At 64.3% G+C, this 56,937-nt stretch carries 50 protein-coding genes and 3 pseudogenes (2 of these 53 only partly in view); 37 read left to right on the forward strand and 16 right to left on the reverse strand.

Annotation, left to right across the window (positions count from 1 at the left end; genetic code table 11):
• The 3 genes in view from JFY56_RS03000 to ftsK are tightly spaced (at most 22 nt apart) and all read right to left on the reverse strand, a layout consistent with a single transcriptional unit that may run on beyond the window.
• Positions 1 to 197 carry the 5' portion of a replication-associated recombination protein A gene (locus JFY56_RS03000; RefSeq protein ID WP_208311980.1) on the reverse strand. 1,129 nt of this gene lie to the left of the window's left edge, so only the first 197 of its 1,326 coding nucleotides appear in the window; its start codon is at positions 195 to 197; its stop codon lies off the left edge, out of view.
• A gap of 22 nt (positions 198 to 219) precedes the next feature.
• On the reverse strand, positions 220 to 846 hold the full coding sequence (gene lolA / locus JFY56_RS03005; protein WP_208311981.1) for an outer membrane lipoprotein chaperone LolA: 627 nt from the start codon (positions 844 to 846) through the stop codon (positions 220 to 222).
• A 17-nt stretch (positions 847 to 863) separates the two neighbouring features.
• A complete protein-coding gene (ftsK, locus tag JFY56_RS03010) occupies positions 864 to 3,326 on the reverse strand; it encodes a DNA translocase FtsK (protein ID WP_408004371.1) in 2,463 nt (820 codons plus the stop codon).
• Between the two features lie 170 nt (positions 3,327 to 3,496).
• Between ftsK and trxB the strand changes: the two genes are divergently transcribed.
• The 4 genes from trxB (at position 3,497) to infA (ending at position 6,252) form a co-directional block, all read left to right on the forward strand.
• Complete coding sequence (gene trxB, locus JFY56_RS03015; RefSeq protein ID WP_208311983.1) at positions 3,497 to 4,444, forward strand: thioredoxin-disulfide reductase; 948 nt, start codon at positions 3,497 to 3,499, stop codon at positions 4,442 to 4,444.
• Positions 4,445 to 4,483: 39 nt separating this feature from the next.
• Positions 4,484 to 5,188, forward strand: a complete 705-nt coding sequence (gene aat, locus JFY56_RS03020; protein WP_208311984.1) for a leucyl/phenylalanyl-tRNA--protein transferase — start codon at positions 4,484 to 4,486, stop codon at positions 5,186 to 5,188.
• A gap of 32 nt (positions 5,189 to 5,220) precedes the next feature.
• Positions 5,221 to 5,928, forward strand: coding sequence for an arginyltransferase (locus JFY56_RS03025; RefSeq protein ID WP_208311985.1), 708 nt, complete (start codon positions 5,221 to 5,223; stop codon positions 5,926 to 5,928).
• A gap of 105 nt (positions 5,929 to 6,033) precedes the next feature.
• Entirely contained in the window at positions 6,034 to 6,252 is a 219-nt protein-coding gene (infA, locus tag JFY56_RS03030) for a translation initiation factor IF-1 (protein WP_016492441.1), read from the forward strand.
• A 91-nt stretch (positions 6,253 to 6,343) separates the two neighbouring features.
• Here the strand turns inward: infA and clpA are convergent, their stop codons facing one another.
• Together clpA and clpS are read right to left on the reverse strand one after the other, a co-directional pair.
• The gene (clpA, locus tag JFY56_RS03035) at positions 6,344 to 8,614 is read right to left on the reverse strand and encodes an ATP-dependent Clp protease ATP-binding subunit ClpA (protein ID WP_208311986.1); all 2,271 of its coding nucleotides are present in this window, start codon (positions 8,612 to 8,614) and stop codon (positions 6,344 to 6,346) included.
• Positions 8,615 to 8,642: 28 nt separating this feature from the next.
• Positions 8,643 to 9,005: an ATP-dependent Clp protease adapter ClpS gene (gene clpS, locus JFY56_RS03040; protein WP_208311987.1), complete on the reverse strand. Its 363-nt coding sequence runs from the start codon at positions 9,003 to 9,005 to the stop codon at positions 8,643 to 8,645.
• 232 nt (positions 9,006 to 9,237) lie between these two features.
• On the opposite strand from clpS, the gene cspD reads away from it, so the two are divergent.
• Complete coding sequence (gene cspD / locus JFY56_RS03045) at positions 9,238 to 9,513, forward strand: cold shock domain-containing protein CspD (RefSeq protein WP_208311988.1); 276 nt, start codon at positions 9,238 to 9,240, stop codon at positions 9,511 to 9,513.
• 70 nt (positions 9,514 to 9,583) lie between these two features.
• Here the strand turns inward: cspD and icd are convergent, their stop codons facing one another.
• A complete protein-coding gene (icd, locus tag JFY56_RS03050; RefSeq protein WP_208311989.1) occupies positions 9,584 to 10,840 on the reverse strand; it encodes an NADP-dependent isocitrate dehydrogenase in 1,257 nt (418 codons plus the stop codon).
• 360 nt (positions 10,841 to 11,200) lie between these two features.
• Between icd and JFY56_RS03055 the strand changes: the two genes are divergently transcribed.
• From JFY56_RS03055 to JFY56_RS24690, 25 genes and pseudogenes are all read left to right on the forward strand, one after another.
• Positions 11,201 to 13,426, forward strand: a complete 2,226-nt coding sequence (locus JFY56_RS03055) for an NADP-dependent isocitrate dehydrogenase (RefSeq protein WP_208311990.1) — start codon at positions 11,201 to 11,203, stop codon at positions 13,424 to 13,426.
• A gap of 135 nt (positions 13,427 to 13,561) precedes the next feature.
• A complete protein-coding gene (locus JFY56_RS03060) occupies positions 13,562 to 14,029 on the forward strand; it encodes an NUDIX hydrolase (RefSeq protein WP_208311991.1) in 468 nt (155 codons plus the stop codon).
• 40 nt (positions 14,030 to 14,069) lie between these two features.
• Positions 14,070 to 15,209, forward strand: a complete 1,140-nt coding sequence (gene mnmA, locus JFY56_RS03065) for a tRNA 2-thiouridine(34) synthase MnmA (RefSeq protein ID WP_208311992.1) — start codon at positions 14,070 to 14,072, stop codon at positions 15,207 to 15,209.
• Positions 15,206 to 15,826 (forward strand): high frequency lysogenization protein HflD, encoded by a 621-nt coding sequence (hflD, locus tag JFY56_RS03070; RefSeq protein WP_208311993.1) that lies wholly within the window; start codon positions 15,206 to 15,208, stop codon positions 15,824 to 15,826. The genes mnmA and hflD overlap by 4 nt, the downstream gene beginning before the upstream one ends.
• Before the next feature lie 147 nt (positions 15,827 to 15,973).
• Complete coding sequence (gene purB / locus JFY56_RS03075; protein WP_208311994.1) at positions 15,974 to 17,344, forward strand: adenylosuccinate lyase; 1,371 nt, start codon at positions 15,974 to 15,976, stop codon at positions 17,342 to 17,344.
• A gap of 58 nt (positions 17,345 to 17,402) precedes the next feature.
• Positions 17,403 to 18,575: a ribosomal protein uL16 3-hydroxylase gene (locus JFY56_RS03080; RefSeq protein ID WP_208311995.1), complete on the forward strand. Its 1,173-nt coding sequence runs from the start codon at positions 17,403 to 17,405 to the stop codon at positions 18,573 to 18,575.
• Positions 18,568 to 18,996 carry a GNAT family N-acetyltransferase gene (locus JFY56_RS03085; protein WP_208311996.1) on the forward strand — a complete coding sequence of 143 codons (429 nt, stop codon included), beginning with the start codon at positions 18,568 to 18,570 and terminating at the stop codon, positions 18,994 to 18,996. Before JFY56_RS03080 ends, JFY56_RS03085 begins: the two co-directional genes overlap by 8 nt.
• Positions 18,997 to 19,005: 9 nt before the next feature.
• Positions 19,006 to 19,632 carry a DUF7931 domain-containing protein gene (locus JFY56_RS03090; RefSeq protein WP_208311997.1) on the forward strand — a complete coding sequence of 209 codons (627 nt, stop codon included), beginning with the start codon at positions 19,006 to 19,008 and terminating at the stop codon, positions 19,630 to 19,632.
• On the forward strand, positions 19,629 to 20,444 hold the full coding sequence (locus JFY56_RS03095; protein WP_236032406.1) for a secretin N-terminal domain-containing protein: 816 nt from the start codon (positions 19,629 to 19,631) through the stop codon (positions 20,442 to 20,444). The genes JFY56_RS03090 and JFY56_RS03095 overlap by 4 nt, the downstream gene beginning before the upstream one ends.
• 498 nt (positions 20,445 to 20,942) lie before the next feature.
• A complete protein-coding gene (locus JFY56_RS03100) occupies positions 20,943 to 22,538 on the forward strand; it encodes an isocitrate lyase (RefSeq protein ID WP_208311998.1) in 1,596 nt (531 codons plus the stop codon).
• 543 nt (positions 22,539 to 23,081) lie between these two features.
• A complete protein-coding gene (locus tag JFY56_RS03105; protein ID WP_208311999.1) occupies positions 23,082 to 23,495 on the forward strand; it encodes an NADH-quinone oxidoreductase subunit A in 414 nt (137 codons plus the stop codon).
• Between the two features lie 10 nt (positions 23,496 to 23,505).
• Positions 23,506 to 24,183, forward strand: coding sequence for a NuoB/complex I 20 kDa subunit family protein (locus JFY56_RS03110; protein WP_208312000.1), 678 nt, complete (start codon positions 23,506 to 23,508; stop codon positions 24,181 to 24,183).
• Between the two features lie 56 nt (positions 24,184 to 24,239).
• Entirely contained in the window at positions 24,240 to 26,021 is a 1,782-nt protein-coding gene (gene nuoC, locus JFY56_RS03115; RefSeq protein ID WP_208312001.1) for an NADH-quinone oxidoreductase subunit C/D, read from the forward strand.
• A 2-nt stretch (positions 26,022 to 26,023) separates the two neighbouring features.
• The gene (nuoE, locus tag JFY56_RS03120) at positions 26,024 to 26,518 is read left to right on the forward strand and encodes an NADH-quinone oxidoreductase subunit NuoE (protein ID WP_408004372.1); all 495 of its coding nucleotides are present in this window, start codon (positions 26,024 to 26,026) and stop codon (positions 26,516 to 26,518) included.
• A complete protein-coding gene (gene nuoF, locus JFY56_RS03125; RefSeq protein WP_208312002.1) occupies positions 26,515 to 27,861 on the forward strand; it encodes an NADH-quinone oxidoreductase subunit NuoF in 1,347 nt (448 codons plus the stop codon). Before nuoE ends, nuoF begins: the two co-directional genes overlap by 4 nt.
• A gap of 119 nt (positions 27,862 to 27,980) precedes the next feature.
• Positions 27,981 to 30,695: an NADH-quinone oxidoreductase subunit NuoG gene (nuoG, locus tag JFY56_RS03130; protein ID WP_208312003.1), complete on the forward strand. Its 2,715-nt coding sequence runs from the start codon at positions 27,981 to 27,983 to the stop codon at positions 30,693 to 30,695.
• Positions 30,692 to 31,684, forward strand: a complete 993-nt coding sequence (nuoH, locus tag JFY56_RS03135; RefSeq protein ID WP_208312004.1) for an NADH-quinone oxidoreductase subunit NuoH — start codon at positions 30,692 to 30,694, stop codon at positions 31,682 to 31,684. The genes nuoG and nuoH overlap by 4 nt, the downstream gene beginning before the upstream one ends.
• A gap of 11 nt (positions 31,685 to 31,695) precedes the next feature.
• Positions 31,696 to 32,244 (forward strand): NADH-quinone oxidoreductase subunit NuoI, encoded by a 549-nt coding sequence (gene nuoI, locus JFY56_RS03140; protein ID WP_208312005.1) that lies wholly within the window; start codon positions 31,696 to 31,698, stop codon positions 32,242 to 32,244.
• A gap of 13 nt (positions 32,245 to 32,257) precedes the next feature.
• Positions 32,258 to 32,758, forward strand: a complete 501-nt coding sequence (nuoJ, locus tag JFY56_RS03145; RefSeq protein WP_208312006.1) for an NADH-quinone oxidoreductase subunit J — start codon at positions 32,258 to 32,260, stop codon at positions 32,756 to 32,758.
• 4 nt (positions 32,759 to 32,762) lie between these two features.
• Positions 32,763 to 33,071: an NADH-quinone oxidoreductase subunit NuoK gene (nuoK, locus tag JFY56_RS03150; RefSeq protein WP_208312007.1), complete on the forward strand. Its 309-nt coding sequence runs from the start codon at positions 32,763 to 32,765 to the stop codon at positions 33,069 to 33,071.
• Entirely contained in the window at positions 33,068 to 34,915 is a 1,848-nt protein-coding gene (nuoL, locus tag JFY56_RS03155; RefSeq protein ID WP_208312008.1) for an NADH-quinone oxidoreductase subunit L, read from the forward strand. Before nuoK ends, nuoL begins: the two co-directional genes overlap by 4 nt.
• Before the next feature lie 27 nt (positions 34,916 to 34,942).
• Positions 34,943 to 36,472, forward strand: a complete 1,530-nt coding sequence (gene nuoM / locus JFY56_RS03160) for an NADH-quinone oxidoreductase subunit M (RefSeq protein ID WP_208312009.1) — start codon at positions 34,943 to 34,945, stop codon at positions 36,470 to 36,472.
• Between the two features lie 7 nt (positions 36,473 to 36,479).
• Positions 36,480 to 37,946, forward strand: coding sequence for an NADH-quinone oxidoreductase subunit NuoN (gene nuoN, locus JFY56_RS03165; protein WP_208312010.1), 1,467 nt, complete (start codon positions 36,480 to 36,482; stop codon positions 37,944 to 37,946).
• Between the two features lie 431 nt (positions 37,947 to 38,377).
• Positions 38,378 to 39,445, forward strand: a pseudogene (locus JFY56_RS24685) (PDC sensor domain-containing protein); the annotation flags it as partial.
• 345 nt (positions 39,446 to 39,790) lie between these two features.
• Positions 39,791 to 40,303 (forward strand): annotated as a pseudogene (locus JFY56_RS24690) (methyl-accepting chemotaxis protein); the annotation flags it as partial.
• Between the two features lie 191 nt (positions 40,304 to 40,494).
• On the opposite strand, the gene JFY56_RS03175 reads toward JFY56_RS24690, so the two are convergent.
• From JFY56_RS03175 to JFY56_RS03190, 4 genes are read right to left on the reverse strand one after another with little or no spacing between them, the layout of a single operon-like run.
• Positions 40,495 to 41,820: a sensor histidine kinase gene (locus JFY56_RS03175; RefSeq protein WP_208312012.1), complete on the reverse strand. Its 1,326-nt coding sequence runs from the start codon at positions 41,818 to 41,820 to the stop codon at positions 40,495 to 40,497.
• Positions 41,817 to 42,491 (reverse strand): response regulator transcription factor, encoded by a 675-nt coding sequence (locus JFY56_RS03180; protein WP_208312013.1) that lies wholly within the window; start codon positions 42,489 to 42,491, stop codon positions 41,817 to 41,819. Before JFY56_RS03180 ends, JFY56_RS03175 begins: the two co-directional genes overlap by 4 nt.
• A complete protein-coding gene (locus JFY56_RS03185; protein WP_208312014.1) occupies positions 42,491 to 42,805 on the reverse strand; it encodes a PepSY domain-containing protein in 315 nt (104 codons plus the stop codon). The genes JFY56_RS03180 and JFY56_RS03185 overlap by 1 nt, the downstream gene beginning before the upstream one ends.
• Complete coding sequence (locus tag JFY56_RS03190) at positions 42,805 to 43,113, reverse strand: PepSY domain-containing protein (RefSeq protein WP_208312015.1); 309 nt, start codon at positions 43,111 to 43,113, stop codon at positions 42,805 to 42,807. The genes JFY56_RS03185 and JFY56_RS03190 overlap by 1 nt, the downstream gene beginning before the upstream one ends.
• Positions 43,114 to 43,307: 194 nt before the next feature.
• On the opposite strand from JFY56_RS03190, the gene JFY56_RS03195 reads away from it, so the two are divergent.
• A complete protein-coding gene (locus JFY56_RS03195; protein WP_208312016.1) occupies positions 43,308 to 44,387 on the forward strand; it encodes a patatin-like phospholipase domain-containing protein in 1,080 nt (359 codons plus the stop codon).
• A gap of 371 nt (positions 44,388 to 44,758) precedes the next feature.
• On the opposite strand, the gene JFY56_RS03200 is transcribed toward JFY56_RS03195, so the two are convergent.
• From JFY56_RS03200 to hmpA, 3 genes are read right to left on the reverse strand one after another with little or no spacing between them, the layout of a single operon-like run.
• Complete coding sequence (locus tag JFY56_RS03200; protein ID WP_208312017.1) at positions 44,759 to 45,949, reverse strand: NnrS family protein; 1,191 nt, start codon at positions 45,947 to 45,949, stop codon at positions 44,759 to 44,761.
• Entirely contained in the window at positions 45,936 to 46,193 is a 258-nt protein-coding gene (locus JFY56_RS03205) for a transmembrane sensor/regulator PpyR (RefSeq protein ID WP_208312018.1), read from the reverse strand. The genes JFY56_RS03200 and JFY56_RS03205 overlap by 14 nt, the downstream gene beginning before the upstream one ends.
• Positions 46,194 to 46,251: 58 nt before the next feature.
• A complete protein-coding gene (gene hmpA, locus JFY56_RS03210; protein WP_208312019.1) occupies positions 46,252 to 47,433 on the reverse strand; it encodes an NO-inducible flavohemoprotein in 1,182 nt (393 codons plus the stop codon).
• A 158-nt stretch (positions 47,434 to 47,591) separates the two neighbouring features.
• Between hmpA and norR the strand changes: the two genes are divergently transcribed.
• From norR to JFY56_RS03235, 6 genes and pseudogenes are all read left to right on the forward strand, one after another.
• A complete protein-coding gene (gene norR / locus JFY56_RS03215; protein WP_208312020.1) occupies positions 47,592 to 49,142 on the forward strand; it encodes a nitric oxide reductase transcriptional regulator NorR in 1,551 nt (516 codons plus the stop codon).
• Between the two features lie 363 nt (positions 49,143 to 49,505).
• Positions 49,506 to 49,862, forward strand: coding sequence for a 6-carboxytetrahydropterin synthase QueD (queD, locus tag JFY56_RS03220; RefSeq protein ID WP_208312021.1), 357 nt, complete (start codon positions 49,506 to 49,508; stop codon positions 49,860 to 49,862).
• Between the two features lie 720 nt (positions 49,863 to 50,582).
• Positions 50,583 to 50,733: pseudogene (locus JFY56_RS24695) on the forward strand (methyl-accepting chemotaxis protein); the annotation flags it as partial.
• An 80-nt stretch (positions 50,734 to 50,813) separates the two neighbouring features.
• Positions 50,814 to 51,494 carry a PDC sensor domain-containing protein gene (locus JFY56_RS24365; RefSeq protein ID WP_236032407.1) on the forward strand — a complete coding sequence of 227 codons (681 nt, stop codon included), beginning with the start codon at positions 50,814 to 50,816 and terminating at the stop codon, positions 51,492 to 51,494.
• Between the two features lie 80 nt (positions 51,495 to 51,574).
• Positions 51,575 to 52,441, forward strand: a complete 867-nt coding sequence (locus JFY56_RS03230) for a pirin family protein (protein ID WP_208312022.1) — start codon at positions 51,575 to 51,577, stop codon at positions 52,439 to 52,441.
• A gap of 36 nt (positions 52,442 to 52,477) precedes the next feature.
• Positions 52,478 to 53,737, forward strand: a complete 1,260-nt coding sequence (locus tag JFY56_RS03235) for a sugar MFS transporter (RefSeq protein WP_208312023.1) — start codon at positions 52,478 to 52,480, stop codon at positions 53,735 to 53,737.
• A 299-nt stretch (positions 53,738 to 54,036) separates the two neighbouring features.
• Here the strand turns inward: JFY56_RS03235 and JFY56_RS03240 are convergent, their stop codons facing one another.
• The 3 genes from JFY56_RS03240 to JFY56_RS03250 form a co-directional block, all read right to left on the reverse strand.
• Positions 54,037 to 54,768, reverse strand: a complete 732-nt coding sequence (locus tag JFY56_RS03240) for a dienelactone hydrolase family protein (RefSeq protein WP_208312024.1) — start codon at positions 54,766 to 54,768, stop codon at positions 54,037 to 54,039.
• 77 nt (positions 54,769 to 54,845) lie between these two features.
• The gene (gene htpG, locus JFY56_RS03245) at positions 54,846 to 56,750 is read right to left on the reverse strand and encodes a molecular chaperone HtpG (protein ID WP_208312025.1); all 1,905 of its coding nucleotides are present in this window, start codon (positions 56,748 to 56,750) and stop codon (positions 54,846 to 54,848) included.
• Positions 56,751 to 56,850: 100 nt separating this feature from the next.
• A protein-coding gene (locus JFY56_RS03250; RefSeq protein WP_208312026.1) for an MFS transporter crosses the window boundary here: on the reverse strand, positions 56,851 to 56,937 show its 3' portion. 1,164 nt of this gene lie beyond the right edge of the window; the window shows 87 of its 1,251 coding nt (coding positions 1,165-1,251); its start codon lies beyond the right edge, outside the window — the gene reads right to left on this strand; the stop codon is at positions 56,851 to 56,853.

Raw genomic sequence — 56,937 nt, forward strand, 5'->3', positions numbered from 1 at the left:
AGGCGCGCCAGGGTGGTCTTGCCGACGCCCGGCGGTCCCCAGAAGATCATCGAGTGCAGCGCGCCCTGCTCCAGCGCCTCGCGCAGCGGCTTGCCGCGGGCCAGCAGGTGCTCCTGGCCGACGTACTCGTCCAGGTTGGCCGGGCGCAGGCGCGCGGCCAGGGGCTGGGCTACGGGTTCGGAGCTGAACAGGTCCACATCAGTACCTACAGACAGCCCGTCATTCCTGGATGACGTCGACGCCCTTCGGCACTTCGAAGACGAACTGGTTGGCGTCGATCGCCTGGTTCATCTTCACGTCGAAGAACAGGATATTGGTGCGCTGGCCGACGCTGTCGATCAGCTGCATGTCGTTGATCACGCCGTTGCGGAAGGAAATCCGCAGGTTGTCGAACAGGGTGTCCTTGTCCTTCGGCTTGAGGATGAAGTCCACCACGTTGCCGCCTTCCTTGCGGGTGATATCGAAGCTTTCGTGGATTTTCGAGGTATCGCCGGAAAGCAGCAGCGCCGGAGTCTGGGTCAGGCGCTGGTCGAGTTTCTGGATGGTCACCTGCTCCAGGTCCGGGTCGAACAGCCAGACCTTCTCGCCATTGGAGATCAGCAGTTGCTCCTGCGGTGCATCGGTGTGCCAGCGGAACAGGCCGGGGCGCTTCAGGCTGAGCTGGCCGGCGGTTTCCTGCAGGCGGGTGCCGCTGCCGTCCAGGGTCAGCTGGGAGAAGCGTGCGGTCATGGTCTGGGCCTTGCTCAGCAGTTCGCTCAGGCGCTGCGCGGCAACGGCATCGTCGGCGTGGGCCTGTACGCCAGCAAAGGTGAGGGCGGCAATCAGCAGCATGCGGATCAGTCGCATGGATTTCCTCGAATGATTCAGTCGCGGATAGGAGCAGGCGCGATGACCTCGCGCGAGCCATTGGTGTTCATCGCCGTGACCACGCCGGCCATTTCCATGGCCTCGATCATCCGAGCGGCACGGTTGTAGCCGATCTTCAGTTTGCGCTGGACTGCGGAGATGGATGCACGCCGGCTTTCGGTGACGAAGCGCACGGCTTCATCGTAAAGCGGATCGTCCTCGCTGCCCTCGCCGCCTTCGCCACCACCCTCGAAGCTGCCACCACCGCCACCGCCTTCATCGGCGCCAGCCAGGATATCTTCGATGTAGTTCGGCGCGCCGCGCAGTTTCCATGCCTCGACCACGCGATGCACCTCGTCGTCGGAGACGAAGGCGCCATGCACGCGAATCGGCAGACCGGTGCCCGGCGGCAGGTAGAGCATGTCGCCGTGGCCCAGAAGCTGCTCGGCGCCACCCTGGTCGAGGATGGTGCGCGAGTCGATCTTGCTGGAGACCTGGAAGGCGATACGGGTCGGGATGTTGGCCTTGATCAGACCGGTGATCACGTCGACCGAGGGACGCTGGGTCGCGAGGATCAGGTGGATGCCTGCCGCCCGCGCCTTCTGCGCGATACGGGCGATCAGTTCTTCGACCTTCTTGCCGACGATCATCATCATGTCGGCGAATTCGTCGACCACTACTACGATGGTCGGCAGGGTCTTCAGCAGCGGAGCCTCGTCTTCCATGCTCTCGCGGCGGTACAGCGGGTCGGTCAGCGGCGTGCCGGCCTCTTCGGCATCCTTTACCTTGCGGTTGAAGCCGGCGAGGTTGCGCACGCCCATGGCGGCCATCAGCTTGTAGCGCCGCTCCATCTCGGCGACGCTCCAGCGCAGCGCGTTGGCCGCTTCCTTCATGTCGGTGACCACCGGGCAAAGCAGGTGCGGGATGCCCTCGTAGATCGACAGTTCGAGCATTTTCGGGTCGATCATGATCAGACGCGCCTCTTCCGGCGTCGACTTGAACAGGATCGACAGGAGCATGGCGTTCACCCCCACCGACTTACCGGAACCGGTGGTACCAGCCACCAACAGGTGCGGCATCTTCGCCAGGTCGGTGATGATCGGCCGACCGCCGATATCATGGCCAAGCGCCAGCGGCACGGTGGATTTGTGCTCGTCGTACTCCGGAGTCATCAGCACTTCGGAGAAGCGCACCATCTGCCGGTCTTCGTTGGGAATCTCGATGCCAACGGTGGTCTTGCCAGGGATCACCTCGACCACCCGCACGCTGATCACCGCCAGCGAACGTGCCAGGTCCTTGGCCAGGTTGGAGATGCGACTGACCTTCACGCCGGCCGCCGGCTGGATCTCGAAGCGGGTGATCACCGGGCCCGGATGCACGGACTCGACCACCACCTCGACGCCGAATTCCTTGAGCTTGATTTCCAGCAGGCGCGACATCGCCTCCAGAGACTCGGGCGAATAACTCTTCTGCTTCTGCTCGGCCGGGTCGAGGATCGAAAGCGGCGGCAGGGTGCCCTCCACGGCGCTGTCGACGAACAGCGGCGTCTGCTTTTCCTTCTGCACGCGCTTGCTCGCTTCCACCGGCTTGGGCGGTGCGGGCGGGTCGATCTTCGGCGCCGGGCGGCTCTCACGCTCCTGCACGCTCTTGACCAGCGACTCCTCGCGCTCGATCAGACGTTCCTTGACCTTGGCCTGCTCGCGACGGTCGGCGACTACCGGCGCCACGACCTCGGCGACCCGCTCGTCCACTTCGCGGAGTTGCGCCATCAGTTGCTTGCGCTCGCTGCGCGCGCTCCACCAGCGGTTGAAGACGTTCTGGATCAGTTCGAACAGATCGAGGGTGATCTTGCCGGTCATGTCCATGACCTTGAACCAGGACAGATCGGCGAATACGGTCAGACCGAAGAGGAACAGGGAGAGGAGCAACAGGGTGCTGCCCTGTACGTTCAGCGCGTTGACCGCCAGTTGGCCGAGGCTCTCGCCCAGGGCGCCGCCCGCCGAGGCCGGTATGTGCCCGCCGGTGGTGTGGAAATGAATGAAGGCCAGCGCAGAGCCGCCAAGAATCAGGAACACCAGGCCGATCAGCCGCCAGGAGAACAGCCAGCCGCTCCACTCCCAGGGTAGGTGACGCTTGCGAAACACCTGCCAGGTCTTGACCGCCAGCAGCAACGGGAAGATGTAGGCGAAGTAGCCAAGCACCATGAACAGGATGTCAGCGAACATCGCCCCCAGGCGACCAGCGGCGTTCTGCACCTGCACCACATGGCTGGAGTGGCTCCAGCCCGGATCCGCCGGGTCATAGGTGAGCAGCGCCATCCACAGATAGAGGCATAGCGCGCCCAGCGCGATCAAAGCCCCTTCCTTCAGGCGATAATGCAATTGCTGACGCCATGCGGCGGCGTGGCTTGCTGTGGTCGTGTCCTTCAAAACGCGTCTTTTCCTGCGCCCTGGGCGCTTCCGAGAATCTTTGAGCGTCAAAACGGGCCTATTGTACGGCTTTGGTCGGCCGATGCCAGCGAAGCCGGGACAGCCCGGCGGCGCTTTTGCCGGCGTTTCCCGGTTCGGTGTAGCATAGCCCGATACAGCTCTCCGGCGATTTCATTGGAGCATGCATTCTTTTACGTGACAAAGGCTTATGGAGTCTTTTTATGAATGAAGTCAAGCATTCGCGCCTGATCATCCTGGGCTCCGGCCCGGCGGGCTACACCGCCGCCGTGTACGCCGCGCGCGCGAATCTCAAGCCTGTCGTCATCACCGGCATCCAGCCAGGCGGCCAGCTCACCACCACTACCGAAGTGGACAACTGGCCGGGCGACGTGGAAGGCCTGACCGGTCCTGCACTGATGGAACGGATGCAGCAGCACGCGCAACGCTTCGATACCGAGATCGTTTACGACCACATTCATACCGCGGAGTTGCAGCAGAAGCCGTTCGTCCTCAAGGGCGACAGCGGCACCTATACCTGCGACGCGCTGATCATCTCCACCGGCGCCTCCGCCCAGTACCTGGGCATGTCGTCCGAGGAATCCTTCATGGGCAAGGGCGTCTCCGCCTGCGCCACCTGCGACGGCTTCTTCTATCGCAACCAGGTGGTCTGCGTGGTCGGCGGCGGCAATACCGCGGTCGAGGAAGCGCTCTACCTGGCCAACATCGCCAAGGAAGTCCACCTGATCCACCGCCGCGACAAGCTGCGCTCGGAGAAGATCCTGCAGGACAAACTGTTCGAGAAGGCCGCCAACGGCAATATCCGCCTGCACTGGAACGCCACCCTCGACGAAGTGCTGGGCGACGAGATGGGCGTCACCGGCGTGCGCCTGAAGGACACCCAGAACGGCGAAACCCGCCACATGGACCTCTCCGGCGTATTCATCGCCATTGGCCACAAGCCGAACACCGACCTGTTCAAGGGCCAGCTGGAAATGCGCGACGGCTACCTGGTGGTCAAGGGCGGCGGCGAAGGCAACGCCACCCAGACCAGCATCGAGGGCGTATTCGCCGCCGGTGACGTGGCCGACCACGTCTATCGCCAGGCGATCACTTCGGCCGGCGCCGGCTGCATGGCTGCGCTGGACGCCGAAAAGTATCTCGACGTCTGACCGGCCAGATCAGGGGAGGCCTCCCCTCCCCTGCTCACCATGCTGACCTGGCTGTCGCGCAGCAACTTCGACTTCCCTCCTCTGGAAACGGCCCTGCACGAGCCCAACGGCCTCCTCGCGGCCGGCGGCGACCTCAACCCGCAGCGCCTGATCCGGGCCTATCGCCATGGCTGCTTCCCCTGGTATCAGGAGGGACAGCCGCTGCTCTGGTGGTCTCCCGATCCGCGCACGGTGCTATTCCCGGCGGAACTGCATGTTTCCCGCAGCCTTGCAAAATGCCTGCGCCAGCAGCGCTTCCGCGTCACCATCGACCAGGCCTTCGAAGAGGTCATCCGCGCATGCGCCGCCCCGCGCGACTACGCCGATGGCACCTGGATCACCAGCGCCATGCAGAAGGCTTATATAGAGCTCCACCGCAAGGGCATCGCCCATTCGGTCGAAGCCTGGGCGGACGGCCAACTGGTCGGCGGCCTCTACGGGCTCGCCATGGGCCGGCTATTCTTCGGCGAATCGATGTTCAGCCGGGCGGACAACGCCTCGAAAGTCGCGTTCGTCACCCTGGCGCAGAAACTTGGCCACGCGGGTTTCGCCCTGATCGATTGCCAGATGCCGACGCAACACCTGCACAGCCTGGGCGCGCGCGCCATTCCCCGCAGCGAATTCGCCAATTATCTGCGCCTCTATCTCGATCAACAGCCAGCGCTCGACTGGCGTTCGCAAGCGGACTTGCCCGGCCTGGCATAAACTTGCCAAAGGGTTTCCGCGGGGGTTGAAACATGACCGAACTGGCCCGCCTCAAGTTCTACGCCACGCAACCGCATCCATGCAGCTACTTGCCCGAGGAACAGGCCACCACGCTGTTCCTCGATCCGAGCCAGCCCATGGACGCCCAGCTTTACGCCTCGCTTTCCGAGGTCGGCTTCCGGCGTAGCGGCGAACACCTCTACCGCCCCCATTGCCAGCACTGTACCGCCTGCATTCCCGCGCGCATTCCGGTTGCGCCGTTCCAGGCCAATCGCCAGCAGAAGCGCATCATCAAGCGCAACTGCGATCTCGAAGTGTTCAAACGGCGCCCCTCCTTCACCGAGGAGTACTACGCGCTGTACATGCGCTACATCGAACAGCGCCACGCCGATGGCGACATGTACCCACCAAGCCGCGACCAGTTCACCACCTTCCTGGTCCGTGACCTGCCGTTCAGCCGCTTCTACGAATTCCGCCTGCATGGCCGGCTGCTCGCGGTGGCGGTGACCGATGTGCTGCCGAACGGTCTGTCGGCTGTATATACCTTCTACGATCCGGACGAGGAGCGCCGCAGCCTGGGCCGCTACGCCATCCTCTGGCAGATCGGCGAAACCGCACGCCTGGGCCTGCATGCGGTCTACCTGGGGTACTGGATCAAGAATTGCCGAAAGATGAACTACAAGACCCAGTACCGGCCGATCGAACTGTTCGTGAACCAGCGCTGGGTCGTACTTAGCTGACAAACTTCCGGGCCCCGTGGCGCTACGCGCGTTTTTCAGGCACAATGCTCGCCTTTTTTAAGGGCCCACGTCAGGGCCACCCATAGATACCGAGGGCTCTACTGCATGTCGAAAGAAGACAGCTTCGAAATGGAAGGCACTGTCATCGACACCCTGCCCAACACCATGTTTCGCGTGGAGTTGGAGAACGGGCACGTCGTTACCGCGCACATCTCCGGTAAGATGCGCAAGAACTACATCCGCATTCTGACCGGCGACAAGGTTCGCGTTGAACTGACGCCCTACGACCTGAGCAAGGGTCGCATCACCTATCGCGCTCGCTGACATCCGTCGGCAAGCCTGGACGCCGCGAAGCGATCCAGACGGATAGAAAAACGCCCGGCATTGCCGGGCGTTTTTGTTTCTGCAGCGAATATCAGGCCGGCTCGGCAACCGTCTCGAACTCGAACGCCAGCTCGCCATCCTTCAGATCGACATGGGCAATCCCGCCATGCTCGGCCAGCTCGCCGAACAGGATCTCCTCGGCCAGCGGCCGCTTGATCTTGTCCTGAATCAGCCGCGCCATCGGCCGCGCACCCATCTGCGGATCGTAGCCCTTCTCCGCCAACCAGCCGCGCGCGTCATCGCTGACTTCCAGCTGGACATGCTTATCCTCCAGCTGCGCCTGCAGTTCGACGAGGAACTTGTCGACCACCGACTTGATCGTCTCGTGGCTCAGGCGGCCGAACTGGATGATGGTATCCAGGCGGTTGCGGAACTCCGGAGTGAAGCTCTTCTTGATCACTTCCATGGCATCGCTGGTGTGGTCCTGCAGCGTGAAGCCGATGGAGGCTCGCGCCGCGGTTTCCGCACCGGCGTTGGTGGTCATGATCAGGATGATGTTGCGGAAGTCCGCCTTGCGTCCGTTGTTGTCGGTCAGAGTGCCGTGGTCCATCACCTGCAGCAGCAGGTTGAAGACTTCCGGGTGCGCCTTCTCGATCTCGTCGAGCAGCAGCACGCAATGCGGGGTCTTGGTGATGGCTTCGGTGAGCAGCCCGCCCTGGTCGAAGCCGACGTAGCCCGGAGGCGCACCGATCAGCCGCGATACGGTATGCCGCTCCATGTACTCGGACATGTCGAAGCGCACCAGTTCGACGCCCAGCGCCTTGGCCAGTTGCCGCGCCACCTCCGTCTTGCCGACACCGGTGGGACCGGCGAAGAGGAAGGAGCCGACCGGCTTGTCCGGCGACTTCAACCCGGCACGGGACAGCTTGATCGCCGTCGATAGCGACTCGATGGCATCGCCCTGGCCGAACACGGTCAGCTTGAGGTCGCGTTCGAGATTGCGCAGCAGTTCTTTATCCGAGGTACTCACGTGTTTCGGCGGAATGCGCGCGATCTTCGCGACGATGTCCTCGACCTGCGCCACTTCGATGCGCTTCACGCGCTTCTCTTCCGGCTGCAGGCGCTGGTAGGCACCTGCCTCGTCGATCACATCGATGGCCTTGTCCGGCATATGCCGGTCATTGATGTAGCGCGCCGCCAGTTCGGCCGCTGCGCGCAGGGCCTCATCGCTGTACTCGATATGGTGGTGCTGCTCGAAGCGCGCCTTCAGGCCCCTGAGGATACCGACGGTGTCCTCTACCGACGGCTCGGTGACATCGACCTTCTGGAAGCGCCGCGCCAGAGCACGGTCCTTCTCGAAGATGCCGCGGAATTCCTGGAAGGTGGTCGAGCCGATGCAGCGGATCTCGCCGGACGACAGCAGCGGCTTGAGCAGGTTGGACGCATCCATCACCCCGCCGGACGCCGCGCCGGCACCGATGATGGTGTGGATCTCGTCGATGAACAGCACCGCATGCGGGCGCTTGCGCAGCTCGTTGAGCAGCGCCTTGAAGCGCTTCTCGAAGTCGCCGCGATACTTGGTGCCCGCCAGCAGGGCGCCGAGGTCCAGGGAATAGACCACGCTGTCGGCCAGCAGGTCGGGAACCTGACCGTCGACGATGCGCTTGGCCAGCCCCTCGGCAATCGCCGTCTTGCCGACACCTGCCTCGCCGACCAGCAAGGGGTTGTTCTTGCGCCGACGCGCGAGAATCTGCGCCACCCGCTCGACTTCCGGCTCGCGTCCGACCAGCGGATCGATCCGCCCCTGGCGCGACAGCTCGTTGAGGTTGCTGGCATAGGCATCCAGCGGATGGCTGGAGGTGGAGGACTCACCGCCCTCCTCATCCTGCATGTCCTGCTCGCTATCCTGATGCTCGGCATGGCCCGGCACCTTGGAGATGCCGTGGGCGATGTAATTGACCACATCTATACGGGCGACGCTCTGCTGCTTGAGCAGGAACACCGCCTGGCTTTCCTGTTCGCTGAAAATCGCCACCAGCACGTTCGCGCCAGTCACCTCGCGCTTGCCGGAGCTCTGCACATGGAATACCGCGCGCTGGAGAACGCGCTGGAAGCCCAGGGTCGGCTGGGTCTCGCGATCCTCGTCATGCTGCGGAATCAATGGCGTGGTGGAGTCGATGAACTCCTGCAGGTCACGCCGCAGCTTGTCCAGGTTCGCCCCGCATGCACGCAGCACGGTCGCCGCAGCCTCATTATCCAGCAGTGCCAGCAGCAGGTGCTCGACGGTCATGAATTCATGCCGCTTGGCCCGCGCCTCCTTGAAGGCGAGGTTGAGGGTGACTTCGAGCTCTCGGTTCAACATGACTTCACCTCTCTCCCAAACATCCGCATCAACCTTCTTTCTCTATTTCGCACAACAATGGATGCTGGCTCTCCCTCGCATACTGATTAACCTGCATGGCCTTGGTTTCGGCTATATCGCGGGTAAATACCCCGCAAACTGCCTTCCCTTGAGTATGCACTGTCAACATGATCTTGGTGGCCTGCTCGCGGTTCATGTTGAAGTACAGCTCAAGCACCTCCACCACGAAATCCATCGGCGTGTAGTCATCGTTGAACATGATGACCCTGTACATTGGTGGCGGTTTCAGAGCCGGCTTGGCTTCCTCGACCGCAAGCCCCGTCCCCTCTTCCTCTGAAGGATCGGGGCGGTCTTGATTGAATGTTAGTCGAATCTGGCTACTTGCATGCATGCTGGAATGAAAGCTTTGCGACTTGAGGGATATAAAGGCATAACAGGAGTTTGTATCGAAACCTGAAGCCCTGACGGCGCCGCCTTGACTAACGGCAAAAGGGTGTTACAAACAAAGAATACCCACTTGGGAGTGGTATCAGGAGTTCCGAAACCCAGTCTTTTCCAAGGCTGCAGCGGAATCGTAGTGGATGATACTCCAGCGATGGAGTCCTTTGCAGAGGGAGATCAGCATGCTCAGCGGTAAGGTCAAGTGGTTCAACAACGCCAAGGGCTATGGATTCATCCTGGCTGACGGCCGAGATGAGGACCTATTCGCCCATTATTCGGCAATCCAGATGGATGGTTACAAGACCCTCAAGGCAGGCCAACCCGTCAGCTTCGAGATCCTGCAAGGGCCGAAGGGGTTACATGCCGTCAACATTCAGCCCGTCACCGCCAACGCCTCCAGCGCTCCCTCCCAGGCGAGCCTCAGCGAAGCAACGCAGACAGCCACCACGGAAGCCTGAGCCCCCAACCATAGACAGTAAAGAGAAAGGCCGGTAATCGATACCGGCCTTTCTCATTCCACACGCCGCGTTACATCTTGGCGATCATCGCGTCGCCGAACTCCGAGCAGGACAGCAGCCTGGCGCCGTCCATCAGACGTTCGAAATCATAGGTCACGGTCTTGGCGGCAATCGCCCCGTCGGTGCCCTTGATGATCAGATCGGCAGCTTCGGACCAGCCCATGTGGCGCAGCATCATCTCGGCGGAGAGGATCAGCGAGCCCGGGTTCACCTTGTCCTGGCCGGCGTATTTCGGCGCGGTGCCGTGGGTCGCTTCGAACATCGCAACGGTATCGGAAAGGTTCGCCCCCGGAGCGATACCGATACCCCCCACTTCCGCCGCCAGGGCGTCGGAGAGGTAGTCGCCGTTCAGGTTGAGGGTGGCGATCACGTCATATTCGGCCGGACGCAGCAGGATCTGCTGCAGCATGGCGTCGGCGATGACATCCTTGACCACGATGTTCTTGCCGGTCTTCGGATTCTTGAACTGCATCCACGGACCACCGTCCAGCAGCTCGGCCCCGAACTCGTCGCGCGCGATCTCGTAGCCCCATTCCTTGAAGGCACCCTCGGTGAATTTCATGATGTTGCCCTTGTGCACCAGGGTCACCGAGCTGCGATCGTTGTCCACGGCATACTGCAGCGCCTTGCGCACCAGGCGCTTGGTGCCTTCCAGGGAAACCGGCTTGATGCCGATACCGCAGTCCTGGGTGAAGCGGATCTTCTTGACGCCCATTTCCTCGGTGAGGAACTTGATGATCTTCTCTGCTTCCGGAGAGCCGGCTTTCCACTCGACGCCGGCGTAGATGTCTTCGGAGTTCTCGCGGAAGATCACCATGTCCACGTCGCCCGGCTTCTTCACCGGGCTCGGCACGCCCTCGAACCAGCGCACCGGGCGCTGGCAGACGTACAGGTCGAGTTGCTGGCGCAGTGCAACGTTCAGGGAGCGGATGCCGCCACCCACCGGAGTAGTCAGCGGCCCCTTGATGGACACGACATAGTCACGCACCGCATCGAGGGTTTCGTCGGGCAGCCAGGTGTCCTGATCGTAGACCTGGGTGGCCTTCTCGCCGGCATAGACTTCCATCCACGCGATCTTGCGAGCGCCCTTGTAGGCTTTCTCGACTGCGGCATCGACGACCTTGATCATCACCGGCGTGATATCCACGCCGATGCCATCACCCTCGATGTACGGGATGATCGGATTATTCGGCACATTCAAGGACATGTCGGCATTGACGCTGATCTTTTCGCCGACCGACGGCACCTGGATCTTCTGGTATCCCATGCTGAACTCCGCTTTCTGTGGTTGAAACCTGTTGCAGCTGTTCAGGGTAGCCCACTATCGCCGGCCCGGACCAATCGCCCTTAGTCTAAATTCAGCTCGCGCGCCCCAGGCCCCTAGAGAATGATATAATGCGCGCCGTGACCTGATGGTCATCGAGGTCCGGGCAGCCTGCCCCCAGACTCCCTCCCCTCGTTACGGCTGAACCACCACCATGGCTCAGCCGCACAACGCTCTACTGGTGCCCCAACATCCCCGCGGCAAACTCTCGAAATCGACTCAATGTCGACATTGAGCGAAAGCGCCTACCCAGCGCGTCTCGAGATTCTGTGCACGCCCAGCTAAGAAGAGAGTTAACAGTTAATGTCCATCCGCTCGAAGATCACCTACACCTTCACCGATGAAGCGCCCGCCCTCGCCACCTACTCGCTTCTTCCCATCGTAAAAGCCTTCGCAGCCTCCGCCGGTATAGACGTCGAAACCCGAGACATTTCTCTTGCCGGGCGTATCCTCGCCACCTTCGCCGACCAGCTTGGTGCCGACAAAAAGGTCGAAGACGACCTCGCCCAGTTGGCTGTTCTGGCCACCTCGCCAGAAGCGAACATCATCAAGCTGCCGAACATCAGCGCCTCCGTACCGCAGCTCAAGGGCGCCATCGCCGAACTGCAGGCCCTGGGCTACAACGTCCCGGACTTCCCGGAAGATCCGCAGACCGAGCAGGAAAAAGAAATCCGCGCGCGCTACGGCAAGGTACTCGGCAGCGCCGTGAACCCGGTACTGCGTGAAGGCAACTCCGACCGCCGCGCCCCCGCCGCCGTCAAGGCCTATGCCCGCAAGCACCCGCACTCGATGGGCAAGTGGAGCATGGCTTCGCGCTCCCACGCCGACTACATGCGTGGCGGCGACTTCTTCTCCAGCGAACAGTCCATCACCATGGCCAAGGCCGGTGACGTACGCCTCGAATTCGTCGGCAAGGATGGCAAGGTCGAGCTGAAGAAACAGCTGGCCCTGCAGGAAGGCGAAGTCCTCGACAGCATGTTCATGAGCTGCAACAAGCTGCGCGCCTTCTTCGAGAAGACCCTGCAGGACTGCAAGGAAACCGGCGTCATGTGGTCCCTGCACGTCAAGGCGACCATGATGAAGATCTCCCACCCGATCGTCTTCGGCCACGCCGTCAGCGTCTACTACAAGGACGTCTTCGAGAAGTACGGCCAGCTGTTCGACGAACTGGGCGTCAACCCGAACAACGGCATCTCCAGCGTCTACGACAAGATCAAGTCGCTGCCGGCTTCGCAGCAGGAAGAGATCCTCCACAACATCCACGAGGTCTACAGCCACCGTCCGGAAATGGCGATGGTCGACTCGGTCAAGGGCATCACCAACCTGCACATCCCGAGCGACGTGATCGTCGACGCCTCGATGCCGGCGATGATCCGCAACTCCGGCCAGATGTGGGGCAAGGACGGCAAGCAGAAAGACACCAAGGCCGTGATGCCGGAAAGCACCTACGCCCGCATCTACCAGGAAATGATCAACTTCTGCAAAACCAACGGCGCGTTCGACCCGACCACCATGGGTTCGGTCCCGAACGTCGGCCTGATGGCGCAGAAGGCCGAGGAATACGGCTCCCACGACAAGACCTTCGAAATGCAGGCCGACGGCACCATGCGCGTGGTCCTGGCCGACGGCACCGTGCTGATGCAGCACGAAGTCGAAGCCGGCGACATCTGGCGCGCCTGCCAGACCAAGGACGCCCCGATCCGCGACTGGGTCAAGCTGGCCGTTACCCGCGCCCGTCAGTCCAACACCCCGGCCATCTTCTGGCTGGACCCGGAACGCGCCCACGACCGCGAGCTGCGCAAGAAAGTCGAAGCCTACCTGAAGGACCATGACACCAGCGGTCTGGACATCAGCATCATGGGCTACAACGAGGCCATCCGTACCAGCATGGAGCGCCAGATCCGCGGCCTGGACACCATCTCGGTGACCGGCAACGTACTGCGCGACTACCTGACCGACCTGTTCCCGATCATGGAACTGGGCACCTCGGCCAAGATGCTCTCCATCGTCCCGCTGATGGCTGGCGGCGGCATGTACGAAACCGGTGCCGGCGGCTCCGCGCCCAAGCACGTGCAGCAACTGCTGGAAGAGAACTACCTGCGCTGGGATTCCCTGGGCGAGTTCCTGGCCTTGGCCGTCTCCCTGGAAGAAGAAGGCATCAAGACCGACAACGCCAAGGCCAAGGTTCTCGGCAAGACCCTCGACCAGGCGACCGGCAAGCTGCTCGACAACGACAAGTCGCCTGCGCGCAAGGTCGGCGAGCTGGACAACCGCGGCAGCCACTTCTACCTGGCGCTGTACTGGGCCCAGGCCCTGGCGGCACAGGACGAGGACGCCGAGCTGAAGGCGCACTTCGCTCCGCTGGCCAAGACCCTGACCGAGCAGGAGGCGACCATCGTCGCCGAACTGAACGGCGTCCAGGGCGCTCCGGCGGACATCGGCGGCTACTACCGCTCGAACCCGGAGCTGACCAGCAAGGTCATGCGCCCGAGCGCAACCTTCAACGCAGCGATCGACGCGCTGCTGTGAACTAGCGCCAAGTGAACAAAACCCCCGGCCACGCACCGGGGGTTTTGTTTTTCAGCTCATGGAAAGCCCATCCCCATGCAGCGACGGGCAATCGCCTGCTGGTATGATTTCCCCTTTTTGACCGGAAGCGCCGACATGTCCTGGCAACCGCACATCACCGTAGCAACGATCGTCGAAGATCAGGGGCGATTCCTGCTGGTCGAGGAACTGGCCGCCGGCCAGGCCGTATTCAACCAGCCGGCCGGCCACCTGGAAGCCGACGAAAGCCTGATCGAGGCGGCGCTGCGCGAAACCCTCGAGGAAACCGGCTGGGAAGTCGAACTGACCGGAGTGACCGGAATCTACCTTTATACCGCCCCCTCCAACGGCGTCACCTACCAGCGCGTCTGCTTCGCCGCCCGCCCGCTGCGCCACCACCCGGAGCGCCCGCTCGACGAAGGCATCATCGGCCCGCGCTGGCTCAGTCGCGAAGAGCTTGCGGCGCAGCCCGAGCGCTGGCGCAGCCACCTGGTATTGCGCTGCATCGACGACTACCTGGCCGGCGAGAGCTTCCCGCTGACGCTGATCCGCGACCATCACCTGCCAGCAACCGGCGCAGCCTGATAGAATTCCGCTTTTCCCGAATCCCTGCGATATCCGTCCCATGCATGATTCAGCAACATCTTCCCCCCAAGAACCGTCCCGGCAGCGCGTGATCGTCGGCATGTCCGGCGGCGTGGACTCCTCGGTTTCCGCCCTCCTGCTCAAGGAGCAGGGCTATCAGGTGGAAGGACTGTTCATGAAGAACTGGGAAGAGGACGACGGCACCGAATACTGCACCGCCAAGGAAGACCTCGCCGACGCCCAGGCGGTCTGCGACCGCATCGGCATCAAGCTGCACACCGCCAACTTCGCGGCGGAATACTGGGACAACGTGTTCGAACACTTCCTCGCCGAATACAAGGCCGGGCGTACGCCGAACCCGGACATCCTGTGCAACCGCGAGATCAAGTTCAAAGCCTTCCTCGACTACGCCCTCGCCCTCGGCGCCGACCTGATCGCCACCGGCCACTATGTGCGCCGCCGCGACATCGACGGCCGCACCGAACTGCTCAAGGGCCTCGATCCGAACAAGGACCAGAGCTACTTCCTGCACGCAGTGGGCGGCGAGCAGATCGCCAGGACCCTGTTCCCGGTGGGCGAACTGGAGAAGCCCGAAGTCCGCGCCATCGCCGAGAAATACGGCCTGGCCACGGCGAAGAAGAAGGACTCGACCGGCATCTGCTTCATCGGCGAGCGGCGCTTCAGCGACTTCCTGAAGCAGTACCTGCCCGCCCAGCCCGGCGATATCGAAACCACCGACGGCACGGTGATTGGCCGCCACCACGGACTGATGTACCACACCATCGGCCAGCGCCAGGGCCTTGGCATCGGCGGCATGAAGAATGCCGACGACAGCCCCTGGTACGTGCTGGAGAAGGACCTTGCGCGCAACGTGCTGGTGGTCGGCCAGGGTAACAACCACCCGCGCCTGTTCTCCCGCGCACTGCACGCCTCGCAGATCTACTGGGTCAACCCGGTCGACCTGGACCAGCCGCGCCGCCTGCGCGCCAAGGTCCGCTACCGCCAGGCCGACCAGGATTGCGTGCTGGAACGCACCGCCGACGGCTACCGGGCAGTGTTCGACGAACCGCAGCGTGCAGTGACCCCCGGCCAGTCCGTGGTGTTCTACGATGGCGAAATCTGCCTCGGCGGCGGCGTGATCGAAACAGCGGAACCGGCGGATATCGGAGGGCTCGCGTGAGCAACCTGCAGGATCAGCTCATCGCCCTCGGCGGCGTTTTCGAGGCCGCCACCCTGGTTGACCGCCTGGCCCGAACCGGACAACTGACCGAGCCGCCGCTGGCCTGCATGCTCGGCAGCCTGCTGGTACGCGATCCGAAGACCACCCTGGACGTCTATGGCGGCGACGCACTCAACTTGCGCGACGGCTTCCGCGCACTGGCCAGCGCCCTGGAACGCGACCCCGCTACCCTGCAGCGCGAGCCACTGCGCTACGCCCTGTCGTTGATCGGCCTGGAGCGACAACTGAACAAGCGCGACGACATGCTCGACCTGCTCGGCTCGCGTCTCGACCAGATCGAACAACAGGTCCAGCACTTCGGTCTGGTGCACGAGAACGTCATCGCTTCCTGCGCGGCGCTCTATCAGGACACCCTGAGCACCTTCCGCCAGCGCATCCAGGTCCACGGCGACATGCGCCACCTGCAGATCAGCAGCAACGCCGCGCGCATCCGCGCCCTGCTGCTTGCCGGCATCCGCTCGGCGCGCCTCTGGCGCCAGCTCGGCGGCAACCGCTGGCAACTGGTGTTCAGCCGCCGCAAGCTGCTCAACGAACTGCGCCCCCTGCTGAACAGCTGATCGTCTTCCCAGGCGACGAGCGGCGCATTGGCGGCACCGCTCGTCTCCGGCAGCCCCTGCCCGCACCCCATCGCCTGCAGCCTGCCGCCTCGCTTTCGTGTATGATATGCGCCCTTTTCGTTGACCCTTCAGCCACGAGAACGCCCCATGCAGCTTTCCTCCCTTACCGCGGTTTCCCCCGTTGACGGCCGCTACGGCAGCAAAACCAGCGCCCTGCGTCCGATCTTCAGCGAATACGGCCTCATCCGTTTCCGCGTCCTGGTGGAGGTACGCTGGCTGCAGCGCCTCGCAGCCCATGCCGGCATCCCGGAAGTCGCGCCCTTCTCCGCCGAGGCCAACGCCCTGCTGAACAAACTGGCCGAAGACTTCCAGCTGGAGCATGCCCAGCGCATCAAGGAAATCGAGCGCACCACCAACCACGACGTCAAGGCCGTGGAATACCTGCTCAAGGAGCAGGCCGCGCAGCTGCCGGAACTGGCCAAGGTCAGCGAGTTCATCCACTTCGCCTGCACCTCCGAGGACATCAACAACCTGTCCCACGCCCTGATGCTGCGCGAAGGCCGTGACAGCGTGCTGCTGCCGCTGATGCGCCAGATCGCCGACGCCATCCGCGAACTGGCGGTGAAATTCGCCGATGTGCCGATGCTGTCGCGCACCCACGGCCAGCCGGCATCGCCGACCACCCTCGGCAAGGAACTGGCCAACGTCGTCTACCGTCTGGAGCGGCAGATCAAGCAGGTCGCCGGCATCGAGCTGCTGGGCAAGATCAACGGCGCCGTGGGCAACTACAACGCCCACCTGTCCGCCTACCCGCAGGTCGACTGGGAAGCCAACGCCCGCGAATTCATCCAGGGCGACCTCGGCCTGAGCTGGAACCCCTACACCACCCAGATCGAGCCGCACGACTACATCGCCGAGCTGTTCGATGCCATCGCCCGCTTCAACACCATCCTCATCGACTTCGACCGCGACGTCTGGGGCTACATCTCCCTCGGCTACTTCAAGCAGAAGACCGTTGCCGGCGAAATCGGCTCCTCGACCATGCCGCACAAGGTCAACCCGATCGACTTCGAGAACTCCGAAGGCAACCTCGGCATCGCCAACGCGCTGTTCCAGCACCTGGCCAGCAAGCTGCCGATCTCGCGCTGGCAGCGTGACCTGACCGACTCCACCGTGCTGCGCAACCTGGGCGTCGGCTTCGCTCACAGCGTCATCGCTTACGAAGCAACCCTCAAGGGAATCAGCAAGCTGGAGCTGAATGTTCAACGAATCTCTGAAGACCTGGACGCCTGCTGGGAAGTTCTCGCCGAGCCGGTACAGACCGTCATGCGTCGCTATGGCGTGGAAAATCCCTACGAGAAGCTGAAGGAACTGACCCGCGGCAAGGGCATCAGCCCGGAAGCCCTGCAATCCTTCATTGATGGCCTGGAAATCCCCGCCGAAGCCAAGGTCGAGCTGAAGAAGCTGACCCCGGCCAACTACATCGGCAACGCCACTGCCCAGGCCAAGCGCATCTAAGAGTTCCCCTTTTTGCACGCCCGGCTGTGCCGGGCGTTTTTGTTTCAAGGACTTACCAATGAATCCTGATATTCCTCTTCAGCTTCTGGGCGGCATCAGCGCCGAAGAATTCCTCCGCGACTACTGGCAGAAGAAGCCCCTGCTGATCCGCAAGGCCATGCCGGAATTCAGCAGCCCGCTCAGCCCCGACGAGCTGGCCGGCCTCGCCCTGGAAGACATGATCGAGTCGCGCATCGTCATCGAACATGGCAACAATCCCTGGGAGCTGCGCCGCGGCCCGTTCAAGGAAGAGGACTTCAAGACCCTGCCGGAGCGCGACTGGACCCTGCTGGTGCAGGCCGTCGACCAGTTCATCCCGGAAGTTGCCGAACTGCTGGAGCATTTCCGCTTCCTGCCGAGCTGGCGCATCGACGATGTCATGATCAGCTATGCCGCGCCCGGCGGCGGTGTAGGGCCGCATTTCGACAACTACGACGTGTTCCTCCTGCAGGGACACGGCAAGCGCCGCTGGAAGATCGGCCAGACCTGCGACGCCGACAGCCCGCTGCTGACGCATCCGGACCTGCGCATCCTGGCGCAATTCGACCAGAGCGATGAGTGGGTGCTGGAGCCCGGCGACATGCTCTATCTGCCGCCGCGCATCGCCCACTACGGCATCGCCGAAGACGACTGCATGACCTACTCCATCGGTTTCCGCGCACCGAGCGCGGCGGAAGTGCTGACCCACTTCACCGACTTCCTCGGGCAGTTCCTCTCCGACGAGGAGCGCTACAGCGACGCCGGCATGCGCGCGGTCCGCGACGGCGACCAGAACATGATCCAGCGCGACGCCCTGGAGCGCCTGAAGGGCCTCATCCAGGAGCACATGAGCGACGAGCGCCTGCTGCTGACCTGGTTCGGCCAGTTCATGACCGAACCGCGCTATCCGGAACTGGTGGCCGGCGAGGAGATCGCCGAGGACGACCTGGCCGGCGCCATCGCCGACGGCGCCGTACTGATCCGCAATCCCAGCGCACGCATGGCCTGGAGCGAAATCGACGTCGGCCTGCTGCTGTTCGCCAGCGGCCAGAGCGTGGTCCTGCCGGAACATCTGCGCGAACTGCTCAAGCTGGTCTGCTCGGCCGACTCGCTGCACGAAGGGAATCTCGGCCAATGGCTGGCCGACACCGATGGGCGTAAGCTTCTCGGAGAATTGGTCAAACAGGGCAGTTTGGAGTTTGCCGATGAGTAACAAGATCAGGGTCCGCATAGCCGACTGGCAAAAGGACAATGCCGACCTCCGGCGCATTCGCGAGGCAGTCTTCATCGCCGAGCAGTCCGTGCCGCCGGAGCTCGAATGGGATGCCGAGGATGTCGACGCCGTGCACTTCCTGGCTTTCGAAGGCGACTATGCGATCGGTACCGCGCGCCTGCTTCCGGACGGACATATCGGCCGGGTTTCGGTACTCAAGGACTGGCGCGGCCTGAAGGTCGGCGACCGGCTGATGCGGGCCGCCATCGACGAAGCCGAGCACCGCGGCCTCAAGCGCCAGTTGCTGACCGCCCAGGTCTATGCCATTCCCTTCTACGAACGTCTTGGCTTCAAGGTCGCCAGCGGCGAATACCTCGACGCCGGCCTGCCTCACGTGGACATGGTGCGCGAAAGCGACTGAGGATCACCGATGAGCGACGCCCCGGAACACGACACCCCCCTGTCAGGACTGGCGGAAATCGAGTTCCAGTCTCCGGGGCGCTTCGCCGTCCACAACCCGGAAAGCGAACTGCCAGCTCCGCAACCCTGGGAGCCGGCGGCAATCGTTCTGGGCAGCGACGATACCGTTCAGCCCTTTGACCATCCCGACAGCGCGCGCTCGCATGCACTCTCGCTCATGCAGCAGGCGCGGCGCACGCTGTGTCTGTATACGCCCGACATGGAGTCGTGGCTGTATCACCACAGCAGCATCCAGGAGGCCTGCACCCGCTTCCTGCTGGAACACCCGCGAAACCAGCTGCGCATCCTCACTCTCGAAACGTCGCGGGCGATCAAGGAAGGCCATCGCCTGCTGAACCTCAATCGCCGGCTGTCGAGCAACTTCCAGATCCGCCGGATCAATCCGAACCATCCCAACGAAGTCTGCGCCTTCCTCCTCGCCGATACGGCCGGCATGCTGGTGCGCCCCGAACCGCAGAAACCGGTCGGCTACGTCTGCTACAACGCGCCGCGCAAGGTAAGGCAGTTGCAGGCACTGTTCGACCAGACCTGGAACACCAGCCTCGTCGATCCGAACCTGCGGAGCTTCCTGCTTTGATCGGCCGATACCTCCTCCCCGCCCTGGCCTGCTGCCTCGCACTGAGCGCGGGCGCGGCGCCACGCACGGAAATCATTCCGCTGAACTACCGCACAGCCGACGACGTGATGCCGGTAGTCCAGTCGGTACTCGGCAACGAAGGTCGCGTAAGCGCTTATGGCAATCAGTTGGTGGTGAATGCGGAGCCGGCGAAGATTCGCGAGCTGCAGCAGGTGCTGGAGCAGATCGACACCCGCCCCCATCGCCTGCTGATCAGCGTCGATACCGGCGAAAGCAGCCAGCGCGATGAGCGCGGCTATGCGGTGGACGGCTCGGCAAGTGCCGGCAACGTCGAGATCCAGAGTGGCCGCGGCGAAATCCGGGGGCGCGACCAGGTGCGGATCATCAATCGCTCCACCAGCAGTCGCGGCGGCGGCCTCCAGCAGATCCAGGCAAGCGAAGGCTCGCCTGCCCTGATCCAGATCGGCCAGAGCGTACCGGTCACCACCGCCGGTGTAGGGCCATACGGCGAGACCTACAGCCAGACCCAGTACCGCGATGCCAACCAGGGCATCTATGTCGCCGCCACGCTGAGCGGCAACCTGGTGCACGTCACGCTCAGCGCCCGCAACGACCGCCTCGATCCCTCCTACCCGGGCGCAATGACCACCAGCAGCGCCGAAACCCGCGTCAGCGGCAGGCTCGGAGAATGGATCGAAATCGGCGGCACAAGCCAGAGCGGCCAGGCCGATCAGAACGGTTTCCTCCGCCGCTACAGCACCCAGGGCAGCAGCGACAGCAGCCTGCGACTGAAGGTCGAATCGCTCGACTGAGTGCCCGAATCGCGACCGGCCGGTCCGCATTAGACCTTCGTGTAGTAGCTCCAAAAAAACACTACAAAACGTTTGACGAAGCTTTTTTCCAAGGGCATGATGGCCTCGCTCCCGCTAACCAGAGGCCCTCACCGGGGCCTCCGGACACGCCGATGGCCCACCGCCGAGGCAGTCCGTGTTGTTACAGCCCACAAGGCGGAACGATGAGGTTGCGAACGGAACGAAGTTTGTCCTGAGGGACGGGGAAGCAACTCACGCATCAGTAGGATCGACGTAATCAGCCGTCCGATCTCGCCCAACGGCAGCCACGAGCCGGCAAGCGATTCCGAACGAAACCGCTGTAGTCATCTGCCTGTTCGCCCCCCTCCGCGTCAAACCTTCATGCCGTTCGACAACAAGTCGTCCCGCGGCGAGCAACCCGCAACAATACCCTAGCAACACAGGTTTTTGAGTGGGTAAGTCGGTGCTCAACCAAACACATACTTTGAAGGATTGACCATGTCCGCTTATCAAAACGACATCAAGGCCGTTGCCGCGCTGAAAGAGACCCACGGCAGCAGCTGGAGCGCTATCAACCCCGAATCTGTCGCTCGGATGCGCGCTCAGAACCGCTTCAAGACTGGTCTGGACATCGCCAAGTACACTGCGGCCATCATGCGCAAGGACATGGCCGAGTATGACGCCGACTCCTCCGTCTACACCCAGTCGCTGGGTTGCTGGCACGGCTTCATCGGTCAGCAGAAGCTGATCTCGATCAAGAAGCACCTGAAGACCACCAACAAGCGCTACCTCTACCTGTCCGGCTGGATGGTTGCCGCGCTGCGTTCCGACTTCGGCCCGCTGCCCGACCAGTCGATGCACGAGAAAACTGCCGTTTCCGGCCTGATCGAAGAGCTCTACACCTTCCTGCGCCAGGCTGACGCCCGCGAGCTGGACCTGCTGTTCACCGCTCTGGACGCCGCCCGCGAAGCAGGCGACCGCGCCAAGCAGGACGAAATCCAGGCTCAGATCGATGGCTACGAAACTCACGTAGTACCGATCATCGCCGACATCGACGCTGGCTTCGGTAACCCGGAAGCCACCTACCTGCTGGCCAAGAAGATGATCGAAGCCGGTGCCTGCTGCATCCAGATCGAAAACCAGGTTTCCGACGAGAAGCAGTGCGGCCACCAGGACGGCAAGGTTACCGTTCCGCACGAAGACTTCCTCGCCAAGATCAACGCTGTTCGCTACGCCTTCCTCGAACTGGGCGTTGACGATGGCGTGATCGTTGCCCGCACCGACTCCCTGGGTGCCGGCCTGACCAAGCAGATCGCTGTAACCAAGCAGCCGGGCGACCTGGGCGACCAGTACAACTCCTTCCTCGATTGCGAAGAAGTTTCCGCTGCCGACCTGAACAACGGCGACGTCGTGATCAACCGCGGCGGCAAGCTGCTGCGTCCGAAGCGCCTGGCCTCCAACCTGTTCCAGTTCCGCAAGGGCACCGGCGAAGACCGCTGCGTCCTGGACTGCATCACCTCGCTGCAGAACGGCGCAGACCTGCTGTGGATCGAAACCGAGAAGCCGCACGTTGGCCAGATCAAGGGCATGGTTGACCGCATCCGTCAGGTCATCCCGAATGCCAAGCTGGTGTACAACAACAGCCCGTCGTTCAACTGGACCCTGAACTTCCGCCAGCAGGTGTTCGATGCGTTCGCCGCCGAAGGCAAGGACGTCTCCGCCTACGACCGCGCCAAGCTGATGAGCGTCGAGTACGACGAGACCGAACTGGCCCAGGTTGCCGACGAGAAGATCCGCACCTTCCAGCGCGATGGCTCGGCTCACGCAGGCATCTTCCACCACCTGATCACCCTGCCGACCTACCACACCGCGGCCCTGTCCACCGACAACCTGGCCAAGGGCTACTTCGCCGACCAGGGCATGCTGGCCTACGTGAAAGGCGTTCAGCGTCAGGAACTGCGTCAGGGCATCGCCTGCGTCAAGCACCAGAACATGGCTGGCTCCGACATCGGCGACAACCACAAGGAGTACTTCGCTGGCGAAGCTGCTCTGAAGGCCAGCGGTAAAGACAACACCATGAACCAGTTCCACTGATAGGGAACCGGCTCACTCGATCGCAGATCGAGCCGCAAACGCAAAAGCCCCGGCACATGCCGGGGCTTTTCGTTTTCATCGATACCCCCGCCCCTCCGCCTCACAGACGGGATAGCCCTGTCGTCCCCGGCAATCTGCCGCCGATTGCAGCGAACGCGACGCGAACCCCTGGCGCCTCCACTATCCTTCCCCAGGGGCGGCGCATATATGTAGCGGAATTACAAATTCACGACAACGTAAATGATAATACTTATCATTTATTAATATATACGAAACTCTACAGAACTAATTGCATACAACTGAAAACAGCCTGAAACCCGCTCGCCACGCGGCCTAAAGGGCCTATATGACAGAACAGGCAAAGGTCTTTCGCCTGAAATAGAGGCTCTTGTTAGTGTTAGAAAAATTTACTTGATGGATGCTTTGGGCATAAAATTGAAAGGATCAATTGAACGCTTAGCAGGCTAACCAGCAAAACGCTCAAGCGTCCGGGCGATAGCCCCAAGATAATCAGCATCGTTATATAAAGGAAGGAGTATCGGCATGCCTAACCCCGCTGAATTTGCAGCTCAATATTGGGGTCTTGCAGCCTTCCTTTTGGGAGTTGTCGGCCTGCTCGGCTTCATGCTAGGCGTTTCCAGCCTGCTTGGCAGCAAGGCATTTGGTCGCAGCAAGAACGAGCCTTTCGAATCCGGTATCGTCCCCACCGGCAGCGCCCGCCTGCGACTGTCGGCAAAATTCTATCTGGTCGCGATGCTCTTCGTGATCTTCGACGTCGAAGCCCTCTTCCTCTTCGCCTGGGCTGTGTCTGTCCGTGAAAGCGGCTGGGCCGGCCTGATCGAGGCAACCATTTTCATAGCAATTCTGTTGGCAGGTCTTGTCTACCTATGGCGTATCGGTGCGCTCGACTGGGCACCCGAAGCACGTCGTACCCGGCAGGCGAAGCTAAAACAATGAGGCTTTGGCGATGCAATACAAACTTACCCGGATCGACCCCGATGCGGCGAACGATCAGTACCCGATCGGTCAGCGCGAAACGGTAGGCGACCCCCTCGTCGAGGGGCAGGTGCACAAGAACATCTTCATGGGCAAGCTCGAAGATGTTCTCAACGGCGCCGTCAACTGGGGCCGCAAGAACTCCCTGTGGCCCTACAACTTCGGCCTTTCCTGCTGCTACGTGGAGATGACCACGGCGTTCACCGCGCCGCACGACATCGCCCGTTTCGGCGCCGAAGTGATCCGTGCATCGCCGCGCCAGGCTGACTTCATGGTCATCGCTGGCACCTGCTTCATCAAGATGGCCCCGGTCATCCAGCGTCTCTACGAGCAGATGCTGGAGCCCAAGTGGGTGATCTCGATGGGATCGTGCGCCAACTCCGGCGGCATGTATGACATCTACTCGGTCGTTCAGGGGGTCGACAAGTTCCTCCCCGTGGACGTTTACATCCCCGGCTGCCCGCCCCGTCCGGAGGCATTCCTGCAAGGCCTGATGCTGCTGCAGGAATCCATCGGCCAGGAGCGTCGTCCGTTGTCCTGGGTGGTTGGCGATCAAGGCATCTACCGTGCCGAAATGCCTGCCCAGAAAGACCTCAAGCGCGCAGAGCGCATCCAGGTCACCAACCTGCGCAGCCCCGACGAAGTGTGATCCGGCCCTCCACAAGAGGCCTTTCACTCCCCCGTTGACCGATAGCGACCGAGACCATGACCGCAGACGCAGCTCTGTACATCCCGCCTTACAAGGCAGACGACCAGGATGTGGTCGTCGAACTGAATTCCCGCTTTGGCGCCGAGACCTTCACCGTCCAGGCCACCCGCACCGGCATGCCGGTGCTCTGGGTGCCGCGCGAAAAGCTGATCGAGGTCCTGACCTTCCTCCGTCAGGTGCCCAAGCCCTACGTGATGCTCTACGACCTGCACGGTGTCGACGAGCGTCTGCGTACCCATCGCCGTGGCTTGCCGTCCGCCGACTTCAGCGTGTTCTACCACCTGATGTCGCTGGAGCGTAATAGTGACGTGATGATCAAGGTCGCCTTGTCCGAGAGCGACCTCAACCTGCCCACCTCCACCGGTATCTGGCCGAACGCCAACTGGTACGAGCGGGAAGTGTGGGACATGTACGGCATCACCTTCGCCGGCCACCCGCACCTCACCCGCATCATGATGCCGCCGACCTGGCAGGGTCACCCGCTGCGCAAGGACTACCCGGCGCGCGCCACCGAGTTCGATCCCTACTCGCTGTCCGCCGCCAAGCAGGACCTCGAGCAGGAGGCCATGCGCTTCAAACCCGAAGACTGGGGCATGAAGCGCCACGGCGACAACGAGGACTACATGTTCCTCAACCTCGGCCCGAACCACCCGTCCGCCCACGGTGCCTTCCGCATCATCATGCAGCTGGATGGCGAAGAGATCGTCGACTGCGTGCCGGAAATCGGCTACCACCACCGTGGCGCCGAGAAGATGGCCGAGCGCCAGTCCTGGCACAGCTTCATCCCCTACACCGACCGTATCGACTACCTCGGCGGGGTGATGAACAACCTGCCCTACGTGCTCTCGGTGGAGAAGCTGGCCGGCATCAAGGTTCCGGACCGGGTCGACTTCATCCGCGTGATGATGGCCGAGTTCTTCCGCATCACCAGTCACCTGCTGTTCCTCGGCACCTACATCCAGGACGTCGGCGCCATGACGCCGGTGTTCTTCACCTTCACCGACCGCCAGCGCGCCTACAAGGTGATCGAGGCCATCACCGGCTTCCGCTTGCACCCGGCCTGGTACCGCATCGGTGGCGTCGCCCACGACCTGCCGCGCGGCTGGGACAAGCTGGTCAAGGAATTCGTCGACTGGCTGCCCAAGCGCCTCGACGAGTACGAAAAGGCCGCCCTGAAGAACAGCATCCTGCGTGGCCGTACCATCGGCGTGGCCAAGTACAACACCAAGGAAGCCCTCGAGTGGGGCGTTACCGGTGCTGGCCTGCGCTCCACCGGTCTCGACTTCGACCTGCGCAAAGCGCGTCCGTATTCCGGCTACGAGAACTTCGAGTTCGAAGTCCCGCTGGCGCACAACGGCGACGCCTATGACCGTTGCATCGTCCGCGTTGAAGAGATGCGCCAGAGCATCCGCATCATCGACCAGTGCCTGCGCAACATGCCGGAAGGCCCGTACAAGGCGGACCACCCGCTGACCACGCCGCCGCCGAAAGAGCGCACGCTGCAGCACATCGAGACCCTGATCACCCACTTCCTGCAGGTTTCCTGGGGCCCGGTCATGCCGGCCAACGAATCCTTCCAGATGATCGAGGCGACCAAGGGTATCAACAGCTATTACCTGACGAGCGATGGCAGCACCATGAGCTACCGGACCCGCATCCGGACGCCCAGCTTCGCCCACCTGCAGCAGATTCCGGCAGTGATCAACGGCAGCATGGTCTCCGACATGATCGCCTATCTGGGCAGCATCGACTTCGTTATGGCTGACGTGGACCGCTGATCATGAGCACCATTATCCAGACAGATCGTTTCGCCCTCAGCGAAACCGAGCGCTCGGCCATCGAGCACGAAATGCACCACTACGAAGACTCGCGCGCAGCGTCCATCGAAGCGCTGAAGATCGTCCAGAAGGAGCGCGGCTGGGTGCCGGACGGCGCCATCCCGGCGATCGGCGAGATCCTCGGCATCCCGGCGAGCGACGTCGAAGGCGTGGCTACCTTCTATAGCCAGATCTTCCGCCAGCCGGTTGGCCGCCACATCATCCGTGTCTGCGACAGCATGGTCTGCTACATCGGCGGCCACGAGTCGGTAGTCGGCGAAATCCAGAAGCAGCTCGGCATCGGCCTCGGCCAGACCACCGCCGACGGCCGCTTCACCCTGCTGCCGGTATGCTGCCTGGGCAACTGCAACAACGCCCCGGCACTGATGATCGACGACGACACCCACGGCAATCTCGAACCGGCCGGTGTCGCCAAGCTGCTGGAGGCCTACGCATGACCCTTACCTCCTTCGGTACCCCGAACCGCGCCCAGCGCAGTCCCGAAACCCATCCGCTGACCTGGCGCCTGCGCGACGACGGCCAGCCGGTGTGGCTCGAGGAATACCAGGCGAAGAACGGCTATGCCGCTGCACGCAAGGCGCTGGCGGAAATGGCCGTCGACGACATCGTCCAGCAGGTCAAGGACTCCGGCCTCAAGGGCCGTGGCGGCGCAGGCTTCCCCACGGGTGTGAAGTGGGGCCTGATGCCCAAGGACGACTCCCTGAGCATCCGCTACCTGCTGTGCAATGCGGACGAGATGGAGCCGAACACCTGGAAGGACCGCATGCTCATGGAGCAGATGCCGCACCTGCTGGTGGAAGGCATGCTGATCAGCGCGCGCGCCCTGAAGGCCTACCGCGGCTACATCTTCCTGCGCGGCGAATACGTCGATGCCGCGCGCAACCTCAACCGCGCCATCGATGAAGCCAAGGCCGCCGGCCTGCTCGGCAAGAACATCCTCGGCAGCGGCTTCGACTTCGAGCTGTTCGTCCACACCGGTGCCGGCCGCTACATCTGCGGCGAAGAAACCGCGCTGATCAACTCGCTGGAAGGCCGCCGCGCCAACCCGCGCTCCAAGCCGCCCTTCCCCGCCGCCGTCGGCGTCTGGGGCAAGCCGACCTGCGTGAACAATGTCGAGACGCTGTGCAACGTGCCAGCCATCGTCGCCAACGGCGTCGACTGGTACAAGGGCCTCGCCCGTCCGGGTAGCGAAGACATGGGCACCAAGCTGATCGGCTTCTCCGGCAAGGTGAAGAACCCCGGCATCTGGGAACTGCCGTTCGGCATCCCGGCCCGCGAAGTCTTCGAGGACTACGCCGGCGGCATGCGCGACGGCTACAAGCTGAAGGCCTGGCAGCCCGGCGGCGCCGGCACCGGCTTCCTCCTGCCGGAACACCTGGATGCCCCGCTGTTCGCCGCCGGTATCGCCAAGGTGGGCACCCGTATGGGTACCGGCCTGGCCATGGCGGTGGACGACAGCATCAACATGGTCTCCCTGCTGCGCAACATGGAAGAGTTCTTCGCCCGCGAGTCCTGCGGCTGGTGTACCCCATGCCGCGACGGTCTGCCGTGGAGCGTGAAGATCCTCCGCGCGCTGGAGCGTGGCGAAGGCGCACCCGGCGACCTCGAGACCCTCGAGCAGCTCGTCAACTTCCTCGGCCCAGGCAAGACGTTCTGTGCCCACGCCCCGGGAGCCGTCGAGCCGTTGGGCAGTGCCCTGAAGTATTTCCGTGCCGAGTTCGAGGCGGGCGTTGCCCGTCCGGCCACGGCAGCGCCGCGAGCAGAAACCGCCGGCGCCTGATGAGTTGAAGCGGGGAGCGAGTCTCCCCGCGATTCGCCGCGAGGCTGCATTGCGCCCGGCGAAACCCGTGATTCCATTAGCCAGTCCGCCTTCGGGCGGGCCAACGAAGAAACTGACCCATGGCCACTATCCACGTAGACGGCAAGACGTTAGAAGTCGATGGAGCGGACAACCTGTTGCAGGCCTGTCTGTCCCTCGGACTCGACATCCCCTACTTCTGCTGGCACCCGGCGCTCGGTAGCGTCGGCGCCTGCCGGCAATGCGCGGTCAAGCAGTACACCGACGAGAACGACAAACGCGGTCGCCTCGTCATGTCCTGCATGACTCCCGCCACCGACAACACTTGGATCTCCATCGAAGACGAAGAGGCCAAGCAGTTCCGCGCCAGCGTCGTCGAATGGCTGATGACCAACCACCCGCACGACTGCCCGGTGTGCGAGGAAGGCGGTCACTGCCACCTGCAGGACATGACCACGATGGTCGGCCACAACAAGCGCCGCTATCGGTTCACCAAGCGCACCCACCAGAACCAGGACCTCGGCCCGTTCATCTCCCACGAGATGAACCGCTGCATCGCCTGCTACCGCTGCGTCCGCTACTACAAGGACTACGCGGGCGGCACCGACCTGGGCGTCTACGGTGCGCACGACAACGTCTACTTCGGCCGCATCGAGGACGGCGTGCTGGAGAGCGAATTCTCCGGCAACCTCACCGAGGTCTGCCCGACCGGCGTGTTCACCGACAAGACCCACTCCGAGCGCTACAACCGCAAGTGGGACATGCAGTTCGCCCCGAGCATCTGCCATGGCTGCTCCAGCGGCTGCAACATCAGCCCCGGTGAACGCTATGGCGAACTGCGCCGCATCGAGAACCGCTACAACGGCTCGGTGAACCACTACTTCCTGTGCGACCGCGGCCGCTTCGGCTACGGCTACGTCAACCGCGAAGACCGCCCGCGCCAGCCGCAACTGGTACTGAGCAAGCAGAAGCTGACCCTCGACGGCGCCCTCGACCAGGCCGCCGCCCTGCTGAAAGGCCGCAAGGTGATCGGCATCGGCTCGCCGCGCGCCAGCCTGGAAAGCAACTTCGCCCTCGGCGAGCTGGTCGGCGAAGGCAACTTCTTCAGCGGTATCGCCGCCGACGAACTGCAACGCCTGCGCCTGGTGCTCAAGGTGATGCAGGATGGCCCGCTGCCGGTGCCGTCGATCCGCGACATCGAGGACCACGATGCGGTGTTCGTCCTCGGCGAAGACCTGACCCAGACCGCTGCCCGTATCGCCCTGGCCCTGCGCCAGTCGGTCAAGGGCAAGGGCGAGGACATGGCCGCCGCGATGAAGATCCAGCCCTGGCTGGACGCTGCGGTGAAGACCATCGCCCAGCACGAGCTGAACCCGCTGTTCATCGCCAGCCTGGATTCCACCCGCCTGGACGACGTCGCCGCCGAGTGCGTGCACGCCGCCCCGGAAGACCTGGCCCGCCTCGGCTTCGCCGTGGCCCACGCGATCGACCCGAGCGCTCCGGCCGTTGCCGGCCTCGACGCGGAAGCCGCCGCACTGGCCCAGCGCATCGCCGATGCCCTGGTCGCCGCCAAGCGTCCGCTGGTCATTTCCGGCACCTCGCTGGGCAGCAACGCCCTGATCGAAGCCGCCGCCAACATCGCCAGCGCCCTGAAGAACCGTGAGAAGAACGGCTCTCTCAGCCTGGTGGTACCGGAGGCCAACAGCCTCGGCCTGACCCTGCTCGGTGGCGAGTCCGTCGAAGCCGCCCTGGAGCGCCTGACTTCCGGCCAGGCCGATGCCGTAGTGGTGCTGGAGAACGACCTGTACCGCCGCGCCGACGCCGCCCTGGTGGACGCTGCCCTGGCCGCCGCGAAGATCGTCATCGTCGCAGACCACCAACGGACCGCTACCGCCGCCAAGGCCCACGTGCTGCTGCCGGCCGCCAGCTTCGCCGAAGGCGACGGCACCCTGGTCAGCCAGGAAGGCCGCGCCCAGCGCTTCTTCCAGGTGTTCGACCCGAGCTACTACAACGCCGACAACCTGGTCCGCGAAGGCTGGCGCTGGATGCATGCCCTGCACAGCACCATCGACAGCAAGCGTGTCGACTGGACCCAGCTCGACCATGTGATCGACGCCGTCGTCGCCGCCAAGCCGCAACTGGCCGGCATCCGCGACGCCGCGCCGAACGCGAGCTTCCGCATCAAGGGCCTGAAGCTGGCACGTGAACCGCACCGCTACAGTGGCCGTACCGCGATGCGCGCCAACATCAGCGTCAGCGAACCGCGTGCACCGCAGGACCAGGACTCGCCGTTTGCCTTCTCCATGGAAGGCTACGCCGGCAGCGCCGAACCGCGTCAGCAGATTCCGTTCGCCTGGTCCCCGGGCTGGAACTCCCCGCAGGCCTGGAACAAGTTCCAGGACGAAGTCGGCGGCCACCTGCGCGCCGGCGACCCGGGCGTGCGCCTGATCGAAGCCAAGGGCGAAACCCTGTGGTTCAGCGAGATTCCCGCGCCGTTCCACACCCCGGCCAGCCAGTTCAAGGTGGTGCCCTTCTATCACCTGCTCGGCAGCGAGGAGACCAGCTCCCGCGCCGCGCCGGTACAGGAGCGCATCCCGCAGGCCTACGTCGCCCTGGCCAAGGAAGAAGCCGACCGCCTCGGCGTCAACGACGGCGCCATGCTGCGCCTGACCGTCAAGGGCCAGGAGCTGCGCCTGCCGCTGCGCGTCAGCGAAGAACTCGGCGCCGGCCTGGTCGCCCTGCCTGTCGGCCTGCAAGGTATCCCCGCCGCGGTTGTCGGCTGTGTCGCTGAAGGTCTGCAGGAGGCTGCCCAATGAGCTGGCTGACACCCGCTGTGCTCGACATCTTCATCGAGATCGTCAAGGCCATCGTCATCCTGCTCGCCGTGGTCGTCTGCGGCGCGCTGCTGAGCTGGGTCGAGCGTCGTCTGCTCGGCCTCTGGCAGGACCGCTACGGTCCCAACCGGGTCGGCCCGTTCGGCGCCTTCCAGCTCGGCGCGGACATGATCAAGATGTTCTTCAAGGAAGACTGGACCCCGCCGTTCGCCGACAAGATGATCTTCACCCTGGCACCCATCATCGCCATGGGTGCCCTGCTGATCGCCTTCGTGATCATTCCGATCACTCCGAACTGGGGCGTCGCCGACCTCAACATCGGCATCCTGTTCTTCTTCGCCATGGCTGGCCTGACGGTGTACGCCGTGCTGTTCGCCGGATGGTCGAGCAACAACAAGTTCGCCCTCCTCGGCAGCCTGCGCGCCTCGGCCCAGACCGTCTCCTACGAGGTGTTCCTGGCCCTGTCGCTGATGGGCATCGTCGCCCAGGTCGGTTCGTTCAGCCTGCGCGACATCGTCGAGTACCAGGCCCAGCACCTGTGGTTCATCATCCCGCAGTTCTTCGGCTTCTGTACCTTCTTCATCGCCGGCGTCGCCGTGACCCACCGTCACCCGTTCGACCAGCCGGAAGCGGAGCAGGAACTGGCCGACGGCTACCACATCGAGTACGCCGGGATGAAATGGGGCATGTTCTTCGTCGGCGAGTACATCGGCATCGTGCTGGTGTCGGCGCTGCTGGTGACCCTGTTCTTCGGTGGCTGGCATGGCCCGTTCGGCATCCTGCCGCAGATCCCGTTCATCTGGTTCGCCCTGAAGACCGGCTTCTTCATCATGATGTTCATCCTGCTGCGCGCCTCCATCCCGCGTCCGCGTTATGACCAGGTGATGGCCTTCAGCTGGAAGTTCTGCCTGCCGCTGACTCTGATCAACCTGCTGGTGACCGGCGCGTTCGTGCTGGCCTCGGCCCAGTAAGGAGAAAGACCATGATCAAATACATTCTCGAAGTCGTGCACGGCACCTTCACCCAGCTGCGCAGCCTGGTGATGATCTTCGGCCACGCGTTCCGCAAGCGTGACACCCTGCAGTACCCGGAAGAGCCGGTGTACCTGCCGCCGCGTTACCGTGGCCGTATCGTCCTGACCCGCGATCCCGATGGCGAGGAGCGTTGCGTAGCCTGCAACCTCTGCGCCGTGGCCTGCCCGGTCGGCTGCATTTCATTGCAGAAGGCCGAGACCGACGACGGCCGCTGGTATCCGGAATTCTTCCGCATCAACTTCTCCCGCTGCATCTTCTGCGGCCTGTGTGAAGAGGCTTGCCCGACCACCGCGATCCAGCTGACGCCGGATTTCGAAATGGGCGAGTACAAGCGCCAGGACCTGGTGTACGAGAAGGAAGACCTGCTGATTTCCGGCCCCGGCAAGAACCCGGACTACAACTTCTACCGCGTCTCCGGCATGGCCATCGCCGGCAAGCCGAAAGGCACCGCGCAGAACGAAGCCGAGCCGATCAACGTCAAAAGCCTGCTGCCGTAAGGAGTCGCCTGGAATGGAATTCGCCTTCTATTTCGCCGCCGGCGTCGCTGTGCTGGCAACCCTGCGGGTCATCACCAACAGCAACCCGGTGCATGCCCTGCTCTACCTCATCGTCTCGCTGCTCGCCGTATCGATGACCTTCTTCAGCCTCGGCGCCCCGTTCGCCGGCGCCCTGGAGATCATCGTCTACGCCGGCGCGATCATGGTGCTGTTCGTTTTCGTGGTGATGATGCTCAACCTCGGACCGGCAATCGCCGAACAGGAGCGCAAGTGGCTCAAGCCCGGCGTCTGGATCGGTCCCGGCGCGCTTTCCGCGCTGCTGCTGGTCGAGCTGCTGCTGGTGCTGTCGCGCACCCCGAGCGGCGCCGGCATCGGCCATACCACGGTGGACGCCAAGGCCGTCGGCATCAGCCTGTTCGGTCCGTATCTGATGGCCGTGGAGCTCGCCTCCATGCTGCTGCTGGCTGCGCTGGTCGCCGCCTACCACCTCGGCCGCCACGAAGCGAAGGAATAACACGATGAATGCAATCCCCCTGGAGCACGGGTTGGCATTGGCCGGCGTGCTGTTCTGCCTCGGGCTGGTCGGCCTGATGGTTCGACGCAACATCCTGTTCGTACTGATGAGTCTGGAAGTGATGATGAACGCCGCCGCGCTGGCCTTCGTGGTCGCCGGCAGCCGCTGGGCGCAGCCTGACGGCCAGGTGATGTTCATCCTGGTGCTCAGCCTGGCCGCGGCCGAGGCGAGCATCGGTCTGGCGATCCTCCTGCAACTGTATCGCCGCTTCCACACCCTCGATGTCGACGCAGCAAGCGAGATGCGCGGATGAACCTCCTGCCCCTGACATTCCTGTTCCCCCTGGTCGGCTTCCTGCTGCTGTCTTTCTCCCGCGGCAGATGGTCGGAAAATCTCTCGGCACTGGTCGGTGTCGGTTCCGTCGGTCTTTCCGCGCTCTTCGCGGCCTGGTCCATCTGGAACTTCCACAGTGCGCCTCCGGAAGGCGGCGCCTACACCCTGGTGCTCTGGCAGTGGATCGCGGTGGAAGGCTTCACGCCCAACTTCGCCCTGTATCTGGACGGCCTGTCGGTCACCATGCTTGGCGTGGTCACCGGCGTCGGCTTCCTGATCCACCTGTTCGCCTCCTGGTACATGCGCGGTGAAGAGGGCTATTCGCGCTTCTTCGCCTACACCAACCTGTTCATCGCCAGCATGCTGTTCCTGGTGCTCGGCGATAACCTGCTGTTCCTCTACTTCGGTTGGGAAGGCGTGGGCCTGTGCAGCTACCTGCTGATCGGCTTCTACTTCAAGCACGTGCCGAACGGCAACGCGGCGCTGAAAGCCTTCATCGTCACCCGCGTCGGCGACGTGTTCATGGCTATCGGCCTGTTCATCCTGTTCGCCCACCTCGGCACGCTGAACATCCAGGAACTGCTGACCCTGGCTCCGCAGCACTTCGCCAAGGGTGACTTCTGGATCAACATGGCGGCCCTGATGCTGCTCGGCGGTGCGGTCGGCAAGTCCGCCCAACTGCCGCTGCAGACCTGGCTGGCCGACGCGATGGCCGGCCCGACTCCGGTCTCCGCGCTGATCCACGCGGCAACCATGGTGACCGCGGGCGTCTACCTGATCGCCCGCTGCCACGGCCTGTTCGAACTGGCGCCGAGCATCCTCGAACTGGTCGGCATCGTCGGCGCGGTCACCCTGGTGCTCGCCGGCTTCGCCGCCCTGGTGCAGACCGACATCAAGCGTATCCTCGCCTACTCCACCATGAGCCAGATCGGCTACATGTTCCTCGCCCTCGGCGTCGGTGCATGGGGTGGCGCGATCTTCCACCTGATGACCCACGCCTTCTTCAAGGCCCTGCTGTTCCTTGCTTCCGGTGCGGTGATCATCGCCTGCCACCACGAGCAGAACATCTTCAAGATGGGTGGTCTGTGGAAGAAGCTGCCGCTGGCCTACGCGAGCTTCATCGTCGGTGGCGCCGCCCTGGCCGCCCTGCCGCTGCTGACCGCCGGCTTCTACTCGAAGGACGAGATCCTCTGGGAAGCCTTCGCCAGCGGTCACCAGAACCTGCTGATCGCCGGCCTGATGGGTGCGTTCCTGACCTCGATCTACACCTTCCGCCTGATCTTCATCGCCTTCCACGGCGAGCAGAAGACCGAAGCGCATGCCGGCCACGGGATTTCCCACTGGCTGCCGCTGGTGACCCTGATCGTGCTGTCCACCTTCGTCGGCGCGCTGATCACCCCGCCGCTGGCCGGCGTACTGCCGGAAAGCGTCGGTCATGCCGGTGGCGAAGCCAAGCACAGCCTGGAGATCGCCTCGGGCGCCATCGCCCTCGCCGGCATCCTGCTCGCCGGCCTGCTGTTCCTCGGCAAGCGTCGCTTCGTCAGCGCCGTGGCTGAAAGCGCTCCGGGCCGCTTCTTCGGTACCTGGTGGTTCCATGCGTGGGGCTTCGACTGGGTGTACGACAAGCTGTTCGTCAAGCCTTTCCTGGTGATCTCTCACCTGCTGCGCCGCGACCCTGTCGACCGTTCCCTGAACCTGGTGCCGTTCACTGCCCGCGGCGGCCACAACCTCCTCAGCCTCACCGAGAACGGCCGCCTGCGCTGGTACGCCGCTTCCCTGGTGGGCGGTGCCGCGCTGCTGCTCGGCGCGCTGCTGCTGACCTAACGAATTCACGGAGAGAATGAGCCCGTCATGATTCTGCCCTGGCTAATCCTGATCCCCTTTATCGGCGGCTTCCTCTGCTGGATCGCCGAGTACACCAGCAAGACCCTGCCCCGCTGGATCGCGCTGCTGTCGATGACCCTGACCCTGTTCCTCAGCCTGTGGATCTGGCACACGGGGAACTTCCAGTACGCGCCCACGCCGGGCGCCGATCCGCAGTGGACTCTCGAGTTCAAGCTGCAGTGGATCGAGCGCTTCGGCATCAGCGTGCACCTGGCGATGGACGGCCTGTCGCTGCTGATGGTCGCCCTCACCGGCCTGCTCGGCGTGCTGTCGGTTCTCTGTTCGTGGAACGAGATCCAGCGCCGCATCGGTTTCTTCCACCTGAACCTGCTGTGGATTCTGGGTGGTGTGATCGGCGTGTTCCTGGCCATCGACATGTTCCTGTTCTTCTTCTTCTGGGAAATGATGCTGGTGCCGATGTACTTCCTCATCGCGCTCTGGGGTCACAGCTCGGAAGACGGCAAGCGCACCCGCATCTACGCCGCCACCAAGTTCTTCATCTTCACCCAGGCCAGCGGCCTGATCATGCTGGTGGCGATCCTCGGTCTGGTGTTCGTGCACTACAACAGCACCGGCGTGCTGACCTTCGACTACGCCCAGCTGCTGAAGACCGAACTCGCCCCGGGTGTGGAATGGCTGCTGATGCTTGGCTTCTTCGCCGCCTTCGCGGTGAAGACGCCGGTGGTCCCGGTCCACTCCTGGCTGCCTGACGCCCACGCCCAGGCGCCGACCGCGGGTTCCGTCGACCTCGCCGGCATCCTGCTGAAGACCGCCGCCTACGGCCTGATCCGCTTCTCCCTGCCGCTGTTCCCCAACGCGTCGGCGGAGTTCGCGCCGATCGCCATGTGGCTCGGCATCATCGGCATCTTCTACGGCGCCGTGCTGTCCTTCGCGCAGACCGACATCAAGCGCCTGGTGGCCTACTCCAGCGTGTCGCACATGGGCTTCGTGATCATCGGCATCTACTCCGGCAGCCCGCAGGCCATGCAGGGCGTGGTGATCCAGATGATCGCCCACGGCCTCTCGGCAGCCGCGCTCTTCATCCTGTGCGGCCAGCTCTACGAGCGGCTGCACACCCGCGACATGCGCAAGATGGGCGGCCTGTGGTCGCGCATGCCGTACCTGCCGGCGGTCAGCCTGTTCTTCGCCACCGCGTCGCTGGGCCTGCCGGGCACCGGCAACTTCGTCGGCGAGTTCCTGATCCTGATCGGCGCGTTCAAGGTGGTTCCGACCATCACCGTGATCGCCACCTTCGGCCTGGTGTTCGCCTCGGTCTACTCGCTGATCATGATCCACCGCGCCTACTTTGGCCCGTCCAATTCGGACAAGGACGTCGCAGGCCTGAACTACCGCGAACTGAGCATGGTGCTCGGGCTGGCGGTGCTGCTGATCCTGCTCGGCGTGTACCCGCAACCGGTGCTCGATACCTCGGCCGCAACCATGCATGGCGTCCAGCAGTGGCTGAACGCTGCCTATTCCACCCTTGCAGCACGGTAGTCGCGAAATGACCTTCACGATCCAACACTTCATCGCGCTCCTGCCGCTGCTCATCACCAGCGCCACCCTGGTGGTGGTGATGCTGGCCGTGGCCTGGAAACGCCATCACACACTCACCGCGACCCTCTCGATCATCGGCCTCAACCTGGCGCTGATCTCGATCCTCCCGGTGCTCAATGTCACCCCGCTGGAAGTCACGCCGCTGCTGCTGGTCGACAACTTCGCCTGCTTCTACATGGCGTTGATCCTGGTTGCCTCCCTCGCCTGCGCGACCCTCGCGCATGCCTACATGGAGAGCTACCCGGGCAACCGCGAGGAACTCTACCTGCTCCTGCTGCTGGCGACCGCCGGCGGCCTGGTGCTGGTGAGCGCGCAGAACCTGGCCAGCCTGTTCATCGGCCTGGAGCTGCTGTCGGTGCCGGTCTACGGCATGGTCGCCTATGCCTTCTTCAACAAGCGCAGCCTGGAAGCGGGCATCAAGTACACCGTGCTGTCCGCTGGTGGCTCGGCCTTCATGCTGTTCGGCATGGCCATGCTCTACGCCGAAGCCGGCAGCCTGAGCTTCGCCGGTCTCGGCGCGCAACTGGCCGAAGGCACCAGCCACAGCCCGCTGCTGGTCATCGGCGTCGGCATGATGATCGTCGGCCTGGGCTTCAAGCTGTCGCTGGCGCCCTTCCACCTGTGGACCCCGGACGTCTACGAAGGCGCCCCGGCGCCGGTAGCGGCGTTCCTCGCCACGGCGAGCAAGGTCGCGGTGTTCGTGGTGCTGCTGCGTCTGTTCCAGATCGCCCCGGTTGCGCTGGAAAACAGCCTGCTGCAGATCGCCCTGAGCGTCATCGCCATCGCCTCGATCCTGATCGGTAACCTGCTGGCGCTGACCCAGAGCAACCTCAAGCGTCTGCTCGGCTACTCCTCGATCGCCCACTTCGGCTACCTGCTGGTGGCGCTGATCGCGAGCAAGGGCCTGGCCGTGGAAGCCGTCGGCGTCTACCTGACCACCTACGTGCTGACCTCCCTTGGCGCCTTCGGTGTGGTGACCCTGATGTCGACCCCGTACAGCGGTCGCGATGCCGATGCGCTGTTCGAGTACCGCGGCCTGTTCTGGCGCCGTCCGGTGCTGACCGGCGTGCTCACCGTGATGATGCTGTCGCTGGCGGGCATCCCGATGACCGCAGGCTTCATCGGCAAGTTCTACGTGATCGCCACCGGCGTCGAATCGCACCTGTGGTGGCTGATCGGCACCCTGGTACTGGGCAGCGCCATCGGCCTGTTCTACTACCTGCGCGTCATGATCACGCTGTTCCTGGTCGAGCCGAACCTGAAGACCCACGACGCGCCGTTCAACTGGGGCCAGCGCGCCGGCGGCATCATGCTGGTGGCCATCGCCCTGGCGGCGTTCTTCCTCGGCGTCTACCCGCAGCCGCTGCTGGACCTGCTGCAGCACTCCGGCCTGGCCGTCGCTGCCGCCGGCTGAGCCAGCAAGGCAACGAGAAACCCCGCTTCGGCGGGGTTTTTCTTTTCTCCCCTCCCCTTTTCGCGCAACCCCCTGCCTCGTCGATCCATTGCGCCACGCAGCGGCGTATTCGCACCTCTCGTCGGATCGAAATGCCCGCGGATCAAGAACGCTGCGCCGCCGCCGACAACCGATATGTCCCACGATTCCAGTTATAACAAGGACATACAACCATGCACCTGCGTCGTCTCTCCATTCAATGGAAGATCACCCTGCTCGCCGGCTTCTGCCTGCTCGGGGTGGTTTCCCTGCTGGTCGGCCTTTCGGTCTACCGCATGCAGCACAGCACCGCCCTGGTCAAGGAATCCAGCACCCGCATGCTCGACGACTCCGCCCAGGCCCAACTGCAGTCGCAAGGCGAAGTCCAGGCCATGCGCATCCAGCGCTATTTCATGGACACCTACCAGTACGGCAAGGGTTTCGCCCGCCAGGTGATATTCCTGCGCGACCAGGCGGAAAAGCGCTTCCTCGATGCCTATGACCTGCGCGAGGACCTGGTCAGCCAGGTACGCAACGCCCTGGAGTCCTACCCGGAACTGCTCGGCCTGTACGTCGCCTTCGAGCCGAACGCCCTGGACGGCAAGGACAACTTGTTCGAAGGCCAGTCGACCCTCGGCAGCAACGACAAGGGCCGCTTCTCGATCTACTGGGCGCAGGCCGTACCCGGCCAGTTGCAATCGGAGTCCATGACCGAAGCGCAACTCTCCGACACCACCCCCGGCCCCAGCGGCAGCGCCTACAACGCCTGGTACACCTGCCCGATGAGCAGCGGCAAGCCGTGCGTACTGGAGCCCTATTTCGACAACGTCGGCGAACGCCAGATGCTGATGACCAGCATCGCCTTCCCGCTGGAGCAGAACGGCAAGATCGTCGGCGTGATGGGAGTCGACATCAGCCTGGACAAGCTGCAGGAAATCAGCCGGCAAGGCAGCGGCGAGCTGTATGCCGGCAAGGGCGGCGTCAGCATCGTCAGCCCGGCCGGACTGCTGGCCGGCCATAGCGCCGATGAGTCCCGCCTGAGCCAGAAGATCGCCCAGGTCTATCCGGAACATGCCAACGAACTGATGCAGGCGTTCGCCGGCGGCAAGGAACGCATCCTGCGCCACGCCGACCTGCTGCGCGTGCTGGAGCCCCTGCAGCCGATTCCCGGAGCCAAGCCCTGGACCGTGATGCTGGAAATCCCCCAGGAAACCGTGCTCGGTCCCGCCATCGCCCTGCAACAGCAGCTCGACCAGCAGCGCACCCAGGGCACCCTCGCCGAACTGGGCCTCGGACTGCTGGCCGTGCTTCTCGGCCTGCTGGCGGTATGGCTGACTGCCCGCGGCGTGACCCGTCCCATCCTCGGCCTGGCCGGCATGCTGCGCGACATCGCCAGCGGCGAAGGCGACCTGACCCGCCGCCTGAACTCCGCCAGCCAGGACGAGCTGGGCGAGCTGGCCGGCTGGTTCAACCGTTTCCTCGACAAGCTGCAGCCGATCATCCGCGACGTGAAGGCCTCGGTGCAGGACGCCCGCGCCACCGCCGACCAGTCCTCGTCCGTCGCCAGCCAGACCAGCGCCGGCATGCACCAGCAGTTCCGCGAAATCGACCAGGTCGCCACCGCCTCGCAGGAAATGAGCGCCACCGCACATGACGTCGCCAACAGCGCCGCCCTGGCCGCCGACGCCGCGCGCGGCGCCGACAGCGCAACCCGCGACGGCCTCGGCGTGATCGAGAACACCACGCGGATGATCGACAGCCTGGCCAGCGAGATGAGCCTGGCCATGCGCCAGGTGGAAGGCCTGGCGGCGAGCAGCGAGAAGATCGGTTCGGTACTGGAAGTGATCCGCGCCATCGCCGAGCAGACCAACCTGCTGGCGCTCAACGCCGCCATCGAAGCGGCCCGTGCCGGCGACGCCGGACGCGGCTTCGCGGTGGTCGCCGACGAGGTGCGCGGCCTCGCCCGACGCACACAGGATTCGGTGGAGGAAATCCGCCAGGTGATCGAGAGCCTGCAGAGCGACACCCGCGAGGTGGTCGGCGCGATGAGCAACAGCCACCGCCAGGCGCAGGGCAGCGTCAGCCAGGTCGAACAGGCGGTCGCCGCCCTGCAACGCATCGGCGACGCAGTCGGGGTAATCAACGACATGAACCTGCAGATCGCCAGCGCCGCCGAGGAACAGAGCGCGGTGGCCGAAGAGATCAACCGCAATGTCGCTGGCATCCGCGACGTCACCGAGTCGCTTTCCGGCCAGGCGGACGAATCGGCGCAGATCAGCCGCTCGCTGAACGAACTGGCCAATCACCAGCAGGGGCTGATGCAGCACTTCCGCGTCTGAGGTCCCAACCGGCGGAGCTACCTGTAGGTTGGGCTGAGCCCGCGAAGCCCAACGGCAATGTTGGGCTTCACTGCGTTCAGCGCCAACCTACGTCCGGCCAATCCGCAACCTGTAGGTTGGGCTGAGCCTGCGAAGCCCAACGGCGGTGTTGGGCTTCACTGCGTTCAGCGCCAACCTACAGTCCGGCCAACCTACGCCCGGGCGACCTTGAGCGGCAGTTCGATGCATACCCGCAGCCCGCCGAGGTCGCTGCTTTCCAGACGTAGCCGACCGCCGCAGGCCTCGGCGATATCGCGGGCGATGCCCAGTCCCAGGCCATGTCCGGCCACTTGCTCGTCCAGCCGGGTGCCGCGCTCCAGCACGCTGTCACGTTGTCCCTCAGGGATTCCCGGACCATCGTCGTCCACCTGCAACAGATAGCCGTCCGCGCGCTTCTCGATACTCAGGCGGACACGCCCGTCGGCCCATTTGCAGGCGTTGTCGAGCAGGTTGCCGAGCAGTTCCAGCAAGTCCTCGCGGTCGAACGGCAGGCGCAGGCCCGGTTGCGCCTGCCAGTCGATGTCCAGATGCTCGCCATGGATCAGCCGCAGCATGTCGCACAGGCTCGGCAGCTCCTCCGCGCAATCGAAATGCGCGCCGGGCAGCGCCTCGCCCACCAGCCGCGCGCGGCCCAGTTCGCGGGCCAGACGCTGGTCGATCTGCTCCAGATGCTCCTGCAGCAAACGACGCAGTTCCGGCTGGGCGCGCACTTCTTCGCGGTCGGCCAGGCTGATCAGCACCGCCAGCGGTGTCTTCAGCGCATGACCGAGATTGCCCAGGGCATTGCGCGAGCGGCGCAGGCTCTCTTCGGTGTACTGCAGCAGGTGGTTGACCTGGTCGACCAGCGGCGTCAGTTCAAGCGGCACCTGGCTGTCCAGCTGGCTGCGCTGGCCTTCCTGCAACTGGGCAATCTGCTGGCGCACCTGTTCCAGCGGACGCAGCGCGCGGCGCACCGCCAGGCGCTGGAGGAAGAGGATCAGCAGCAGCGCCAACCCGCCGACGCCAAGACCGATCCAGCGCAGGCGCTCCAGCCGTTGCAGCACCGGACCGTAGTCCTGCGCGACGGCGATCTGCAGGTTGAGGCCGATACGCCGGTAGTCGCCACGAAACAGCAGCAGGTGCTGGCCTTCCGGTCCATCCGCCAGTTCCGCCACCAGCCCCTTGTGCGCCGGCATCGGCAGATCGTGGTCCCAGAGCGAGCGGGAACGCCAGGTGGTGTCGTCGAAACGGATCAGGAAATAGCGCCCGGAATACAGCCGCTCATAGATCGCATCGACCCGTTGCGGGTCGAGCTGCAGGCCGGCCGGGCCGCGCTGGATCGCCACCAGCAAGCTCTCCGCCTCTTCCTGCAGGCCGTTGCTGAGATAGCGCCGCAGCCCCTGGTCGAACACCCACAGGCCGGTCTGCGCCAGCACCACGCCGATCACCAGCAGCACCGCGCCGAGACCGATGCTCAGTCGGCGCTGGATGGAATTCAACTCGCCGCCCCGTTGCCGGCGAAGCGGTAGCCCTGGCCGCGGCGTGTCTCGATCACCTCGCGGCCCAGCTTGCGCCGCAGGTGATTGACATGCACTTCGATGACATTGGAATCACGCTCGGTTTCGCCGTCGTAGAGATGCTCGGCCAGATGCGATTTGGACAGCAGCTGTCCGGGATGCAGCATGAAGTAGCGCAGCAGGCGGAACTCGGCGGCGGTCAGATCGATCTCGCGGCCGTCCTGGACCACGCTCTGGCGGCCCTCGTCCAGACGCAGCCCGGCGACGTCCAGATGGCTCTGGTTGGCCAGCCCGTGGGCACGCCGCAGCAGCGCCTGGATGCGCAGCGACAGTTCTTCGGGATGGAACGGCTTGGTCAGGTAATCGTCGGCGCCGGCCTTCAGCCCGTCGATGCGCTCGGCCCAGGAGGCGCGGGCGGTGAGGATCAGCACCGGCGTCGCCAGGCCCTGTCCGCGCCATTCGCGCAGCACGTCCAGCCCCGGTTTCCCGGGCAGGCCGAGGTCGAGGACGATCAGGTCGTAGGGCTCGCTGGCGCCCTGCACGGCGGCGTCGCGGCCGTCGGCCAGCCAGTCCACCGCGTAGCCCTGGCGGGTCAGGCTGGCGAGCAGTTCGTCGGCGAGCGGTACGTTGTCTTCCACCAGCAAAAGGCGCATCAGTCGTCTTCCTTGTCCTTCAGGATCCGGCCATCACGGGCGTCCATCTCGATCTCGCGGACAACCCCGTCGGGAGTGAGCAGCTCCACCTCGTACACGTAGGTGCCGTGCTCCCGCTCCAGCTCCGCTTCCAGCAGGCGCGAGCCGGGATAACGGGCGAGCGCGCTCTGCAGCAGCTGTTCGAAGGGCAGGATGACGCCCTCCTGGCGCAGGCGCAACGCCGTATCCTGACTCAGGTCACGGGCAAGCACGGTCCCGCCCGACGAGCCTAGCACCAGGGCCAGCAGGGCCACGCCATATACAGCGTTCTTCATCAGTGGTCCTGGCGATCCCGGACGATTTCACCGGTCGCGGCGTCGACCCGCACGTCCCACTCCACGCCCTGGGCATCCAGCACGTCCATCTTGTACACGTAGCGGCCGTGCTCCAGTTCCAGTTCGGTATCGGACAGCCTGCCGCCCGGGTGCCGGGCGAGAACCGCGGCATTCAGTTCCTCGAAATTCTTGATGGTGCCGGCATCGCGCAGGCGCAGCGCCTCGTCGGGGCCGATGTCCTTGGCCTGAACGGCGCCAGCGGCAAGGACCAGGGCAAGAGCGGAAAATAGTGCACTCAAGGCTTTCATGAGGATTCTCCTCGCTGTGATTTTTCGACAGTTGCAGGTTAGCGCGAAGGACTTAAACCAAGCTGAACGACTTTCCCTACATCATTCATAGGATGAAGTATTCCTGGCCGGACACGCGGCTCCTTTATAATCCCGCCTCTTGAGCCTGCTTGCAGCGCGAGCCCGCGCAGGCTCCTGCTGCTGCGAGGCCCCGCATGACCGCCATCCAGATCAAGTCCCCCGCCCTCACCCTCAAGGCCGGAGCCCGCGCACTGCGGCGCATCCGCGAACAGGGCCTGGCGCCTGCCGATGTCGGCATCCTGCCCGGCGCCGCGGGTGGCCCGAAAGCCCTCGGCATCCAGGGGCTGGACCTGGCGATCTTCGGCGAATGGCTGCTACGCGCGCCACGCGAGCGCTCGTTGATCGGCGCCTCCATCGGCTCCTGGCGCTTCGCCAGCGCCTGCCTGGCCGACCCGGTCGCCGGCATTCGCCGCCTGGGCGAGCTGTACACCGCACAGCGCTTCGCCAGGAACGCCAGCCTGGCCGACGTCTCCCGCAGTTGCGCGCAGATGCTCGACGACCTGCTCGCCGGCCAGGACACCAGCGTACTGAGCAACCCGTGGTATCGGCTCAATGTCGTGGTGGTGAAAAGCCACGGCCGGCTGGCCCATGACAGCAAGGGCTCGCTGAGCCTCGGCCTCGGCGCGGTGATCCGCGACAATCTGGTCGGCCGCCGCCATCTGCATCGACACTTCGAACGGGTGATCCTGCACGATGCGCGGATGGCCCCGCCGCTGGCCGCCCTGAATGACTTTCCCTCGCGCTGCCTGCACCTGGAAGTCGGCAACCTGCGCCACGCCCTGCTCGCTTCAGGTTCGATCCCGATGGTGATGGAAGGCGTGCGCGACATTCCCGGCGTCGGCCCGGGCACCTACCGCGACGGCGGGCTGCTCGACTATCACCTCGACCTGCCCTACCAGCCCGGTGGCGTGGTGCTCTACCCGCACTTCACCGACAAGGTCATCCCCGGCTGGTTCGACAAGGGCCTGCCATGGCGCCGTGGCGACGCGAATCGGCTGCAGGACGTCCTGCTGCTGGCGCCCTCGCGCGAGTACCTGGCCCGGCTGCCGCACAACAAGCTGCCGGATCGAAAGGACTTCAAGCACTACCTGGGCGACGACGCCGGCCGCGAGCGCTACTGGTGCAAGGCGATGGACGAGAGCCGGCGGATGGGCGACGAGTTCCTCGAACTGGCGGACAGCGGCCGGCTGGGCGAGCGTTTGCAGCCGCTTTGAACTTCCCGGACGGCATGGGTATCGCTGGCGCTCAACCTATCCTACGTAACTACGTGGCTGGGCCGGAGCTCGCGTAGGTTGGTGCTGAACGCAGTGAAGCCCAACGATGGCGATGTTGGGCATTGCAGCCCGCTCCTACGGATACTCCGGCGTTGCGATCCCCTCACCCCAACCCTCTCCCGGAGGGAGAGGGGGCGCGACGGTGTGAGGTGGTACACCATGCCAGCCGGCAACTCCGGACAGTCCCCTCTCCCTGAGGGAGAGGGTTAGGGTGAGGGGGAAGCATCATGACGATGCAAGACAGTTGCTCCTACGGAAAGCCGGCAGGCAGATCGATGAAGCGTGATCCACCCACAAAAGATCGTCCACTGTTACCCCGGCTGCCCGTCCACCCGCGGCTGCCAGAACATCGGCGCGTAGAACCAGGCGAACAGCACGAATGCCAGCACCCAGCAGATCGCCGCCAGCGCCAGGCCCGGCTGCGGCAGCCAGGCGGTGACGAACACCCGCGCCAGCACACCCAGGTTCAGCAGGGCGAACGCCCAGGACATCGCGGCCGGAGGTTGCAGCGGCCGGCCGGTGTGGCCGAGGCTGACGCGGGCGATCATCGCCAGGATCAGTCCGCCCATGCCGCCGACAGTGAGCGCATGCAGCGCCAGGCTCGACGAGAAGTTCAGGCCAAGATGGAACAGGGTCATGCCGACGAAGGCCGCGGCAATCCAGAAATAGGCAAGGTGCAACGACCACAGCAGCGGTACCTGCCATAGCCCGCGATCCTGCCAGCGCGCCAGGCGCAACAGATGACCGGTCGCCAGCGCGCCGAACAGCGGTGCAAATGCAATATGCGCCTGCAGGGTCAGGCCGGCGGCGGTGAGTACGGCCAGCAGCAGCGTGCCGATCAACAGGGCGTTGTCCAGCCATGGCCAGGCCGGCACCTGCTGTTGCCGCCCGAGTCCGCGCTGGGTGAAGAACGGGATCACCCGGCCGCCGATCAGCGTCATCATGCCGGTGATCAGCCAGATTGCGGCCAGCTCCGAACTGCGCTGCCAGCCCTCGTTGCCAGTGGCCAGCCCGAGCATCGACTGCGCATCGGCCAGCGCCAGCAACAGCAGCATCGCCAGTACCGGATAGTTGCGCACCTGGCGGACCTGCCACAGGCTGCGCCCTATGAAGAAAGCCACGGCCGGCAGGAACGCCAGCTCCAGCGGGGTCACCAGCGCCAGCGGCGCACCGAACAGCCAGCCCAGGCGCGCGGCCAGCCACACCCCGGCGAGCCAGATCAGCGGACGGCCGCTGACGCCGGGACGGCCGGTCCAGTTCTGCACCGCGGTCAGCAGGAAGCCGGCGATGATCGCCACGACAAAACCGAACAGCATTTCGTGGCGATGCCAGCCAAGCCAGCCGCCAAGCGGCTCCCAGGCCGGCAGCAGGCCGAGCAGAACGGAAATCCAGGCAACGATGGCGACTATCGCGAACAGCGAGCCACCGAGGAAGAACGGCCGAAATCCCAGGCGCCACAGCGGCGGGATTGCCAGCAACACACGACGATCAACCAGCAACACAGCAAGCCTCCCAGCCTTTCTTGCGCATCTGGTGTTGCGCGACCAGACGCAGGACATAGCCAAGCTTCAGCAAAGTCGGACCGAGGACGGTGAAGCCATGGGCGATCACCACGGCGGGCAGGCTCAGAGTCTGGTCGATGCCATAGCCACCGACAAGGCCCATCAGCAGCAACGCCACGCCGCTGCCGAGCAATGCCGACGACATGCCCAGGTTACGCTGCGGGCAAGAGAACAGACCTTCCATCACACACCTCCTCGGTATCGGGAATCGGCTGCCGGCCCGAAGGACCGGCAGCGGTGGCTCACGCTTCCAGGGCGCTCGCCGGACCAAAGAACTCGTAATGACATTGCCGCTCGGGCACGCCCAGCTCGCGCAGGTGGCGCTTCACCTGGGCCATGAAGGGTTTCGGCCCGAGGAAGTAGGCATCCAGGTCGCGCTGCGCCGGCAACCATTCGGCCAGCAGTTGGCGGCTGAGGAAGCCTTCGGCATGGGAATCGTCCTGTTCGCGCGGCTCGCTGTAGCAGAAGAAGTGCAGCAGTTGCGGATGCGCCCCGGCCTGCTCCTCGATCCACTCGCGGAAGGCATGTACGCCGCCGTGCCGTGCGCAGTGGATGAAATGCACCGCGCGACCATGGCCCAGCGCCTTTTTCAGCATAGCCAGGGCCGGCGTGATGCCGACGCCGGCGGTGATCAGCGCCAGCGGCTTGTCGCTGTCGCGCAGGACGAAATCGCCGGCCGGCGGGAATAGCTCCAGCTCGTCGCCTTCCTGCATCTCGTCATGCAGATGGACGGAGACGCGCCCTTCCTCCTCGCGCTTGACGCTGATGCGGTATTCCCGGCCGTTCGGCGCGTCGGACAGGGAGTAGTTGCGGCGCACTTCCTCGCCATCCAGTTCCAGGCGCAGGCCGATGTACTGGCCGGGGTGGAAGTCCATCAGCGCGCCGCCGTCCACCGGCTGCAGGTAGAAGGAGGTGATCTCGTCGCTCTCCTTCACCTTGCGCGCGATGCGGAAGCGCCGTGCGCCACGCCAGCCGCCCGGCGCCGCCTCGCTTTCGGCGTAAACCGATTCCTCGGCGCCGATCAGCAGGCTGGCCAGTTGCTGGTAGGCCGCGCCCCAGGCGTCGAGCACTTCGTCGGTGGCGATCTCTTCGCCGAGCACCTCGCGGATCGCCCGCAGCAGGCAGGCGCCGACGATCGGGTAGTGCTCCGGAAGAATCTGCAGCGACACATGCTTGTTGACGATCTTCGCCACCAGCGGGCCAAGCTGCTCCAGTTCGTCGATATGCCGGGCATACATCAGCACGCCGTTGGCCAGCGCGCGCTGCTGGTCGCCGGATGCCTGGTGGGCCTGGTTGAACAGCGGGCGCACTTCCGGGTACTCGCCGAGCATCAGCTGGTAGAAGTGCCGGGTCAGCGCTTCGCCGCCAGTCTCCAGCAGGGGTACGGTGGCCTTGATCAGTGCGCGTTGTTCGTTCGACAGCATGTAGTTCTCCTTCGTTACGCAAGACATCGAGTGGTTGTGCCCTGGTAGTTACAGGAACCGTGCCATCTGCAGAGCCCAGTATTCATGGGACTTCCAACGGGTCATGAGTCATAATGACCAACACCATGAGCGGTCATAATGACCATCAAGGAGTCAAAATGACCAGCAACCCCCTGCTCGCCACCCTCCTCCCTCTGGTAGCCGATCTTTCCCGCGAACTGCCGGACAGCGAACGCTATCGCCGGCTGCTGGAAGCCCTGCGCCAGTTGCTGCCCTGCGACGCCACGGCCCTGCTGCGCCTGGAAGGCGACCAGCTTGTGCCGCTGGCGGTGGACGGCCTCAGCCCCGACACTCTCGGCCGCCGCTTCAAGCTCACCGAGCATCCGCGCCTTCAGGCGCTTCTGGAGCGCCACGGGCCGACCCGCTTCGCCGCCGACTGCGGCCTGCCCGACCCTTACGACGGGCTGGTCGAGGGCCTTCACGGTCATCTGGAAGTTCACGACTGCCTGGGTTGCCCGCTGTTCCTCGACGAACAGCCCTGGGGCCTGCTGACCCTCGACGCGCTCGACCCCGAGCGCTTCTCCAGCGGCGACCTGGACAACCTGGAAGCCTTCGCCAGCCTCGCCGCCGCCACGGTGAAGGTCAGCCAGCGCATGCTCGACCTGGCCCGCCACGCCGAACACGAGGAACAGCGTGCCGAGGCCTACCAGCGCGCGTCCGGCAGCAAGCCGCGCGAGCTGATCGGCCAGAGCAAGGCGCACCGGCAGATGCTGGAGGAGATCAAGCTGGTCGGCAGCAGCGAGCTGAACGTGCTGATCAGTGGCGAGACCGGGGTCGGCAAGGAGCTGGTGGCCCAGGCCATCCACCAGCAGTCGGTACGACGGAGCAAGCCGATGGTCAGCCTGAACTGCGCAGCGCTGCCGGAGACCCTGGTGGAGAGCGAGCTGTTCGGCCACGTGCGCGGCGCCTTCTCCGGCGCGGTGGTCGAGCGGCGCGGCAAGTTCGAACTGGCCGACGGCGGCACGCTGTTCCTCGACGAGGTCGGCGAACTGCCGCTGGCGATCCAGGCCAAGCTCCTCCGCGTGCTGCAGAGCGGCCAGTTGCAGCGGCTCGGTTCGGACCGCGACCAGCATGTCGATGTACGCCTGATCGCCGCGACCAACCGCGACCTCGCCGACGAAGTCCGCGCCGGGCGCTTCCGTGCCGATCTCTATCACCGCCTGAGCGTCTATCCGCTGCGCGTCCCGGCGTTGCGCGAGCGGGGCAACGACATCCTCCTGCTGGCCGGCTACTTCCTCGAAGAGAATCGCCCGCGCCTCGGCCTGCGCAGCCTGCGCCTGAGCCGCGAAGCCCAGGCCGCGCTGCTCAACTACAACTGGCCGGGCAATGTACGCGAGCTGGAACACCTGATCGGCCGCGCCTCGTTGCGCGCGCTGGCGGCCCATTCGTCGCATTCGCGCATTCTCAGCCTGGAGACCGGCGACCTCGGTCTCAGCCAGGCATCGGATAACGCCCCCGGCGCCAATGCCGACGTGCAGATGGGCGAACTGCCCAGCGGCGAATTGCGCCCGGCAATGGAAGCCTTCCAGCGCCAACTGATCGCCCGCAGCCTGGAGCGGCACCAGGGCAACTGGGCGGCGGTGGCGCGCGAGCTTGGGGTGGATCGGGCCAATCTCAATCGGTTGGCGCGGCGGTTGGAGTTGAAGTGAGGACTTGCGCGGTGCTTCCCCTGCACTGTAGGAGCGCGCCATGCGTGCGATCACGGACATGGCCCGCTTATACAAAGATGCCCTCGCGTTGCCGGTTCCCTCACCCCTGCCCTCTCCCAAAGGGAGAGGGGGTACATTGGCGTCGAACGACACGTCGTGCCAACTGGCGACTCCGGACAGTCCCCTCTCCCTCTGGGAGAGGGTTAGGGTGAGGGAAACAAGACAGTTGCTCCTACGGCGCCGGGGACAAGGTAGCGGGCCTGCGGTCGCCTCACCCCGCCCCGACACCACGATGGTGGTAAACTGTCGCGCCCATTTTCCGAGCGGTCCCCGGCCCGCTTTCGCTGTCGAGCGCAACGCCTTATGGAAATCTTCAAGGAATTCACCTTCGAATCCGCCCACCGCCTGCCCAACGTACCGACCGGGCACAAATGCGGCCGTCTGCACGGGCACTCGTTCCGCGCAGCCATCTACATCGAGGGCGAGGTCGATCCGCATACCGGCTGGATTCGCGATTTCTCCGAGATCAAGGAAATCTTCAGGCCGATCTACGACCTGCTCGACCACAACTACCTGAACGACATTCCCGGCCTGGAAAATCCCACCAGCGAAAATCTCGCACGCTGGATCTGGCAACAGCTCAAGCCGGTGCTGCCGGAGCTGTCGCGCATCCGCGTGCACGAAACCTGCACCAGCGGCTGCGAATATCGCGGCGACTGAGACGCTCCCCATTCCCGTAGGGTGGTGTTGAGCGAAGCGATACCCACCAATGGCGGCGCCTCGATCGATGGGTATCGCTGCGCTCAACCCATCCTACGAAAGACCGCCCTGCGCACCCCGACGGTGCATCGAAATTCGCGCCCGCTCCACCAGCGGGCATGCCGTGGCGATAATCCCGCCCATTCGCTCCCACATAGTGGCACCGTGCTTGCTAGGCACGCACAGACCTCTAGGGAGACAGCCATGCTGCAGTTGCTGCGCCACCCGGCCCGCCGCGCCGACGACCATCAGTTCGATGCCCTGTTCGACGAACACGATCTCACCACCCGCCTGCCCGAACGCCAGCCGTTGCTCGGCCGCCTGAACCGCTTTGCCGACGCCCTGCACCAGCGCATCCGCGGCAGCCTGGGCGCGGCGGTGGATATCGCCGCCCATGCGCCGGAGCTGGCGCGCATCGCCGCCGAGACCGAGCGCAGCGGACAGATGCTCGCGCAGTCTTCGGAGCTGATCGCCAGCGCCAGCGAGCAGGTCAGCACCAGCCTCGACGCCGAACTGGTGCCCGGCGCCAGCCAGGTCGCGCAGCTGTCCCGCGAGGTGGTCGAGACCCTGCGCAACTGCCAGCAGAGCGGCGAGGAGGTGTTGCGCCAGGTGGAAGCCATCGACCACAGCGAAACCCAGCTGGAAAACGTGATCCAGCAACTGGGCCGCCAGCTCGAGGAGGTCAGCCAGGTGATCGGCGTGATCGCCAGCATCAGCCAGCAGACCAACCTGCTCGCCCTCAACGCCGCCATCGAGGCCGCGCGGGCCGGCGAGCATGGCCGCGGGTTCGCCGTGGTCGCAGAGGAAGTCCGCCGACTGGCCGGGCACACCACCGAAGCCACCGGCGACGTCAGCCGGATCATCTAAGCCTTCCGCGCCGGCATGGCCCAGTTGGGCGCCGCCGGAGCACAGATGCACGAGGCGGTCGCCGAGGGTCGCAACGGCATGGCGGCGATGACCGAGGGCCTGCAGCACACGCACCAGGCCATGGAACGGCTGGACGAGCGGGTCACCCACATCGCCGCCGGCACCGAGCAGATCGGCCAGGCGGTGCGCGCCATCAGCAGCGACGTGCACAACATCGCCCAGGTTTCCGCCGACCTGCTCGGCAAGGCCGGCCAGGTGCTGGAGCACAGCCAGGCAGTGCGCAAGGATGGCGATCACCTGCTCGACGGTCTTGGCGCCTTCCGCCTGCGCCTGCATCGCGACATGCAGGAGCGTGTCGAAGCCCTGGCCGACGAGGCACGACTGACCGGCGATGTAGCCACGGCCGAACGCCTGCTGCGCGAGACCCTCGCCTCGGACCCGCGCTTCGAGCTGTTCTACCTGGTCGGCAGCGATGGCCGGCAGGTCTCGGAAAACATCTTCGCCGATGGCGTGCAGGCCAGCGCCGGCAGCGCCAGGGGCCGCGACTGGGCGCAGCGTCCGTGGTTCCGCGCGGTGCGCGAAAGCGGCCGCAGCCACGTCACACCGGTCTATCGCTCCAGCGCCACCGATGCCTACTGCTTCACCGTTTCGGTGCCGGTACGCGATCGCGACGGCAGCCTGCTGCGCGTGCTGGGGGCGGACGTGCGGCTGTCGGCGCTGCTCTAACCTGTTCGCGAGCCCCCAAGGGCGGTAGACCGGTCGGCCAGCGTCTATCATGCCCAGATCAGACCTGCCGGATACCCGCCATGAGCGATCCCCTGCTTGCCATCCGCCCGCGCGCGGAGGACGTCGAAGGCGTCACCGTCCTCCGCGCCCTGCCCTCGGCCCGCTGCCGCAGCGTCGGGCCGTTCGTGTTCTTCGACCACATGCTCGGCGGCGATTTCGCCCCCGGCCAGGGCATGAACATTCGCCAGCATCCACATATCGGCCTGTCCACCCTCACCCATCTCTATGAGGGCGCGGTGCAGCACAAGGACAGCCTCGGCTCCGACCAACTGGTGCGTCCCGGCGATGTCAGCTGGATGACCGCCGGGCGCGGCGTCGCCCACGTCGAGCGCACGCCGGACACGCTGCGCCGCAGCGGCTCGCGCATGCATGGCCTGCAGCTCTGGCTGGCCCTGCCGAAGGAACTGGAAGGCTGCGAGCCGAGCTACGAGCACTACGCGGCGACGCAACTGCCGGAGAGCGAAGCGCTCGGCGTGCGCATCCGCATGATCGCCGGCAGCGGCTTCTGCCTGGAATCGCCGGTGTCGGTGCGCTCTCCCACCCTGTTCGCCGACCTGCAACTCAGCGCCGGCGCGACCCTGGCGATTCCGGCGGAGCACCCCGAGCGCGCGCTCTACCTGCTGGAGGGCGAAGCGCTGCTGGACGACGAACCGCTGCCGCTGCACGAAATGCTGGTGCTGCCCGCGGATGCCACGTTCACTCTCAGCGCCTGCGGCGACTGCCATGCGGTGATGATCGGCGGCGCGCCGCTGGACGGGCCGCGGCGGATGAACTGGAATTTCGTTGCCAGCGACCTCGCACTGATCGAGGAAGCCCGCCGGCGCTGGGCCAAAGGCGACTGGCCGACCGTCCCCGGCGAACTGGAACGCATCGAACTGCCGGGCTAGCCCGAACGCTCACATTGCACAGGATTCACGCAGGCCATGGACCAGTCGAACCAGAACCGCCACACCAGCGCCCTCACGGTATTGACCCTGCTGTTCTTCATGTGGGGCCTGATCACCTCGCTGAACGACATCCTCATCCCGCACCTGAAGTCGGTGTTCACCCTCTCCTACGTGCAGGCGTCGCTGGTCCAGTTCAGTTTCTTCACCGCCTACTTCGTCATGTCCTTCCCCGCCGGGCGGCTGGTGGAGAGGCTCGGCTACAAGGGCGGCATCATTGTCGGCCTGGCCACCGCCGGTTGCGGCTGCCTGCTGTTCTATCCGGCAGCTGGAGCGCAGTCCTATCCGTTCTTCCTGGCGGCGCTGTTCATCCTTGCCTCCGGTATCACCCTGCTGCAGGTGGCCGCCAACCCCTACGTGAACATTCTCGGCCGGCCGGAAACCGCCGCCTCGCGGCTGAACATGACCCAGGCCTTCAACTCGCTGGGCACCACGGTCGGCCCGCTGATCGGCTCGGTGACCATCCTCGCCATCGGTGCCGGCGCGGCCACGCAGATCGGCGATGCGGCCGCCGCCGAAGCCGATTCGGTGAAGATTCCCTATCTGGTGCTGGCCGGACTGCTGTTCGCCATCGCCGTATTGATCGGCCTGTTCCGCCTGCCGAAGATCCAGCACGGCACGCCCGGCGATGGCGCCGCAGCCGGACAGGAGTCGCTGTTCGGCCATCGGCATCTGCTGTTCGGCGTGCTCGGCATCTTCGCCTACGTCGGCGCGGAGGTTTCCATCGGCAGCTATCTGGTCAGCCTGATGGGCCAGCCGGATATCGCCGGGCTGCCCGCCAACGAGGCCGGCCGCTATCTGGCGCTGTACTGGGGCGGGGCGATGGTCGGCCGCTTCATCGGCAGCGTGATGATGCGCACCATCAAGCCGAACCGCATGCTGGCGTTCAATGCAATTACCAATACCGTGCTGATCACCATCGCCATCGTTTCCGGCGGGCATGTGGCGATGTGGGCGCTGATCCTGATCGGACTGTTCAACTCGATCATGTTCCCGACCATCTTCTCCCTCGCCCTGGAAGGCCTCGGCAGCCTGACCAGCAAGGGCTCGGGACTGCTCTGCATGGCCATCGTCGGCGGCGCGCTGATGCCGCTGATCCAGGCCTTCTTCGCCGACCGTATCGGCCTGCTGCACTCCTTTGCGATCCCGCTGCTGTGCTACCTGTACATCGCCTGGTTCGGCGCCCGGGGCTATCGCGTCGACCTGTTGCCGGAACGGCGGCGAGCGGTATCGCCGTAGGATGGGTTGAGCGAAGCGATACCCATGAACCGTGAGTGGACCCGCCAACGATGGGTATCGCTTCGCTCAACCCATCCTACGTGTCTCGAAAATATTTCCCGTAGGAGCAACTGTCTTGCCGCTGATGATGCTTTTGTAGGAGCGAGCTCTGCTCGCGAACATTGACCCCGCAAAAGCTTCGCGAGCAGAGCTCGCTCCTACAGGAATACGTCCCGTGTCTGATCGTAGGAGCGGGCCATGCCCGCGACGCTTTCGGGTTTGCGGGCATGGCCCGCTCCTACGGAAATCTCGGCCCGTAATCAACCGCCGAAACGCTCGTCCAGCAGATTGCGCATGGCCTGGAAGGCGCGGGCGGCGACTTTCGCGTTGTACTGCATCATGCCCGGCACCTGGGCGTGCGGGTCGGTGAAGGAATGCACGGCGCCGCCGAAGCTGGTCAGTTGCCAGTCCACGCCGGCATCGGTCATTTCCTTGGCGAACTCCGTCAGTTGCTCGCGCGGCACCAGCGGGTCGGAAGCGCCGTCGAGGACCAGCACCGCGCCCTTGATGTTCTTCGCGTCGGCCGGGTTCGGGGTATCCAGGGTGCCATGGAAGGACACCGCAGCCGCCACCGGCGCGCCGTCGCGGGCCAGCTCCAGGGCGCAGCAGCCGCCGAAGCAGAAGCCGAAGGTGGCGAGTTTGGCGGTGTCCAGCGGCGCCTTGCCGGCCTGGGCCTGCAGCGCCTTGAGCGCACCTTGCATACGGCGACGCAGCAGTGCGCGATCGTTCTTCACGGGCATCATCGCAGCACCGGCTTCGTCAGCGTTGGTCGGACGCACGGAGGCACCGTAGAGATCGGCGACGAACACGACGTAATCCTGGCCGGCAACCTGTCTGGCGATGTCGATGGCGCCCTGGCTGACGCCCATCCAGTTCGGCGCCATCACCAGGCCGGGACGCGCCGCATTGCTGGCTGCGTCATACACGAGTTGGCCTTCGAAAGCCTGGCCATCGACTTCGTAGGCGACTGCCTGAACGGTGATCTGACTCATGCGGGAATTCCTTTCTTCTTTTATGGGGGTGGAATAGTACAAAGCCCGCATCAGCGGGCTTTGTAAGGTTTTGCAACTCAGGCGGAGAGTTCCACCAGCAGCTTGTTCAGCCGGCGCACGTAGGCGGCCGGGTCCTTCAGGCTGTCGCCGGCGGCCAGCGCGGCCTGGTCGAAGAGGATGTGGCTGAGATCGGCAAAGCGGTCTTCGTCCGGCTCGGCATCCAGCTTCTCGATCAGCGGGTGGCTGGGGTTGAACTCGAAGATCGGCTTCGACTCCGGCACCTTCTGCCCGCTGGCTTCGAGGATCTGGCGCATCTGCAGGCCGAGGTCCTGTTCGCCGATGGCGAGGATCGCCGGCGAGTCGGTCAGGCGGTGCGACACGCGCACTTCGGCCACTTCGTCACCCAGTGCGGCTTTCAGGCGCTCGACCAGCCCTTCCTTGGCCTTGGCTACTTCTTCCTGGGCCTGCTTGTCCTCTTCCGAGTCCAGCTTGCCGAGGTCGAGGTCGCCACGTGCCACGTCGACGAAGGCCTTGCCGTCGAAGTCGGTGAGGTAGCTCATCAGCCACTCGTCGATGCGGTCGGTGAGCAGCAGCACTTCGATGCCTTTCTTGCGGAAGACCTCCAGGTGCGGGCTGTTCTTCACCTGGGCGTAACTTTCGCCGGTGAGGAAGTAGATTTTCTCCTGGCCTTCCTTCATGCGACCGATGTAGTCGGCCAGGCTGACGCTCTGCTCGCCGCTGTCGTCCCCGGTTGAGGCGAAGCGCAGCAGGCCGGCGATCTTCTCCTTGTTGGCGAAGTCTTCCGCCGGGCCTTCTTTCAGCACCTGGCCGAAGTTCTTCCAGAAGTCCTTGTATTTTTCCGGCTCGTTCTTCGCCAGTTTCTCCAGCATGTCCAGCACGCGCTTGGTCAGTGCCGACTTCATCGAGTCGATCACCGGGTCCTTCTGCAGAATTTCGCGGGAGACGTTCAGCGACAGGTCGTTGGAGTCGACCACGCCCTTGATGAAGCGCAGGTACAGCGGCAGGAACTCGTCGGCCTGATCCATGATGAACACGCGCTGCACGTACAGCTTGAGGCCGCGCGGGGCCTCGCGGTGGTACAGGTCGAACGGCGCGCGGCCCGGCACGTAGAGCAGCGAGGTGTATTCCAGCTTGCCTTCGACCTTGTTGTGGCTCCAGCTCAGCGGGTCTTCGAAGTCGTGCGCGGTGTGCTTGTAGAACTCCTGGTATTCCTCGTCCTTGATCTCGGTACGCGGACGGGTCCACAGGGCGCTGGCGCGGTTGACGGTTTCCCACTCGGGCTCGGCCGGCTTGTCCGCCTCCTCCCCGTAGTGCTCCTTCGGCAGTTCGATGGGCAGGGCGATGTGGTCGGAGTATTTCTTGACGATGTTGCGCAGGCGCCAGCCGTCGGCGAACTCCTCTTCACCAGCCTTCAGGTGCAGGACGATACGGGTGCCGCGCTCGGCCTTCTCGACGGTTGCGACCTCGAAGTCGCCCTCGCCTTTCGACGACCAGTGCACGCCTTCCGCAGCCGGCGCGGCGGCGCGGCGGGTGAACACGTCGACCTTGTCGGCAACGATGAAGGCACTGTAGAAGCCCACGCCGAACTGGCCGATCAGGTGCGAATCCTTCCTCTGGTCGCCGGAGAGGTTCTTCAGGAAGTCGGCGGTGCCGGACTTGGCGATGGTGCCAAGGTGCGCGATCACTTCCTCGCGGCTCATGCCGATGCCGTTGTCTTCGAGGGTGACGGTCTTCGCATCCTTGTCGAAGCTGACGCGGATCTTCAGCTCGGCGCCGCCTTCGAGCAGTTCCGGCTTGGCCAGGGCTTCGAAACGCAGCTTGTCGGCGGCGTCCGAGGCGTTGGAAATCAGCTCGCGGAGGAAGATTTCCTTGTTCGAATAGAGGGAATGGATCATCAGATGAAGCAGTTGCTTCACTTCAGTCTGAAAACCCAGGGTTTCTTTTTGAGTTTCCACGCTCATCGGTCTCACTCCGAGGATGACAATGCCGCAACAAGCGGCGGATGTCGGCGAGATGGGGGCTTCCTGAAAGATTTCAAGGGCTTGCTTGCAAGAAGCCGGATCAGGGTGCCAGCAGTTCGATGCTCGACACTTCGGCGGGATGCAGGACGAAGCTCGCCTGCCCCGGCCCACTGATGATCCGGCGGAT

The organism is Pseudomonas schmalbachii, from assembly GCF_017589465.1.
In the GTDB taxonomy this organism is placed as follows: Bacteria; Pseudomonadota; Gammaproteobacteria; order Pseudomonadales; family Pseudomonadaceae; genus Pseudomonas; species Pseudomonas schmalbachii.

What these genes read in the sequence shown, in the direction of transcription:
- lolA (WP_208311981.1), bottom strand. Translation starts at nt 846, where the DNA reads ATGCGACTGATCCGCATGCTGCTGATTGCCGCCCTCACCTTTGCTGGC.
- trxB (WP_208311983.1), top strand. Translation starts at nt 3,497, where the DNA reads ATGAATGAAGTCAAGCATTCGCGCCTGATCATCCTGGGCTCCGGCCCG.
- aat (WP_208311984.1), top strand. Translation starts at nt 4,484, where the DNA reads ATGCTGACCTGGCTGTCGCGCAGCAACTTCGACTTCCCTCCTCTGGAA.
- JFY56_RS03025 (WP_208311985.1), top strand. Translation starts at nt 5,221, where the DNA reads ATGACCGAACTGGCCCGCCTCAAGTTCTACGCCACGCAACCGCATCCA.
- infA (WP_016492441.1), top strand. Translation starts at nt 6,034, where the DNA reads ATGTCGAAAGAAGACAGCTTCGAAATGGAAGGCACTGTCATCGACACC.
- clpA (WP_208311986.1), bottom strand. Translation starts at nt 8,614, where the DNA reads ATGTTGAACCGAGAGCTCGAAGTCACCCTCAACCTCGCCTTCAAGGAG.
- clpS (WP_208311987.1), bottom strand. Translation starts at nt 9,005, where the DNA reads ATGCATGCAAGTAGCCAGATTCGACTAACATTCAATCAAGACCGCCCC.
- cspD (WP_208311988.1), top strand. Translation starts at nt 9,238, where the DNA reads ATGCTCAGCGGTAAGGTCAAGTGGTTCAACAACGCCAAGGGCTATGGA.
- icd (WP_208311989.1), bottom strand. Translation starts at nt 10,840, where the DNA reads ATGGGATACCAGAAGATCCAGGTGCCGTCGGTCGGCGAAAAGATCAGC.
- JFY56_RS03055 (WP_208311990.1), top strand. Translation starts at nt 11,201, where the DNA reads ATGTCCATCCGCTCGAAGATCACCTACACCTTCACCGATGAAGCGCCC.
- JFY56_RS03060 (WP_208311991.1), top strand. Translation starts at nt 13,562, where the DNA reads ATGTCCTGGCAACCGCACATCACCGTAGCAACGATCGTCGAAGATCAG.
- mnmA (WP_208311992.1), top strand. Translation starts at nt 14,070, where the DNA reads ATGCATGATTCAGCAACATCTTCCCCCCAAGAACCGTCCCGGCAGCGC.
- purB (WP_208311994.1), top strand. Translation starts at nt 15,974, where the DNA reads ATGCAGCTTTCCTCCCTTACCGCGGTTTCCCCCGTTGACGGCCGCTAC.
- JFY56_RS03080 (WP_208311995.1), top strand. Translation starts at nt 17,403, where the DNA reads ATGAATCCTGATATTCCTCTTCAGCTTCTGGGCGGCATCAGCGCCGAA.
- JFY56_RS03085 (WP_208311996.1), top strand. Translation starts at nt 18,568, where the DNA reads ATGAGTAACAAGATCAGGGTCCGCATAGCCGACTGGCAAAAGGACAAT.
- JFY56_RS03090 (WP_208311997.1), top strand. Translation starts at nt 19,006, where the DNA reads ATGAGCGACGCCCCGGAACACGACACCCCCCTGTCAGGACTGGCGGAA.
- JFY56_RS03100 (WP_208311998.1), top strand. Translation starts at nt 20,943, where the DNA reads ATGTCCGCTTATCAAAACGACATCAAGGCCGTTGCCGCGCTGAAAGAG.
- JFY56_RS03105 (WP_208311999.1), top strand. Translation starts at nt 23,082, where the DNA reads ATGCCTAACCCCGCTGAATTTGCAGCTCAATATTGGGGTCTTGCAGCC.
- JFY56_RS03110 (WP_208312000.1), top strand. Translation starts at nt 23,506, where the DNA reads ATGCAATACAAACTTACCCGGATCGACCCCGATGCGGCGAACGATCAG.
- nuoC (WP_208312001.1), top strand. Translation starts at nt 24,240, where the DNA reads ATGACCGCAGACGCAGCTCTGTACATCCCGCCTTACAAGGCAGACGAC.
- nuoE (WP_408004372.1), top strand. Translation starts at nt 26,024, where the DNA reads ATGAGCACCATTATCCAGACAGATCGTTTCGCCCTCAGCGAAACCGAG.
- nuoF (WP_208312002.1), top strand. Translation starts at nt 26,515, where the DNA reads ATGACCCTTACCTCCTTCGGTACCCCGAACCGCGCCCAGCGCAGTCCC.
- nuoG (WP_208312003.1), top strand. Translation starts at nt 27,981, where the DNA reads ATGGCCACTATCCACGTAGACGGCAAGACGTTAGAAGTCGATGGAGCG.
- nuoH (WP_208312004.1), top strand. Translation starts at nt 30,692, where the DNA reads ATGAGCTGGCTGACACCCGCTGTGCTCGACATCTTCATCGAGATCGTC.
- nuoI (WP_208312005.1), top strand. Translation starts at nt 31,696, where the DNA reads ATGATCAAATACATTCTCGAAGTCGTGCACGGCACCTTCACCCAGCTG.
- nuoJ (WP_208312006.1), top strand. Translation starts at nt 32,258, where the DNA reads ATGGAATTCGCCTTCTATTTCGCCGCCGGCGTCGCTGTGCTGGCAACC.
- nuoK (WP_208312007.1), top strand. Translation starts at nt 32,763, where the DNA reads ATGAATGCAATCCCCCTGGAGCACGGGTTGGCATTGGCCGGCGTGCTG.
- nuoL (WP_208312008.1), top strand. Translation starts at nt 33,068, where the DNA reads ATGAACCTCCTGCCCCTGACATTCCTGTTCCCCCTGGTCGGCTTCCTG.
- nuoM (WP_208312009.1), top strand. Translation starts at nt 34,943, where the DNA reads ATGATTCTGCCCTGGCTAATCCTGATCCCCTTTATCGGCGGCTTCCTC.
- nuoN (WP_208312010.1), top strand. Translation starts at nt 36,480, where the DNA reads ATGACCTTCACGATCCAACACTTCATCGCGCTCCTGCCGCTGCTCATC.
- JFY56_RS03180 (WP_208312013.1), bottom strand. Translation starts at nt 42,491, where the DNA reads ATGCGCCTTTTGCTGGTGGAAGACAACGTACCGCTCGCCGACGAACTG.
- JFY56_RS03185 (WP_208312014.1), bottom strand. Translation starts at nt 42,805, where the DNA reads ATGAAGAACGCTGTATATGGCGTGGCCCTGCTGGCCCTGGTGCTAGGC.
- JFY56_RS03190 (WP_208312015.1), bottom strand. Translation starts at nt 43,113, where the DNA reads ATGAAAGCCTTGAGTGCACTATTTTCCGCTCTTGCCCTGGTCCTTGCC.
- JFY56_RS03195 (WP_208312016.1), top strand. Translation starts at nt 43,308, where the DNA reads ATGACCGCCATCCAGATCAAGTCCCCCGCCCTCACCCTCAAGGCCGGA.
- JFY56_RS03205 (WP_208312018.1), bottom strand. Translation starts at nt 46,193, where the DNA reads ATGGAAGGTCTGTTCTCTTGCCCGCAGCGTAACCTGGGCATGTCGTCG.
- hmpA (WP_208312019.1), bottom strand. Translation starts at nt 47,433, where the DNA reads ATGCTGTCGAACGAACAACGCGCACTGATCAAGGCCACCGTACCCCTG.
- norR (WP_208312020.1), top strand. Translation starts at nt 47,592, where the DNA reads ATGACCAGCAACCCCCTGCTCGCCACCCTCCTCCCTCTGGTAGCCGAT.
- queD (WP_208312021.1), top strand. Translation starts at nt 49,506, where the DNA reads ATGGAAATCTTCAAGGAATTCACCTTCGAATCCGCCCACCGCCTGCCC.
- JFY56_RS24365 (WP_236032407.1), top strand. Translation starts at nt 50,814, where the DNA reads ATGCACGAGGCGGTCGCCGAGGGTCGCAACGGCATGGCGGCGATGACC.
- JFY56_RS03230 (WP_208312022.1), top strand. Translation starts at nt 51,575, where the DNA reads ATGAGCGATCCCCTGCTTGCCATCCGCCCGCGCGCGGAGGACGTCGAA.
- JFY56_RS03235 (WP_208312023.1), top strand. Translation starts at nt 52,478, where the DNA reads ATGGACCAGTCGAACCAGAACCGCCACACCAGCGCCCTCACGGTATTG.
- JFY56_RS03240 (WP_208312024.1), bottom strand. Translation starts at nt 54,768, where the DNA reads ATGAGTCAGATCACCGTTCAGGCAGTCGCCTACGAAGTCGATGGCCAG.
- htpG (WP_208312025.1), bottom strand. Translation starts at nt 56,750, where the DNA reads ATGAGCGTGGAAACTCAAAAAGAAACCCTGGGTTTTCAGACTGAAGTG.